Below are 57,671 nucleotides of genomic sequence, written 5' to 3' on the forward strand. Positions count from 1 at the left end.
TTTAATATTTTATGAAGAATAATTGTGAGGTAGTTAACTAATTTTATAAGGTATTTGTGCGCTATCGGAAGGCGATGTCTGAAACAGGTCTCAGGCAGGTCAATAAGCTGTGGTTTTATTGTTTGTATGTATGTTTTTATTTTTTTTATATATTTGATAAATGAATTGAGATGGCCCAGCGATTAATACGTCAGTGCCGCCCTGGCGAGGGAAAACATATTAATAAATGGTACCGTATGCCAGAGCAAAGAATGACAGTGATTCACTTCGGTTGGTAAGAAGGGGAAAATTGACGGAGTCAGCGGCACGCTTAACGCGCCGCCACCGGATTACTTTGTGCCGCCTGCCTCAACGTAGGTACTCCGCGGGATCGCCATCAGCCGTTCGCCGCACACGAGGATCAGGTCGAGTCCCAGCGGCACGGGTAGAGGGCGCTCTATTAACTCGTGAAGCAAACATGTTGGCAGCTTTGGCGCAATCATGCGCGCTTCCGCCATCCCGTTACCACTCAGCTGCAGCATTTGACCGCCGCTCAGGCTGGTGACTTCTAAAATCAGCATCACATTTCTGTCAAAGCACAGATTCTGTTGCACCAGTTGATGGCTGGCTGTGGCAGGAAGCCAGACTGGCGTATTGCTATCGGCCAGCGTCATCAGCCGGTTCGCCGTGGTGAGATCGAAAGGATGATGAAGCGAGACAATCACACCCGGTTCACTCATGGCTTTCATTAAACGACGGGAACCAGACTGGGTTTTTTGTTCGGGCAGGGTAAACGCGGTTTGTAGGGTCATACATCTCTCCGGCAACCAGCATAAAAAGTCATTCCGGCTGGCTGGCGATATTTACGGCACGGTGACGAGATTATTTATGTTAAGGCATCTTTTGCGAGGCTGGTTCATCGTGGCGGTTAATGATGACAATTTCGTTACACAATGATGAATGCGAGATGAAGAGTGGAGAACGAGCGAAAAAGGCGGGCATATCTACCCGCCGCCAGGATCAGTTCTTTTTCACAAACTCAGACTTCAGCTTCATCGGGCCGAAACCGTCGATTTTACAATCGATATTATGATCGCCTTCCACCAGGCGGATATTTTTCACTTTCGTGCCGATTTTCAACATTGAAGAGCTGCCTTTTACCTTCAGGTCTTTTACCACCGTCACGCTGTCACCGTCCGCCAGCAGGTTACCATTAGCATCTTTTACGATAAGCTGGTCGTTATCCTGCGCGGGTTCTGCGTCGTTCCATTCGTGAGCGCATTCCGGGCAGATGAACATACCGTTGTCTTCATAGGTGTATTCAGAATTGCATTGTGGGCAGTGGGGAAGTTGCATGTTCTTATCCTCATAAGTGCTTGCAAAACTGGTAGTTAGCCAGAAAAACCCGGCATTTTGCCGGAAAAGGCGGCAATTATACCTTAAATTCCGTACTTTTGTTGATGCTATTGTGGAATCGCAGGGCGTTCCATTGCGTTGCCGTGAGTGCAGAGAATTTTTATGAACGGAAATTGCTACCCTCAACTATTTCAGATATGGTGAAGCAACGCATTTTCATCAATAAAAGTGCGATTTCTTGCCAATCCCCACCGCATCTGCGCGTGGTCAGCCCTCCACCTTACGTGGGTAGATATACGAAGATATATCCGGGTGTTTATTAAAAATGAGCTACGCTGAACATTTTCCTGCTTACCGGGGAGTATGCTATGTATTGCTCGTTCAGCATCAAAAAAATATATTAGCCAATGCCAACGAGTATTATGGCGTTAAAACTATTTACCATAAGAAATTATAGAAAACTAAAATTGGTAATAAAAAGTCTGACAAATAAAATCAATAAAATTTGCGTTAAGGGAAGACTTTAACCATGTACACACAGACGATCTACGAATTAAGTCAAGAAGCTGAACGCCTGCTGCAGCTTGCGCAGCATCATTTGCAGGCCATAAAAATTCCGCTTCCTGAGGTTCTGGAGGGCGAGCCTACTATTAATGGTAGCCAATATCAGCATCATTTTAGTGCGCGAGGTATTGAGGCTCAACAGGCCACACTAAATAACGAATTACGTAAAATTACCCGTCTGGAAATGGTGCTGGCCATTGTTGGGACCATGAAAGCAGGAAAATCCACCACTATTAACGCTATTGTTGGTACTGAGGTTTTACCAAACCGTAATCGTCCTATGACGGCGTTACCCACGCTCATTAGACATACCTCCGGGCAGAAAGAGCCTATTCTGCATTTCTCCCATGTCGCCCCTATCGAAAAATTAATGCATGTTCTGCAAAATAGTCTCTTGTTGGTCGATCGACAAACACTGGCACAACACCTTGAAATTGATAAAGATATGGCGCTTTTACTGGAAAGTATTGCTAATGGCGTTGCATTTGAAAAGCATTATCTTGGTGCGGAGCCCATCTTTCACTGCCTGAAAAGTCTTAACGATCTGGTGCGGCTGTCACGGGCGCTGGATGTCGATTTTCCTTTTTCTGATTATGCGGCGATCGAGCATATTCCGGTGATAGAAGTCGAATTTATCCATTTGTCTGGTATGGATACCAATCCAGGTCAGTTAACGTTGCTGGATACCCCCGGCCCGAATGAAGCCGGCCAGCCACATTTGCAAAAAATGCTTAATGAGCAGCTGGCACGAGCTTCAGCAGTACTGGCGGTGATGGATTACACGCAGCTAAAATCCATTTCGGATCATGAAGTGCGCCAGGCGATCTCCGCCGTTGGCCGGTCAGTGCCGCTTTACGCGCTGGTAAATAAGTTCGATCAAAAAGATCGTAATAGCGATGATGCGGAACAGGTACGCGCGCTGATCTCCGGAACCTTAATGAAAGGGCTGATCGCGCCAGGGCAGATCTTTCCGGTCTCCTCTATGTGGGGCTATCTGGCTAATCGCGCACGTTATGAACTGGCCACGTTCGGTAAGCTGCCCGACCCTGATGATCAACGTTGGGTGCAGGATTTTGCCGAGGCGGCATTGGGAAGACGCTGGCGGACTGCCGATCTGGATGATATTGAGCATATTCGCCATGCTGCCGATCTATTATGGGAGGATTCGCTTTTTGAGCGGCCAATCATGAGCCTGCTACATGCCGCTCATGCCAATGCCTCCTTATATGCCTTGCGATCTGCCTCCCATAAATTGCTGAACTATGCACAAAGCGCCAGAGAGTATCTTGAATTCCGCCATCAGGGGCTGACCATCACTTTTGACGCGCTACAGTGCAGTATCGGGCTTCTTGAAGAGGATATGACACAGCTTCGTTTAAAGCAGGAAGGAGTCAGGGATGAAATTGATCATGAGGTTAAGCAGTGGCTCACCGCGGCGACAGAGTTTGTTGAGCGGCAGAGGCGGGAAACCCAACGCGCTATTGAAGATGGTTTCCGGCCGGTGCGTCTGTTAAGTCTGATGAACCTCAGTCATGCCGATTTACGCCAGGATAACGACACCGGGCACAAGCAACTGGTGTTGAGTAATGAAGGGCAGGCGCAAATTATACTGAGTAAAATTCGCGTGGCCTCTGAGACGACGTTGACGTCAGCCCACGATACGGCCGCGCGGGAGTTGGGAATACGGTTCAGCCAGCTTGAAAGCACCCTCACGCGCGCACTTAACGACACATTACGGCCTATTGAGCAGCGGATTAAACAAGATCTTAACCAGTCTGGCTTCGGCGTGCACATTGGCCTGCCCTCATTTCAGGCAGGCAGCGTGAATTTTAATGCGCCCCAATTATTTAACGACGTTATCTTTCCTGAAGAGAACGAAGGCGACGTGCCGTCGCGCGCCTCCGGCGTGCGTGAGGCGGTATCGCGCTGGCTGAATAACCCCAACTGGGGTTGGGATGATTATGTGATTTCAAGAACGCGCTATGTCATCGATCTTACCGCGCTGGAAGATAAACTCATTCAACACATTAATGCATTTTACACGCAGCTGCTCGCGGATGCCGTGGCTCAGGTTGAGCTATCCGTTTCGTCGGGTATGAGTACGTTTTTCAATGAATTTTCCCAAACCCTGAGTGAATTACAAAAAAGTTTGCAGGACAGTCTGGTCCTGCGCCAGCAACGTGAATCAACGGTCAAAACGTTACGTCAGCAATTGCAATACAGTTTGACCGCCGTGCAGTGGATTCAGGAGGACGCGCGTCTGCTGCGCGATGATATTCAAACTCTCTTTGCGGCTGAAAACCCATGAATACCCCTTTGCTTGATGGACCCGCCCGTCCGCTTGAATCTGTTCATGCGAAATTTATCGTCGATCTGGTGCTGGGTATTGATAATCCGCGTCAGACGGCGGTTCCGCCTCAGCAGTTGCGTTTTCGCGAACGCTTAATGAATGAAATTATGGCTCAGGCACAGCTCCGTACCTGGTCGATGGTCGGTGCGCTTAGTGAAAATCCGGCAATGCGGGTAGGGCTGGCTGATAAACTGGCAAGCACGCTGGACCCGGGACACCTGGCCTTAACTAAAATGGGTCACCACCTGCATATCCTGCAGCAAAAAGGCAACGAAACCCCCGGCACACTGCAACTGTATGCGACTACAGGCGAGCGTTTTCTTCGCCGCGCCGCCCATAAGCAACGTGCATTATCCCAGCGCGGACTGATGGTGCAGGCCGGAGAACACAGCGATCAGGTCTTTACCCGTTGGCAGGCAGGAAACTATAGCGGCTGGTCGTTGGCGGGACGTTGTTTTATAGCGCTTGAAGAGTTGCGCTGGGGAGCATTTGGTGATGCCTGCCGGTTGTTAACCGGCGAGGCGAAAGCGCTGCTGATGGATAACTTACGTGCGATGGCTACGCAGTACCTGGCGCAAAGCATTCATGCAGCATCGGCGACGCGTCATTTTTATCTTCAATGGTTGACCAGCCCCGTTGCGCCTGCGCTGATGGATCATAAAGAAATGCTGTGCTGGCTTGGTAGTGATTGCGATAGCGAGCATCATCCGGTGAGCTGGTCGGTGACGCAGACCTGGCAAACCATCGCGCTCGGCATGCCGAGACTCTGTTCTGCCACGCGGCTGGCAACCGCGATGGTCGATGAAATCTTTCAGGAAGAGGAGATATTCACAGTGGTTTAAGGCGACCTTTCGCTTTTATTACAACGCAAAGAGAACCTCGTTAACGTACCCATCTGAATTTCGTGAAGTTGATCACACTTTTAAACGCTGGTAGGGTAGATGTATTATTCATGATCTGAATGATTTGGTTGTGCAGGCTTTAGCCAGCCAGCATAAGTAAACCTGCTACGCTTGATGTGTGGGTTGCTGATCATGTAGCTCCGCTCGCGAACAACCGCCGTCGTCAAAGGGTGACGATGCGTTTGTGTTGAACGTTCAGGGCGAAAGTTAACGAGGATAACTATGCTTAAAAGGAAAAAAGTAAAGCCAATCACCCTGCGCGATGTCACCATCATTGATGATGCCAAACTGCGCAAAGCGATTACCGCAGCCTCGCTCGGTAATGCCATGGAGTGGTTTGACTTTGGTGTGTATGGATTTGTGGCGTATGCGCTCGGTAAAGTCTTCTTCCCGGACGCCAATCCCAGCGTGCAGATGATTGCTGCACTCGGGACTTTCTCCGTCCCCTTCCTGATCCGTCCCCTGGGTGGGTTGTTCTTCGGGATGCTCGGCGACAAATATGGCCGGCAAAAAATACTCTCTATTACCATTATTATCATGTCGGTCAGTACCTTCTGTATCGGCCTGATCCCCTCCTATGAATCGATAGGCATCTGGGCACCAATTTTACTGCTGCTGTGTAAGATGGCGCAGGGATTCTCTGTCGGCGGTGAATACACGGGTGCGTCTATCTTCGTGGCGGAATACTCCCCCGACCGTAAACGTGGATTTATGGGGAGCTGGCTGGACTTCGGTTCCATCGCCGGGTTTGTGCTGGGAGCAGGAGTCGTTGTACTGCTATCGGCCATCGTTGGCGAAGTGAATTTCCTCGACTGGGGCTGGCGTATTCCGTTCTTCCTCGCACTGCCGCTGGGTCTGATTGGCCTCTATCTGCGTCATGCGCTGGAAGAAACTCCGGCGTTCCAGCAGCATGTTGATAAGCTCGAGCAGGGCGACCGTCAGGGATTGCAGGAAGGCCCGAAAGTTTCCTTTAAGGAAATTGCCACCAAACACTGGCGCAGTCTGCTGACCTGTATTGGTCTGGTCATCGCGACCAACGTGACCTATTACATGCTGCTTACTTACATGCCGAGCTACCTGTCGCATAACCTGCACTACTCGGAAGATCATGGGGTGCTGATTATTATCGCCATCATGATCGGGATGCTGTTTGTCCAGCCGATTATGGGCCTGCTGAGTGACCGCTTCGGGCGTCGTCCTTTTGTGTTACTGGGCAGTATTGCGCTCTTTGCTCTCGCCATCCCGGCGTTTATCCTGATCAACAGTGATGTGCTCGGCTTAATTTTTGCCGGTCTGTTGATCCTGGCGGTGGTGCTTAACTGTTTCACCGGGGTAATGGCCTCGACGCTGCCAGCAATGTTCCCGACGCACTTGCGTTACAGTGCGCTCGCCAGTTCATTTAATATTTCAATCCTGATTGCTGGTCTGACGCCGACGCTGGCCGCATGGCTGGTGGAAAGCACGCAGAACCTGATGATGCCTGCTTATTACCTGATGGTCGTCGCAGCAATTGGTTTGATTACCGGTCTGACCATGAAGGAAACCGCAAATCTGCCGCTGAAAGGGGCCACGCCTGCGGCGTCTGACCTCCAGGAAGCGAAAGAAATCCTTCAGGAGCATCACGACAATATTGAGCAGAAAATTGAAGATATCGACAAAGAGATTGCCGAGCTTCAGGAAAAACGCTCCCGTCTGGTGCAGCAGCATCCGGTGATTAACGACTAAATCTCTACACGTTGGTTGCCAACAAAGCCCGACCCTGGTGTCGGGCTTTTTCATCTCTGTACAGCGTCACGTTCCGTATTGGCTATTATCAATTTTATTTGCGATGATAAAAGAAGATAAGTGGACAGACCACAAGTGGGCATTTGGTCAGTCCAGAAGCAACGTCGAAGCGAGCATGAAAAATGAGATTATATCAGGAGATAGGGCAACAACTACGCAATGCCATTCAGCAGGGCGCATACCGGGCGGGAGACAAGCTGCCGGCAGAACGCGATCTTGCCGCGCAGTTTAGCGTCAGCCGTAGTGTTGTGCGGGAAGCGCTGATTCTGCTTGAACTGGAGCAGTGCGTAGAAATTCGTAAAGGCTCCGGTGTTTATGTACTTCCTCCTGCCAGCGTCGTACCTGTCGTGGAGCCTGCCTCTGATAGTGTGACATGCGGTGTCTTTGAACTGCTCCAGGCGCGTCAGCTTCTGGAAAGTGAAATTGCCGGATTCGCAGCGCTTCAGGCGACCAGAAATGACATCGTTGAATTACGTAAAGCGGTCGAACTTGAGCGACAGCAGCTCTCATCGGGTACTATCGCTGACGATACCGATGAGCATTTCCATTACCTGGTGGCGATGGCGACACAAAACGCCGCACTGGTCGCTATTGTGCAGGAAAGCTGGAAGCTACGTCAGCGCTCAGGCATGTGGCTGAACCATCACCAGGATACCAGTGATTTTAGTGCCCGTTGGGCATGGTTTGAGGACAGGATGCAAATCTTGCAGGCTATTCAGCATCGTGATGCCGTCGCTGCAAAACGGGCAATGTGGCAACATCTTGAAAACGTTAAGAATAAAATGCTAACTCAGGCAGACATTTCCGCTGCTGATTTTGATGGTTATTTGTTTACCTCTACCCCCATTGACAACAATACAACAAAATAAATGTTAAATTGGTCAGTCCTCTTTAGGGGTTTTTTATAACCTGACTGACCAATTTTGTGTCGCGCTTCACACTCTTCGCCTTGCTGCCTTTACCATCGTCGAATATCTCTATTAAGCTCATTTTCTCACCTTCTGTTTTTACTGGTATTCAGGAGAGTCGTAAAATGCGCGAATAGTAGGGTGCTGCCAAAATTATTTCTTATTTATTTTCCTCTAACGAATTCGTTTTTCTCAACGAAGGGCGACCCTGTATTTATTATAAAAGAAGGGCCTATGAACGATTATGCAATTTCTAAATTTACCCCGCTCAAAAATATTATTACTTTCGATAATTTTAATTACGGCCATTGCGGCTGGTTAGATCTGCGACCTAATTTTGTGAAAGCAGATTTTGCGCCGCATTCAGAAGAGATCGATCTCATTCACTGGGGGCCAACTATGCTCTCCTCAGCCACCTTTCCGATGATGGGAACGCATGGTGCAATGAGCGGTAGCCGTTCTCTGAAGCTGACGACGCGGGCGAACAGCGCCCCTGCCGACCAGCCGCCCGCGCCGGGCAGTATGGGGCTGGCGATCAAGCGAATGGCGGTTCCCGGCAGCCTGCACTTATTGCAACTTGAAGCCTGGTTTACCTACACGCCAGAACCTTCCGTCGCCGGGATTGGCGATCGCGATGTACGCGCTTTTGGCTGCTTTATTGATTTACAAAGCCAGCAAAATCGCTGGATGCCTGGGGTACGCTATGTCAACAGCGCCGACGGCGAGTACATCAGGCGCTGGCAATATTTCCGGGTTAATGACGGTGTGGATCATCGTCGCTGGAACTACGGTCATGACGGCTGGCATAAAGTTGGTGTTGACAGCCAGTGGTATGGACAGCGTCAGGCCGATGGATCTGCCGACGGCTTCCAGTGGATTGAGGACGGGCATCAGGATCTGGTCGCTAATGAAGCCGATGACAAAATTAACTGGATGTATATGCGCTTAACCGTCGATGTATCCCGCAGAGAATATGTGGAATTACAGTGCATGGATAAGATCATGGATTTACGCGGAAAACAACCGACGCTGGCTCCGGAATATAAGGGTATTACCGGATTACTTAATCCCGTATTTTTTATTGAAACCGGCGCTAATCGACGCGTTTTTCTGTATCTGGATTCCGTTATTTTATCTACCGATGATTTTCTTAATCGTCAGGCGTAAGGGGGAATAAATGAAAGAATTTTATACTTCAGTCGTGGAGTTACGCCAGCCGATTAAAAATATCTTTTTAACGGAGCCTTATGAATGCGGCTGGGCAAACGAAGCGCTGTTCTTTTTGACCGTCCATCCTGAGATGGCTGACTTTGCGAAAATAGTGGTCAGACCAAAAATTTCTCCCGATGGCATCCACTGGATTGATGCACCCGCCGGGGCGACAAGCGTGGATAAACCGGGAACGATTGCCATTGCGCAATCGCACTTTGGCGGTTGGCTGTGCCTTGAGCTTTCGCTGGCAGGTGCAACGCAGTCTGCCTTGATCACATTACACCTGGCACTGAAGGGGTAAGCCATGTCCAATCCAAAACGTTCGGCGCTGGCCTCCACCGTAGGTACCGCCCTTGAATGGTATGATTTTGCGCTTTATGGCATGGCCAGTGCGCTGATTTTCCCTTACGTCTTTTTCCCGGAAATGAGCGGAGCCTATGGTATTCTCGCCTCGTTTGCCACCTTCGGCGTCGGCTTCTTCGCCCGACCTTTTGGCGGCCTAATCGTCGGCTCGCTCGGCGACAAACTGGGACGCCGGGGCATGCTGTTTTTCACCCTCGTCCTGATGGCAGTCTCAACCACGCTGATTGGACTGATTCCGGCGTACCATACCATTGGATTATGGGCACCGATTCTGTTGGTGATTTGCCGTCTGGGTCAGGGATTTGCAGCCGGCGGTGAGTACTCTGGCGCAGTATTACTTTCCGCAGAGCATGCCGGGAAAAAGAACCGTGGGCTGTTTGCCTCGATCCCCGGGGCAGGGAATGCGCTGGGATCAATTATTGCCAGCCTGGCGATCATCGCCGTCCAGCAGTTGCCGCGTGAAGAGATGATCAACTGGGGCTGGCGTATACCGTTTGTCGCCTCGTTCGTGATCGGCATTGTCGGTATCTGGATACGAACCGGCGTGGCCGAAAGCCCTGAGTTCAAAGCAGTCAAAGCCTCGGATGTGCCAAAACGCCTGCCGCTGGTTGAAGTCTTCCTGCGTAAACCGCGTAACTTCATCGGTGCATTTTTGCTGAGCATTGGGCCCAACGTTACTTCTTATCTCCCTTCCGCGTTTGCGCTGACCTACCTGGTCGCTCATGTCGGTGTGGATAAAAGTGTGGGCGTGATGGGCGTGATGATCTGCAATTTCATCAAGTTTATTACCGTACCGGCGGCAGGCGCATTCAGTGATAAATTCGGTGCCAGAAAAGTCTTCCTGGCGGGGGCGGTAGGGCTGGGCGTGTTGATCGTGCCGTTTTTCCTGCTGCTTAATACCGGTGAGCAGGGACTGATCTGGCTGGGAATGTTCCTCATCTATTGTGCCTGTAACGATGCGATGCTGGGGGCGCAGGCGGCAATGCTGTCCGAAGCCTTCCCCGCGCATATTCGCTACACCGGAATGGCAGGAAGCCGGGAACTGGCGGGCGCAGTGGCTGGCGGGACGTTGCCCTTTATCGCCGTGGCCCTGCAAAGCAGTGCTGGCGGAGCCTGGTGGCCCATCGCCTTTTACGCCATTGTACTGGCGGTGCTGGCAGCCGTAGGGGCATTGATGCTAAGTCATGGCGATAGCAACCATGATGAGCACCGCCTGAAAGACGTCGTCCCGGGCCATTAGCCGTAAATGCCCGGCGTGCCGGGCATCTCCTTAACGCTCGCGAAAAGCTTCTGCGCGCGCGCGCAGGATCGGCTTCATCAGATAAGCAAGAATCGTTTTCTTACCGGTGATGATGTCCACCGAGGCGACCATGCCCGGAATGATCAGCAGCGGCTTGCTGTCGCTGCCGAGGTGGTTTTTATCGGTGCGCAGACGGATCACATAGTAACTTTTACCGTCTTTATCGGTTACTGTATCGGGGCTTATCTGTTCCAGTTTCCCTTCCAGCCCGCCGTAGATGGTGTAGTCGTAGGCGGTAAACTTCACGATCGCCCGCTGGCCCGGATGCAAAAACGCGATATCCTGCGGACGGATTTTCGTTTCAATCAGCAGCGTGTCGTCGAGCGGCACAATTTCAACCAGGTCGTTGCCTGGCTGGATCACCCCGCCAATCGTATTCACCAGCAGTTGCTGGACAATCCCTTTCACCGGTGAGGTCACCAGCGTGCGGTTAACCCGGTCTTCAATTGCCTTACCGGATGCCTCAATCTTGCTAAGATCGGTACGCGCTTCATTTAACTGTGACAGTGCATCGCTGCGGTAGCGGCCCCGGGTTTCGGCGATTTTGCTCTGGATCTCTTTAATTGCCGCCTCTGCGCCGGGGATCGAGAGGGTTACAGAGTCCAGTTGCCCACGCGTATCCACCTCAGAACGCTGGAGGCGCAGTACTTCTACTTTGGAAATCGCGCCTTTTGCCACCAGCGGTACCGACATAGAAATCTCCTGCTGGAGCAGGCGAAGACTGTTACGGAACTGTGCCTGCTTCGCCTTGAAGTCGAGCAGATCCTGTTTTTTCTGCACCAGTTGCTCGTTTAATCCGGCAATTTCGTCCTGAATACGCTTATTGACGCTGTTAAAGAGGTCAATTTCGCCCTGGGCAATGTCCGGTGCCTGTTTAACAATGTCTGGCGTGAGCGTCAGCGTCTGGCTATCGTTCAACTGCGCGTTAAGGCGCTGGATGCGTGCCTGCAACGACAGCCGATCCGCCTCGGTTTCCCCGGCGTTGGATTTAAAACGCGTATCGTCCAGACGCAGCAGTGGCGCGCCAGCCTGGACCACTTCTCCTTCATGCACAAACACCTGCGCTACTATCCCGCCCTCCAGGTTCTGCACTTTTTGCAGCCGGGAAGAGGGAATTGCGCGCCCGTCGCCGCGTGTTACTTCATCAATACTGGCGAGGGAGGCCCAGATAATCAGCGCCAGGAAGAAAGCGAAAATCGCCCACAGCGTAATGCGCACCACGCGAGGAGAGTCTTCAAGCAGCGCCTTATTCACTTCGCTGGTAGAGAACTGGCTCGCTTTTTTATCGCCGGAGAGCCAGCCCAGCAGACGGTTAGCGATTCGCATGGATCTGTCCTTTTTTCAGCGCACTCATCACGCTCTCTTTCGGCCCGTCGGCAATGATCTTACCGTTATCCAGAATAATCAGCCGGTCGACCAGCGACAGTAGGGACGCACGATGCGTCACCAACAGCAGCGTTTTTTGACTGACCACGGTCGCCAGCGCTTTCTTAATCAGATCCTCGCTGGTGTTATCCATTGAACTGGTCGGTTCGTCCATCAGCAGGACCGGCGGATCGAGCAGCAGCGCGCGGGCAAGCGTGACCGCCTGACGCTGACCGCCGGAGAGATGCATCCCGCGCTCGCCCACCTGCATGCTGTAGCCAGACGGGTGACGACGGGCGAACTCATGTACGCCGCTAATGTGTGCCGCGCGCAGCATCGTCTCTTCATCGACATAGTTTGCACCGAACAGCAGATTGTCACGCAGCGTACCGCTGAACAGATGCACATCCTGAGGGGCATAACCGATGTTATGTCGCAGATCGTGAACGTCGATTTGCCGGGCGTCGATGCCGTCAATCAGTACGCTACCAGCATTCGGCTGATAAAAACCGAGCAACAGCTTTGCCAGTGAGCTTTTACCCGAACCGCTACGCCCGATAATCCCCACTTTTTCACCGGGCGTGATACTCAGCGACACATTGGTCAGCGCCGCATTCTGATTGTCGGGATAGCTGAACGTCACATCGCGCAGTTCAATTGCGCCGGAGAGCGTTTCACGCTTTAACGGAACCTCAACCTGCTCGCTTTCCTGTTCCAGCGTCATCATCCGGTCGATAGTCACTTTAGTCATACTGGCGCGCTGGTAGCGGGTAACCAGGCTGCACAGATGACTCACCGGGATCAGGGCGCGGCGGGTCAGCAAATAGCAGGCAATCAGCCCACCCATGCTCAGGTTGCCGCTGATAATGATATACACCCCGGCGACCACGATACTCACACCGCACACCTGCTGAAGCCAGGTGGTAAAATTCACCGCCACATAAGAAAGCGACTTCACCCGCATCTCCAGCTTGCTGAGCTGGCCGATGATTTGCTCCCATTGATACTGGCGGTCGCTCTGCGCGTTGTTGATTTTAATAGCATCCAGCCCGCTCAGCGTTTCAATCAGCATCGCCTGGCGCTCATTGGCGAGTTTGTAGGTTTTTTCGATGGTGGCGAGCAGCGGACGCTGAATAGCCCAGTTCACCAGCAGCGCAACCGGGTAGGCCAGCAGCGGGATAAACACCAGCGGCCCGCCGATAAGGCCAATCACCAGCAGGATCAGCAGGGTAAAAGGCAGGTCAATCAGCGCGGTCAGCGTCAGCGAAGACAAAAAATCACGCAGCGACTGAAACTCCTGAAAATTCTGCGCAAAGCTGCCGACGCGCTTTGGCCGGGTTTTCATCTTCATTCCCAGCAGCCGCTCAAAAAGCGCCGCTGAGACAATAAGATCGGTCTTTTTCCCCGCCAGATCGAGGCAGATACTGCGCAATATCTTCAGAATAAAATCGAACACAAAAGCGATGGTAATACCGATCGCCAGTACCCACAGCGTGGCGGTAGCCTGATTAGGCACTACGCGATCGTAGACGTTCATCACGAACAGAGGCGTCGACAGGGCGATGATATTAATAATAAAACTGGCGACCACGGCGTCCACATACAGAAAACGCGAGAGTTTTAGCGTATCGCGGAACCAGTTTTTAGTCCGTGGGATCGTGGCGGTCGGCTGGGTGTCGTACTCATGCTCCGGCTGGATAAAAATCGCCATACCAGCATAGTTCTCTTCCAGCGTTTCGCGCGACACGCGGATTTCACCGCCTTCCGTTTCACTCGGCAGCAGACGCGCCTGGCCCTGGTCGTCCCAGCCAAGCAGCACAGCAGCGCGGTCCTGGTTGAGCAGTACAATCGCCGGTAAGGCAAAGGAGGTGATATTCTTTAGCGGTTGCTGGATAGCTCTGGCTTTTAGTCCGGCACGTTGTGCGGCGCGGGGAAAGGTGCTCAGTGTCAGGGTATGTGCTGACAGCGGCAGCCCGGCAGTGAGTATCGTTCGCGTCGTCATAACGCCGTGCAGCTTGCACATTATCAGCAAGCAATCTAACAGCGGATCGTCATGATGCTGTCGTGGGTCATTTTTTATAACATTATCGACAGGAGCGTCTGAGCTCTGCGGGATATCGGTGTAAGCAACCATAACCTGACCTTCATTGCCGTTGGCGAACCCAACGCAGGCATACGTAAAAACGGGTTATTTCCGCAGCCAGTACGTGAAATAACCCATCAGATCTTATTAATATAAAATTTATTTAAGTTCCGGTAACTCGTTTTTTGATGTCTGCATATCATCCAGAGGTTGCGCAGCTGATGGTGGCTGGATGTTTAATGTTTTCAGCAATAAGCCGGTCCGCGCGCTAATACGATAGGTATTAAACATCTCGGTAAACTGCAACTCGACGTAGCGCCGCTGGGCGGTAAACACTTCATTCTCACTGTCCAGCATATCCAGCAGGGTACGATCGCCAAGGCTGAACTGCTCCTGATAAGCAGTACGCACGGTCATACTGCGATCCGCATACTCTTTGGCAATTGGCACCTGTTTTTCCGCGTTTTGCAGGGCGTTCCACGACAGGCGCAGCTCTTCATTCAGCTGGCGCAGGGCGTTATTGCGAACATCCTCCGCCTCTTTCATTTTGTAGGCGTAGGAGGTGAGGGTAGCCTTATCGCTGCCGCCGTTATACAGGTTGTAGCGCATCCGCACCATAGCCTGCCACTCCTGGCTATGGCCACGTGTACCGTCAATGTTGTTATCCATTGTCCTGCCCACTTCCATATTCACGTTGGGGTAAAACCGTGACTTTTGCGCTTCATACTGCTGATGTGTTGCCTCAACATCTGCCGCGGCCTGTTTTAACAATGGGCTGTTTTCCAGCATATCACGTTTGGCCTCCTCAAGTGAGGCAGGGACCGGGAACTTCACCGGCATCGTCAGATCCACCGGTTCGCTTCCGGTAACGCTCTGGTAATTTGCTTTTGCATCTTCCAGATTGGTTTGCTCGGTCAGCAAATTGTTGCGAGCCTGCGCCAGACGCGCTTCGGCCTGCTCATAGTCTGCCTGCCGACCTACACCCTGCTCGGTACGCAGCCGAATTTGATCGAACACGCGTTCGTGATTTTTCAGGTTCTCTTCTGCCAGTGACACCATTTTTTGCCGCATCAGTACGCCAATATAGGTCTGAACGGCTGACAGGGCGGTATTTTCACTGGTGTTTAACACCGTCCAGGCACGTGAATTCACTGTCGCCTTCTGGCGCGCAACCTCGCTGGTGGTCGCAAAACCATTAAACAGATTCTGGGTTAAATTAATGCTGGATTCGCTGCGATGCAGATCGCGCAGATGATCGCCTTCCGCACGCGTGGTGGCGTTATCCGTTTGCTCCCAGCCGGTTCCCGCCTGAAGATCCAGCGACGGAAGATAACCGCCCTGCGCCGAACGCAGATCCTGATCTGCTGAGTACCGGCTGTTAGACGATGAACTGACTTCCGGATGCCAGGTCAGAGTATCTTTGATGGCTTTTTCGAGCGTGGTGGCCTGTGCCGCGCCCAGCGTCAGCAGCGACAGAGAGATCCCTGATAATAATTGGCTGCGATGTTTCATAGGTCGTCCTTTTCTTACGATCACGTCTCTGCTGTTAGCCTGCGCCCATCAGAGAGGATGTCTTCAGATAATTAACTTTTCATTCCCCGTTTGCATAAAACGGGGCGGTTCATGCCCTGGATCTAACATGAATGCCGTTATCCTCCCCGGGCGAGCAGGATAACGGCGGATGCGATTAACTGTGTAATTCTTCCGGTTTGGCCATCAGATTTTCGACCAGCGATTCATCGACCGCATGATAGCTGTCGGTCATTGATGTATCCGCCAGTGCAGGCGCGCCAGCTTCCACGCCAGGGGTGTGATCCGCGACTGGTCCCGGCTCGATCGTCGGGATCAGGTGGGTAAGATCTTTACCGTCATCCGCGTCGCTGACAACATCACTAAGCTTGATCGGATCGTCTGTGGTCAGGATCGATGTCATACCATGATCGTGGTCTTCCGCCGACATTTGAGCCTGCTCCTGCGTATTGCTCTGCTCATTGTGGCTATCCTCCAGCAGATTACTGAGCGAAGTGTCCTCTGGTGAGACCGTGGCAGCCGGATGATCGATCGCTGAGCTACTGCTTGTCGGCTGCGTATCCTGAATCAGATGCAGTTCACTATCATCAATCAGGCTTGCAGTCTGATGAGTGTCATCAGGCGTTACCGCCTCACTCTGCGCTACTTCGTGATCGACATTCTGCTCTTGCGCCAGGGGACTATGATCGTTCGTTTGCTCACTGACATCAGCGCGATCGTGCGATGTATCTGCATTGTCCTCATGCGACATCATTAACGTATGGAAGGCCGCTTCACTATGATGTTCATCCGCCGTCATCACGGCGTCGCTATGCTCAAAATGCGTTCCGTTTTCACCATTGATCGTAAATTCGGTTTGATGTTGATCGGCGACGGTAGAGCCAACACCGAGAGTGATATCTCCCAATTTGCTTTGACCTTCCGGCAGATCCACCGTTAACTGACCATCAAATGTTGAACCGTTAAGCGTCAGGGTATACACACCGTTATCCCAGCTCACTGCGCCATGATTACCGGTAAAAGTGGCCCCTTCCGGGATGCCTGTCAGCGTAATTTGCGTCAGATGCGCATCTGTTACATCACTGGTCAGCGCCAGATGAATATCCACAGTAATATGCTGAACCGTGGTGGTGGTCACCGTCGTGATGGTACTGCCCGATGTGGCTGTCGTGCCGTTGCCGAAAATAACGCCTTCAATATGGTTGGCGTTTTCATATAACCCTTTACCGGTGGTTTTATCGGTAACTTTAAAACCGTCGTAGGTATTATTCTGCGTGCTGGCATTATTATTTGAGCTATAGCTAACGTTATAGTTTTCACTATTGCCCGACACAAAAATGTAGTCTTTGCCCGCATCGCCCTGCGGCACGCCGCCGTTACCGGTGATCCCTTTCAGATCCCTGAATTGTGCCTGGCTCGGCTGCCAGTCACCCTGCTGGTAATAGCCGCCGGTATGACCACTGACAACAAAAATATCGCTATAGCCTTTGCCCGAATTATCCGTATTGGCATTGCTGGACTGATCGTAATATTTAATCTGTGCTGCGTTATCGTGCGCAGGCACGCTATCACCTGCGATCTTGCCATCCGGACTGGTTGGAGTCAGCCACACGCGAACGTTTGAACCGATGGCAATAATCTTGCCATCCTGAATATCAAAACCGTTGGGATCGTTGCTGCCGCCATTAACATGGATAACTTCGCTCCCCGTTTGCACCGTTGTCTGGTTGACATCAACTTTGACGTTGAGATCGGTGTGGGAGTCGGAGTCGGAGTCCGCATCGGAATCGGCATCGGCATCGGCGTCAGCATCCGCGTCGGAATCTGCATCTGCATCTGCATCTGCATCTGCATCGGCGTCAGAATCTGCGTCGGCATCGGCATCGGCATCGGCATCGGCATCGGCATCGGCATCGGCATCGGCGTCAGAATCCGCATCGGCGTCAGCGTCAGCGTCGGAATCTGCGTCGGCATCCGCATCCGCATCCGCATCACTGTCGTCCTCAGCCAGGCGCGTTATCTCTTCGGGTGGCATACCATCCGGGAAATCAAGGCCAACGGTGGGATAACCAGCGGTGGGATCGAGGATCTCGGCAGTAAGATCGAGTACGACATGCGTATGCGAACCGCCACCGCTTCCGCCGGTTACAGGACCATCGGTATTGGTTTGTGGGCCAGCGGCTGGCGCTTCGAGTGTTTGTGTCGGGTCCTGGCCATCGGCAATGGCCTGCTGGAGAGCGGCAATGTCGGTTTGCTGATCGGTGAGGGAGTGAGTGGAAACGGCTTTACCATCCCAGATCGTTTCGCGGCCGAGATCGAGGGTTTTTCCCCCGGTCAGAGCAATGCTGACGGCACCCGATACGCCAGTCTGCACCTGTTCTCCGTCAAAAAGACGATCGCCTTCGACCAGTAAACGCCTGCTCCCGTCAGGAGCGACTGCGAATACCTGTCCGATGATGGATTTGATAATCCCCGCCACGCTGCTCATCTCGTTTTCCTCTGTGACCCGCCGTTCATCAACCATTCCGTTCGGTTTTTGAGCATACAATACCAAAAGGGCGCTAATTAAGCATTGCTAAAATCTTATGTTGTCTTAATAAAATAACACTTCGATAACGGTTTTTTTTTGATGTAAGTAAAGTTTTGCTTAAGTCGTTAATGCGGCGGGGTAAATAAGATGAGATGGTGTTAATTAATTGTTGATTTTGAATAGCAGGCTAAGAAATTTCTCGTGATGGCATCATCTTTTTTAACCTGCCGGACCTAATGATTATGTAGTATGACTAAATTAAATTCTCGTCTTCATCGGCAATAAGCCCTTCCAGCCCGCTTAATGTCCGACGGGCTTGTGCGCGGTTGATCAGTTTTGTCTGGGCAGCTGGAGGCAGGTCGGTAATGCTGATAACGCCTTTACTCATCAGGACTTCAATCAGGTCTTCAAGGACACGGACCATTTCCAGATCGCTTTGCCGCAACTGAAGCAATGTCGCGGCCCTGGCTTCCTGCTTCTTATACCACTGACCGATATCGGGTGTGAGATCGGCACTTTGTTCTGTTGCTCCGGTAAACGGTTCGTCCTCAACCCGGATGATACGACCTGTAGTATCACGCTCGATATAGTGCATGGTTCATCTCCTTCATTAGCGAGTTAAGGTGCTGGCATCAGCAAAATAACGGCCCATAGCACCGTAAAGACCGATTTTCTCCAGCACCGCAAGCTCGCCCTCTGTTTCAACGCGCTCGGCAATCAGCGGCAGGTTAATCTGGCGGGTCGCCCAGTAGATAGCTTCAATAAAGAGCTTTTTATCCGCTTCGGTATCAATATGATGGATATAGCTACCATCCACTTTGATCCACGCCAGCCCCCACTGTGGCAGGTTACCGATAAGATGAAAACGTCCGCCAAAGTGCTGAAGCCCAAGCCGGCAACCGGTCTCCCGCAGCTTTTTCATCAACATACTGACGCGCTCCGGATCGGGCAGTTCATTCTCGTCCAGTTCAAGTGTGAGACGAGCGGCGAGCTGCGGCGCTTGCCTGAGTGGTTGCAGGAAGGCATTCAGGCTGGCTTCATCAGCCACGCTTTCGCCGCTGATGCTCAGGGCCAGGCGGTGATCGCTGTTCTGCATTTCACGCAATGTCTGCCTCAGCATAACCAAATCCATTCGACGACCCAGCGCCAGGCGGTGGACCCAGGGCATAAATCGGCCCGCGGCGATCATCTCACCGTCCGGCATCTTGATACGGGCAAGGATCTTGTGGTGAATAACAATATGCTGATGATTACACTCATAAACCGGCTGTGAAAAAAGTTCGAATGACTCGTTTTGTAGCACCGACGTCAGCCGCGTGTGCCAGACATGATGGTCATCCTCTGGCTCTGCAGTGGTTTGGGTCTGCGGATCGCCTGAGTGTATGGCGAAATAGCGCATCTCAGTCTCTGCCATTGCCAGCGTGTGATCGGCCTGCGAAAGTACAGTCTGAGGAGTATCACCATAGTGAAAAGGGACCTGGACAAAATGAGCCACCGGCGTTACGTCGCTTAACCCCGTTTCATGTAGCGCTTTAAGCTGGGTACTGAGCATGGTGACCAGCGTATCCATCTCCTGCGGCAAAATCTCTGGCGTGATGAGGGCAAATTCACCGCCGCGCACGCGAGCCAGCAGACTGTCAGCGTGAAAGAAACGCTGCTGTGTCTCCATCAGAAGGTGGGCAATCGCCTGCAATAGCTCATCGGTTCGTGCACCGCCCATCCGCTGGTTGAGCCCCGTCAGATCCTGAACACGTAGCAGGATCAGATGGCCGGAGGGTTGCTCTTCGTCGCTTAATCGTGACTGTAAATGAATGTCGAAAGCCCGACGATTGCTGACGCCAGTGAGCGGATCGTGATACGCCTCCTGGCGCAACGTCTCGGTGCGCTGCGCCTGCTCGCGGAAAAGCGCCTGAAGCTGAGTGACCATCATGTTCATGGCATCGACTACCCGGCGTAGTTCCGGTGTTTTGGGCAGTGCCGACAGGTTGAGGAACTGTCGATGGCTAATGGCCAGCGCCTGTTCGACGATATAGTTCAGCGGTCGCAGACGGCGACGCAGCAGCAGGATCATCACCAGTACGCACAGCATGCTACAGCCCACCAGCCACAAAAAGCTGGCGATAGTGCTGTCCCACAGGCGTGCCAGGGCAAACATCGGGTGGCTGACCACTTCGACGCGTGCCGCCTGGGTCCAGCCGCGCATCACAATGGCGTCGCCCATTCCCGGATTCAGGGCCACCAGCTTCACAAACCAGTGTGGTACGCTGGCGCTCTGCGGAGTATCGCTGCGCTCGATAATCGCTTTGCCGGTTTTAATGTCCATGACCCGGATACTGTAGAAGTAGCCGCTGTCAAAAATGGAGTTGACCATCAGTTCGGTCATGGTCGGATCGTCGATATGCGTGGTTAATGACAACCCCAGCGCGGTGGCGGCGTCCTGCGCGTGTGCGCTGAGCTGGTTACGATATTGATCGCGCGAGCTTTCCAGCGTCACCACAAAATTGCCGCAGAAAAGAATAAACGTAAACAGACATATGCCAATCAGTAGCTGTTTATAAAGGGACATGGCTACTTCCTATTCATTAAGTTCAAATCCTTCTGCACGCATTCGGGTGAGAAGATCCTGCCAGCGGGAAAGACGTTTGCTGTCACCTACACGTTTATTTCCGCCAGCCTGCGGGAGCCATAATCCCTCACCGTTGAAAGCATAAACGGGAAGCAGATCGGTCCGCTGGGTGGCGGGTAAAATAGCCGTTTTCAGGTTATCAAGCACAAGCGGTATCGCATCCGGCGTGGAATACCAGGTAACGACCATATGTGCCTGATTCAGCGTTAACGCTTTAACATAAGTAATACGTAGCTGGTTAGCAGGAACGCCCATTTCACGTAAGGTGAAATACTTCGCGATCGCGTAATCCTCGCAATCTCCTGCGCCTTTGCGTAAAAACTCAATTGGCGTGGCCCAATAATCCTGTTGCTGCCAGACCACACTGTCATCACGAAAATTCATTCGCGTATTAAAGAACTGATTCACCAGCGTTAATTTTTGCTGCACGCTGGCCGGCGGCGGGTTTTTTAACAGCGCGGCCCATTCATTAATGCGTTGCGTCGCTGCCGGAGACGCCGGGCCGTAAAGATCGCGGGTACGAAGCGTAATCGCGTTAAAATCCCATCCCGCGCCCAGGCCACACGAAATCGCAAGCAGCGCCAGGACCCAGAACGATAACCATCGTTGCCGGAAAGGGGCAGGCTGAATACCAACGCGGCATCGGTTCATCGATCTTTTTCTGGGCAGGCGAGTCAGCGAGTATAGTCTGGCTCTGCCGCTTCGTTCAATGCCGGCGAACCATTGCGGCAATATTTGAGATAGGCCACGTAGCCAGAAAGATAATGTTCGACATCGTCTATTCTGACGCGATAACTATGGTGACGAATAAAAAAACTGCCGACAATGCGCGGCGGGTTTTTAAAAAACATCGCCAGTTCTGGCCAGAAAAAGCCGTTTGCCAGATAGCGCGCACGTATTTCCAGCGCTTCATAAAACGCCGTAAGTGGAAAGCCTTTGAGTAAATGCTTATGTTCTGAATCCGCCAGGCGGGTGATCATCCTCGAGGCTGCCATCATTAATTCCAGCAGCGTGGGATAGGTGGTAATACGCTGGCGAACAAAATCCAGATGATCGCGCACGTTATCCAGACCGAACTGGTAATAACGCGCCAGCGGTCGATAAAGGGTTAGCTCGTTAATACAGTAGCTCAGCCAGTGATCGTGCGCCTGCCAGTGTTTCTGCGCAATAAAATAATCCACCGCGCGTTCCACCATTGCCAGCCAGCGAGGCTCCTGGGTTAATCCGTACAAGCGCATTAAGGCAAAAGCCGCTTCACCGTCATAATAAATAATCCGCTGTTCGGCTTTAACTGACAGGTCGGCGGCATGCAAAACGTGGACAAAACCACCGGTGGTCGGGTTTTGCATAAAATGAATGCCATTCGCCAGCCGGTGCATCTGCGTCAGAAAACGTGTGTCGCCAGTGAGCTCAGTATATTTGCTCATCGCCAGAATGGTGACCGCATTGCCACCCAGCTTGATTTCATCGCCGGTATCCAGCAGAAAATCGGCGTCGCTGCCGTCCGGCAAGGAGTACGTTTTAATTAACTGGGTGGAGAGATCGTCCAGCGCTCGCGTGATGGCGGCAAGATGCGCGGGATTGCGGGTTTCCTCCCATCCTTCAAGCAATGCGTAGGTGGAACTGGCATGGCGCAGGGTGTTATAGGTGGGAATCGGGCGGTCAAAGCAGGGGAACCAGCCGTAATCGTAACGCCCCGATTTTTTCACCTGACGCGCCAGATAGTCGGTGCTGCTGTGGATCATCTTTTCCAGCGCGCTGTCCTGCCAGTCCGCAAGCTGGCGATAGCCAGCGTTTTTACCAGATGATTCAATGAGGTAAGTTTCGTTCTCATCGGTAAACACCGCCCTGGTAGTAAAGCGCCACAGCAACTGCTCAGCGTCCTGCGGCCAGTTCAGTTCGTGATTAAAACGGCGGCGTGAGAAGGACGCCAGATTGACAGCGTTGAGCGTCGCCACGCCCTCCGTTCCCTGATACATCAGCGCCCCGGCGGCAATTTCCTGCTCCAGAATGGCATGGGTGAAGTCAGGATCAAAACTCAGCCCAAAGCGAAAATAGTTACGTTTGGTTTTGCTGAGTTTATTTTGCAGCGCCGCCAGGCACAGTGCCTCAACGCTATGCACGCGATCCACGCGCAGCCAGACGGGGTCATTTGACTGCCGTTTTTGCCAGAGCTGAAGCGCCTGCGCGCCGCGTTGCCACGCCTGATCAAAGTTCTCGCCCCGCGCAATATGGGTATGTGCACGCGTTTTACCATCGCTGATACTGAAAAAAATAACCTGTGCAGGATAGGCGGCAGGTAGTGGCGTAATGTTTAGCGTTTCTGCGGCTGAGCGGGTGCGTGCCAGTAAATGACTCAATGACATTTCAACTCCAGGCATTCCTTGCGTGATCGTCGGATTTGCCGAAAGTTATAACACACATTGATATATTGAAATATGACGCCTGGCAATATCCGCTGCTGTGAGGCTATCGCCAGCGCAGAGAGAAGCGGTTATTCTGTCGTGTGTTATTCATAATATTAATATATGGCGGAAGGACAATGAAAAGGAGCGGGCGTGGGCGAGCATGATATTTCGGATATGAAAGTGGCGACTTCTGCTTTCTGGACCGCTACTGATGTCGAACTGGCCACGTCGGGAAGCTGGTTTCGCCATCCGCCGGAGGGCTGGGCGGCAACGGGCGTGTCTATTTTTGCCCCCGCCATTCAGTCCGGTAATATGGCCCTCGTACGTTCCGCCACGGACAACTGCGGCATGCTGGCAAGCGTGGTCGCCAGAATGGCCATCCCACCGTCCTGCATTATTACCACCGATCCGCAGAGCATTAACATGGAGAATATGCCAATCCTTCAGGTTACTGATGGGACGGAAGCCCTGCTGGCGATGGGCCGCTACGCACGTAATAAAATGCGCGGCAAAGTGACTGGTGTGACTGGTAGCGCAGGGAAAACCACGACCGTATCAATGCTGGCTGCCGCCCTGTCGGCATGGGGACCGGTAGGCCAGAGCCGAATGACGGCTAACCTCCCGCGCGGCGTGGCATGGAACCTGGCCTCTGTTGCGTGGGATACGCCGAACGTTGTCATTGAGATGGCGATTGGACGCATGGGTGTCAGCTCACGCATGGCGCGGCCTGACGTGGCGATCTTCACCAATATTCAGCCAGCACATCTGGGCGAAAAGCATACCCTGCATGATATCGCGATGACCAAAAGCGCTATCTTTTGGGGAATGGCGGCCGGTAATATTGCTATTCTGAACCGTGATATGGCGGAGTGGGAAACGGTCCGCGACGAAGCGCTGCGCGCTAAGTTGCAGATCCTGACCTACGGACGTCATCCTGAATCTGACAGCCGTTTACTTGACTATGACGCCCGTGGAAATAAGGTTACCGCGACGATAAACGGTCAGCCTGTGGCATATTCGTTATCCGCCAGCGGTGAGCATATGGCGGTCAATAGCCTTGCCGTACTGGCCGCCGTCCATGCCCTGAGCTATCCGCTGGCACCTGCCATTGAAAAAGTAGCGGCTTTTATGCCGCTGGCCGGACGAGGGCGGGAAGTGGCAGCCGGCATAGACGGCTGTGCCTTCACACTGATTGACGATGCCTATAATGCTAACCCCGGCTCCATGCACGCCGCGCTGACCAACCTGAGTGAAAAGCCCGTAATGGGGCGCAGAGTAGCCGTCCTGGGCGAGATGGCGGATCTGGGTACGGATGCCATGAGTTATCATACCGCGCTGGCAGCCACCCTCAATCACAGCATGATCGACCGTGTTTATCTGGTCGGATCGCAGTACGCCGTGTGCTGGCAGGCGCTGGAAGACAGTAAAAAAGGGCGCTTTTTCACCACCGTCGATGAGATAAAAAACGAATTATGTGCCCTGCTACAGCAAGGTGATACCGTCCTTTTTAAAGGATCGCATAGCGCAAATATTCACCAGCTTGTAGAGTGGGTATTGGCGAAAAACGAGAAACGCTTATAAAACAAGCCTATCCGTGGAAAAGCAGGATGCTGTGCATGGTTATAACTGCTTGATAATCAGCTATGTTGTCGGTCGGGTAAGGCGAAGCCGCCATCCGGCAAAAAGGGGCAAAAACCGGACCCCGTAGCCCGGTTTTTGCTTCATGCTTATTGTTTATCGAAAGCTGAAAACTCTTGTTTTGCCTTCTCAAGCTGCTGCTGGAACTGCGGATTGGAGTGCAGCGTTGCCACAATCGCCGAGCCGACAATACGTGCCGCATCCACATCGCTCTGCCAGTGATAACCGCAGATCACCCGGCTCTGGCCCAGTTCATAACCGCGTTTTAAGATCTTGTCCTGATCGGTCGGGTTAATTTCCGTTAGCACCAGCGCGGTGGCCCAGCCGATGGACGTATGACCGGAAGGATAAGAGCCGTTAGTGGATAATTTTTCCTGATCTTTAGTATTACACGTCGGCACGCCATAAAAAGCGAACGGCCTGATACGCATATATTTTTCTTTCGCGCCGCGGGTCGCCAGATCGCCCGCATCTTCAATCATATTGGTTAAAAGCTTATAGATCTCCGGGGATTCCTTTTGCGTAATCGGATGACCGAACGCTTCTGAAAACGCATTGGCAACGCCGCCCGCGGCCAGGTCAGCATCTGCCGCCGCCTGTTTACCACGCTCGGTGTTGCGCAGCAGGCGGCCTTTTTCGTACATCGCCTGATCGTTCAGAAATTGAATACTGCCCGCTTCCGGCGGAGGCGGTAACAGTGCCAGGCTATTAATTGCCTGGTCATTTTTCAGATAATAGAGATCAGGTTTGGTAGTGACATCATCACCCGGTGCGGATAAGGCGAAAACGTTAAAAGATAATAATAAAAGCCCCAGTGGTAATAAGATTTTTTTCATAATAACCCTTAGCATTTTGTCATTTTATACGCTTGTATAGTTTAGCTTTTTGCTCAGAGCAGGCTGTGATTATGATCCCAGTTGAAATAAAACTGTAACAATTAAATAAAGATAGCGAACTTATTATTTCATGAGCATGCAGGTGAAATTTTTATGTTCGTCAAAATAAGATCTGACCATGCAGTACGCTAGCGAATCGTTAATTCTCCCAGCGCCGCCAGCAGAGAATCAACTTTAGGCAGTAATTGTTTGCGCCGCGGCCAGACCAGCGACAGCATGAGTCCTTCCGGTTGTTGCTCCGGCAGAATAATTTCCAGTGCTTCGCGGGAGAGCGGTTCACGTATCAGCCATGAGGGCATTTGTGCGACGCCGAGGCCGCCGCACAGCGCCTGCACCTGCGCATCAACGTCGCCAAGCGCCATGCAATACGGAACGCTGCGCCAGTGAGGGTGACCATCCGCCGTGGTAAATAACCAGGGCTTGGTACTGCCATCAGTGCGCTCGTAGAGAATCGCCCGGTGTTGTAATAATTCATTTTCACTGGTGGGCCGACCCGCGCGATCGAGATAGTCCGGCGTCGCACAAAACACCATCCGCTCGCGGCCCATCTGGCGACTGCCAAGCGAAGCGGGCAGATCCGTCGGGCCGCCGATCCTTACCGCCACATCAATTCCTTCATCAAACAGATCAATAAAGCGATCGGAAAACGTCACGCTGAGTTCAATCTCAGGATGTTGCTGACAAAAAGGAATAAGTAACGGCATAACGCCCAGCCGCCCGTAGGTATTCGGAACGGCCAGCCGTAGCCGTCCCGATGGAATGGTGCGTTGTGCCGTCAGTATGGCTTCTGCTTCTGCCAGTTCCTGCATGATACGCAGGCAGGTCTGATAATAAGCATTACCCGCATCGGTAAGTTGTAGCGTCCGCGTGGTGCGCTCCAGCAGGCGCGCCCCCAGCCTTTCCTCCAGACGCGCAATACTTTTACTGACGGCAGAACTGGTGAGATAGAGCCGCTCAGCCGCCGCGGTGAAGCTGCCGCTCTCCACGCTTACCACAAAAGGAACAATATCTTTAAGCCGCTGATCACGCATGATTAATGAACTCAGGTTGAAAATGTCGTGAATTTATCGCTGAGATAAGAATTAAATTCTCCACTACTCTGAGACATATCGCAATTAAAGGAGACGCAATATGCAAAAGCAGGCACTGATCGTCGGCATCAGCGGGGTTATCGGGCGAGCGCTCGCGGAAACATTACAGCGTGAAGGCTGGCAGGTGACGGGGTTATCTCGCGGACGCGGCGCGGTTCCACAAGGGTGCCGCAGCCTGACCGCCGATCTTACTGACGCCGGCGAGGTTCGCGAGGCGCTGTCAAAAGAAAAACCCGATGCGCTGTTTTTCAGCGTCTGGTCACGCCAGGAGAATGAAAAAGAGAACATCCGCGTTAATGGCGCGATGGTGCGTAACGTCGTTGACGCGCTGGGCGAGCGGCTGAACGGCGCGCATGTGGCCCTGGTCACCGGACTGAAACACTATCTTGGTCCCTTTGAGGCTTACGGCAAAGGTGCCGTGCCGGTAACCCCTTTTCGTGAAGAGCAGGGCCGGCAACCCGTCGATAATTTCTATTATGCGCAGGAAGATGAAGTTTTTGCCGGGGCGGAGAAGTACGGCTACCGGTGGAGCGTGCATCGTCCGCATACCATCATTGGTTACGCCATCGGTAACGCGATGAACATGGGGCAGACGCTGGCTGTCTATGCCACGCTGTGCCGGGAAAAAGGCTGGCCCTTTATTTTTCCCGGCTCCCCGGAGCAGTGGAACGGGCTGGTGGATATGACGGATGCAGGATTGCTGGCAGAGCAACTGCTTTGGGCGGCAACGTCCGATAACGCGGCTAATCAGGATTTCAACGCGGTGAACGGCGACGTGTTCCGCTGGAACTGGTTATGGCCGCGGCTGGCCGCGTACTTCGGCATCGGGTCGGCAGACTATCCGGCGCAAATAATGCCGCTGGAAGGGCGGATGCAGGAGGCTGCGGACGCATGGCGTGAAGTGGCGGAGCGTTATCAGTTGCGTGAGGCGGATATCACCAAACTGGCATCCTGGTGGCATACCGACGCCGATTTAGGCCGCCCAATGGAAGCGTTTACCGATATGAGCAAGAGTCGCAAGGCCGGATTTACGGGCTATCGCTCAACAGTGGATTCGTTTATTCAGCTGTTTGATAAGCTGAAGGAAGAGAAGGTGATACCGGGGTAACATTATGCAGCCCGTCACGGGAAAAGGCGGGCTCCGATAACATTACAACGTGTCGCCGTAATAAATCTGATAACCCAGATTAACGTTATTGAGGGTTTCTTTCCCGGCCAGGCGTTTAATCAGGATTTCTGTTGCCACGCTGCCCATTTCATAACGCGGGGTGACGACGCTGGCCATTTTTTGTAGCCGGGCACGGCCAATTTCCAGACCGTGGAACCCGGCGATGGCAACCTGTTCAGGCACACGAATCTGCTGCGCCTGGCATTCCAGCAGTACGCCAACGGCGAGGTCATCGTTGGTGCAGAAAATGGCATTGATGTCCGGCCGGTTTTGCCGGGTTTGTAAAAATAACTGACGCCCAAGTGCAATGGAAGAAATGGCATTAGGAACAACATGATACGGTTTTAGCCCTTGTTCATTCAGCGTCCGTTCCACGCCGTGAAAGCGGCTGACATCGCGCGGATCGTCCATTGAACCGAAAAACGCCACCGACTGCTTCCCGGCATCCAGAAATGCCTGCGTCATTTCCGAGGCTGCTTTCTCATTATCAATCCCCACCTGGATATCCAGACATTGTTCGGTGATATCCATTAATTCAGCCACGGGAATGCCGCTGGAACGCAGATACTGCACCATGCGATCGGTGTGCTTCTTTCCGGTCAGGATCAGGGCGTCAATATTATAAGAAAGTAGATTCAGCACTTCGCGTTCTTCGCGCCCGGTATCATATTCGTAATTGGCTATCAGCGTCTGATACTGATGTGCAGAGGTGACGGATTCAATTCCGGCCAGTACGTCAGCAAAAATCTGGTTACGAAACGAGGGGATGAGTACGCCTATCGTCTTACTGCGCGCATTGAGCAGGATCTCCGGCGCACGGTTAGGAATATAATTGTTTTCTTCCATGATCTTCGAAATCAGCTCACGGCTTCGCTGCGAGACCTGATTAGGATCGCGAAGGTAACGGCTGACCGTCATCTTGTTGAGCCCGGCAAGCGTAGCGATATCCTGTAACGTCATCCGGTTGTTTTTCATGGCGTTCTCTGCGAAACACGGTGTAATGAATTCGCAGAGAACCTTATCACAGCTGGCCAATGACTGCATCTTGTCCGGGCGGGTTAACTCATTGCTTTATCAGCCCGCAATGTCGGGGCGGAAGGCGCAGGATTGGCCCGTACGCAGTACATCAGTACCACTGACGCCAGCAGCGAAATCGCCATAAAGGTATAAGACACGCCTGGGCCGCCGGTGAGACCATTCAGATATCCTACCAGCCACGCGCCGAGGAACGCGCCTAGTGCTCCAAAGCTGTTGATCAGTCCCATGGATACCCCTGCTACATTACGCGGCAGCAGTTCCGGTATTAAAGCAAAAAACGGTCCATAAGGGGCGTACATACAGGCCGCAGCGATGACCAACAACGCATAGGAGAGCCAGAAGGCATTGCTTCCCAGCATCCACGAGCAAAAGAATGCCACCGAGGCAATGAGCAGCAAAGGCCAGATAAACAGTTTACGGTTCTGGAATTTATCGGAAAGCCAGGACACCGTAAGCATCAGGCAAATTGCCGCCAGATACGGTACCGCCGCCAGCCAGCCGACGGAGACAATATCCATCTGCGCCGCTGATTTAAGGATGGACGGCATCCACATCATGAATCCGTATACACCAATACTCCATAACGCGTGAACCGCGCACAGCATCACCACATTGCGTGAACGCATGGCCTCACCGTAATTACGTACCGGTTTGATATTAGTTTGCTCGCGATCCATCGCCTGTTGCAGCGTTTCTTTCTCCTGACGGGTCAGCCAGTTCACCTCAGACGGCTTGTCACGCACCAGCACCCACCAGCAAATCGCCCACAGCACCGCCGGAATGCCTTCAATAATGAACATTTCGCGCCATCCCCATGCCTGGATGAGATAGCCGGAGACTATTGACATCCACAGTACCGTGACCGGATTTCCAAGGATCAGGAAGGTATTGGCGCGTGAACGTTCCGTTTTCGTAAACCAGTTGCTGATATAAATCAGCATCGCGGGCATCACCGCCGCCTCCACCACGCCGAGGATAAAACGGATCGCCATCAGCATAGGAATATTGCTGACAAAGCCCGTTGCCGCGGCACAAATACCCCACAAGATCAGACTGCAAAATATCATTTTCCGGACGCTGCGTTTCACGGCATACAGCGCACCAGGCACCTGGAAAAAGAAATAACCGAGGAAGAATAATGCGCCGATTAACGAGGCGGTACCTTTGGTGATCCCCAAATCGTTTTCAATCCCGGCCGCTGCGGCAAAACCGTAATTTGCGCGATCGAGATACGCCAGACTATAGGTAATAAAAATGATCGGCATTAAATACCACCAGCGCCGGGCTGGTAATTTAGCGAGAGCGTTCATATATATTCCTTTGGATAAGGGGCTTACACCGCAGCTAACATTCCGCCGTCGACGAACAGGATGTGACCATTAACAAAATTTGATGCCGGTGCTGCCAGGTAAACCGCCGCACCAATCAATTCCTCCGGTTTTCCCCAGCGCGCAGCGGGCGTGCGTTGATATAACCAGGCGGAAAATACTTCGTCATTTACCAGCGCTTCAGTCATCTCTGTGGCGAAATAACCTGGCGCGATGCCGTTGACCTGAATGTTATATTCCGCCAGTTCTACGCACATGCCCCGCGTCAGCATCTTGACCGCGCCTTTAGACGCGGCATACGGCGTAATGGTTTTGCGCCCTAATTCGCTCTGCATCGAGCAGATGTTAATAATTTTTCCTTCCTTGCGCGCTATCATGTATTTCGCCACCTGCTGGGATACAAGAAAGACCGACTTCTGATTCACATCAATGACCCGATCCCATTCCGCTTCCGGAAATTCGGTCAACGGATAACGACGTTGAATGCCGGCGTTATTAACCAGGATATCAATTGGCCCGATCTCTTGTTCTATCTGTGCAATCGCGGCTGCCACCTGCTGACCATCCGTTACGTCAAAGCCGTAGCCGACGGCATCATAGCCCTGTGCCCGCAGTTTTTCTGCTGCCAGTCCGGCACGCTCCTGAGTAATGTCGTTGATAACCAGACTTGCACCGTGCTCAGCCATACCAAGCGCCAGCAGATAGCCAATACCCTGTGCTGAACCGGTGATTAGCGCGCGTTTACCCGCCAGGCTAAAAATATTTTTCATGTAAAAACCTCTTTTTGATTAGCTGTTACGCGTAACTGTATACGCGTAACAGTTGGAAAAGAAGATCGCTTACAGAGGTTATGGTTGTTTTGTGATCTGGGTTGGATTTAGGTGAGGAGGAGTGCAACAGGTCAGCCGCAAATAACAGGATGCTTAAATGCGAAATCCTCAAGTTGTAGTAAGCTCGCTTAAAGCTAACATATTGATTGTGCTGCGAAAGGCAGAGGAAAAAACCGAACTGAGTTTATACCGGAAACGGCCCGCACCGTTGCAGAAGAAGTATTCATTGAGCAACGTAGTATTATGGGCGACCTGCGGGTACCACAGGAATTTCTGAATTGTCCGGATCAGCCAGCGCCCGATGCAGTTCTACGTAAAACGATGCAATATTCAGTAGCCGGGATCAGAAAATGACTTTATTTTACCGTCTCTTGTTAAAAAAGTGGCGTTATGGGCATTGAGTATCTGAGAGATAATTTTTCAGATGAGTAAATAGAAAATCAATTATATTTATATTTTCGTTCAAATTCATATCATAGATATAAGCTATAAACCGCATCCAACTTAACGTGAGCTTATCGATGGGGTGACGGCGTGAGGCAATCGGGCTGATGATCTATCGATATTAACAGCCTGGCCGAAAGGGGAGAGCTGATAGCCAGGAAATGAGATGTGGTACCTGAAGAACCCAGGCCTTTACGCCAGGGTTGATGATGTAAGGTATAGCTTTTCCCCAAAAGCAAAAAACCAGCCCGTAGGCTGGTTTTTCTGGAATAAGTGGTGCCCGGACTCGGAATCGAACCAAGGACACGGGGATTTTCAATCCCCTGCTCTACCGACTGAGCTATCCGGGCAACGGGGCGCATTAAACCGTAATCGCCGATTCGCGTCAATGGAATTTCGCGAAATCCCGTCTGTTTGCTTAACTTTGCGGCAAAAGAGCCGTTAAGTGAGCGCGCCACCCTGACGACACTGGGCAAAACGCAGAACATCTTCTGCAAGACGCTGCGCGGTATCGACATCGGTCTGGCTGCGATTGACCAGCATACGGCTCAGGCAACCCTCCAGAATCAGCTCCATCTGCTTTGCTACCATCGCCGGATCGTCCACTTCCAGTTGAGTGAGCAGTTCGTGGCTGAAATCATGCGCGGCCTGCTTTTGCTGGTCTGCCAGTTGATGAATGGGGTGAGCCGGGTCCGGATAAAAGGTACAGGCGGCGATAAACAGGCATCCGGGATAACGATGATTACTCACGCACTCGGTTAGCGCACCGTAACGTGCCAGCAGTTTTTGCTCGGTAGTCAGCTCATCATTATGCATAAGCTGTCTGCGCCAGGCATCGACCTGTTGACTCAGATAGCGCAATACGTCATAGAGCAGCGCTTCGCGGTCTGGCCAGAAACGCTGTAAGTCTTCCAGCGGGTAATCAAGGCGCTCGGCAACCATCTCAAGCGTGGTGCTGGCTATCCCTCTTATCTCGAGTAATTTAAGGGCTTCTCCCAGGACGTCTTCACGTTGCACGATGTTCTCCTCCATTTTATCCCCTGAAGTGTCGTTTACCGGGGCAGATTCTGCAAATGGGTATGAAAGGCTGGGGCGTCCATAAAACCGGTTATTCGGGTTTCCGGGTGCTCGGTGCCTTCGGCGTCAAAAAACAAAATTGTCGGTAATCCCAGTACGTTAAGGCGCTTTAACAGAGCGATATCGTCGGCGCTGTTAGCGGTGACGTTGGCTTGTAATAGCACACTTTTTGCTAATAACAGGCGGACCTGTGGATCGCTGAAGGTATATTTTTCAAACTCTTTACAGGCGACACACCAGTCGGCGTAGAGATCGAGCATCACCGGTTTACCTTGCGCCTGTCCCAGCGCCCGATCCAGTTCATCCACGTTGGTAATCCGGGTAAAGTTCAGTGGCGACTGTTCTGATGCGCCAGGCGCGCCGAAGGCCCAGTCCTGAAGAGGGCGGGCACAAATTAGCGCCGCGCCCAGCAGGACAATCTGCACGGCACGCATCCACGCCCGTTGCGCCTTCAGGCTGGTGATAAAGGCCCAGCCAAAGAAGGCGATGCCGAGCAGCGCCCACAGGCGTAATCCCCAGACATCGCCGACGATCCGCTCCAGCAGGAACACCGGCAGCGCGAGAATAATAAAGCCAAACGCGGTTTTAACCTGCTCCATCCACGGGCCACTTTTCGGCAACAGGCGGTTGCCGAAGACGGTCACCAGAATTAGCGGCAGGCCCATCCCCAGCGCGTACAAATATAGCGTGCCACCGCCGAGCCACAGGTTCCCGCTCTGGGCGATGTAGAGCAGAATGGCACTGAGCGGCGCAGTGGTGCAGGGGGAGCAAATCAGACCGGCAATCGCGCCCATCGCAAATACACCACCGGGGGAGCCTCCTTGTTGACGATTACTTATCAACGTCAGGCGCGTCTGGAGTGAAGAGGGCAGTTGCAGGGTAAACAGGCCAAACATAGAGAGCGCGAGCAGGGTAAACACAATCGACAGGCCGATCAGGACATACGGATGCTGGAGCGCGGCCTGAAATTGCAGACCGGCAGCGGCGACGACAAGGCCGAGCGCGGTATACGTGAGCGCCATGCCCTGGACGTAGATAAAGGCCAGCAGCAGCGCTCGGGAGGTGGATAGCCGTTGCTGGCCGCCGAGGACAATGCCGGAGATCAGCGGGTACATCGGTAGAACGCAGGGAGTGAAGGCGATACCAATGCCGATCAATAACGCCCACAGGGCAGTGAAGGGCAACTCAGTATGGGCACCAGTGTCGTGGTTTGCCCTCACCCCGGCCCTCTCCCCGGGGGAGAGGGAGATGCTGGCACCGGCGTCGTGGTTTGCCCTCACCTCAGCCTTCTCCCCGTGGTTAGCGCTGGCGTCAGGTGACGAGGCCAGGGGTAGCGTCCTCTCCTGGGACACCGGGCGCACTTCACTCACCGGTACCACTTTGGTCTCCGGTGGATAGCAGAACCCGGCGGCCGCGCAGCCCTGGTAGGTTACCGTCAGCGTTGCGCCTTTCCCGGCAGACTGGACGGTTACGGGTACCGAAAGTTGCTGGCGATAAATCTCGCTTTTGCCAAAAAACTCATCTTCATGGCTTTCGCCTGTGGGAAGCTGTAGCGGCGCGATGTCGGCCTGTGAGGCCGTTACCTTAATCTGCTGACGATAAAGGTAATATCCGTCTTTGACCAGCCAGTTAAGTGTCAGATGGCGCTGATTTTGCTGAAAATCAAAGGCAAATGCCTGATCGGCCGGAACGAAGTTCGAACGCCCCGGGGCGTCAAAAAGACCGGCAAAAGCTGACGTACTGCACAGCAGCAGGATCAGCGTAAGGATGCGTTGAGCCATGAGAGATAATCACTGTCTCCGTGAAGAACGGGTAATACCAGAAGTTCGGGGGTCTGATACGGGTGGTGTGCTTTCAGGCAATCCAGCAGCGCCTGTTGATGGGCGGGGGAGGTTTTTAATACCATCTGCACCTCGTACTCCTGCTCCAGCTTGCCTTCCCAGTAATAAAGCGACGTGGCACCGGGCAGAATTGTCACACAGGCAGCGAGTTTATCGCCGAGGGCTTTAGCCGCTAAATCCTGCGCAGTGGCTTCATCCGGGGCGGTACAGAGTACGACAACGGCGTCGGGCGTGGTCATCATCAACCTCGTATCAGGGAAAAGAGGCACTATATCACGACGCGGCGAAAGGGTTTACTGCGCGGGCCGTCCGGTGGCCCGCGTTTAACAACATTTACAACACAATGCCGCCAATAAGGAAGCCGAGGATCACGCACAGCGAAATGGCGATCACGCCGGGAATAAGGAATGCATGGTTAAACACGTATTTGCCAATCCGCGTTGAACCGGTGTCGTCCATCTCTACCGCCGCCAGCAAGGTCGGGTAGGTCGGCAGTACAAACAGTGCGGAGACCGCGGCAAACGAGGCGATAGCCGTCAACGGAGTGACGCCGAGCAGCAGTGCGGCAGGCATCAGGGCTTTGGTGGTCGCCGCCTGGGAGTACAACAGGGTGGCGGCAAAAAACAGCACCACCGCCAGCAGCCACGGATAGCTGTTCAGCAGATCGCCCGCTACCGCCTGAATATCAGTAATATGATGCTTAACAAAGGTGTCGCCCAGCCAGGCCACGCCGAGCACACAGATACAGGCGCTCATGCCGGATTTAAACGTCCCGGCATTGAGGATTTCGCCGGTATCCACTTTACAGGTCAGGCAAATCAGCGTTGCGATGGTCAACATAAACACCACGATCGCTTCGTTACGCGGCAGGATCGGGTTGGCAATCAGCCCCACCGTCGGGCTGATGGCGGTGGCATACAGCATCACTGCAACAATACCAATCAAAAACAGCATTACGGACCGTTTGGCGTGCGGTTTGAGTTTGAATACCTGGCTGCCGCGCAGTTTGATTTCGCCTTTTGCCAGCCGCTCCTGATACACCGGATCGTCTTTTAGCTCGGCACCAAGGAAGTTACAGACGATGGCGGTCAGCATGACGGCAATCAACGTCACCGGAATACAGATTGCCAGCAGGGTCAGGTAGCTGACGCCCAGCGGCTCAAGAATACCGGCAAAGAAAACCACCGCCGCCGAAATCGGCGATGCGGTAATGGCGATCTGCGAAGCCACCACGGCGATAGACAGCGGACGCGAAGGGCGGATACCCTGCTCTTTTGCCACTTCAGTGATCACCGGCAGCGTAGAGAAGGCCGTATGCCCGGTCCCCGCCAGAATGGTCATAAACCATGTGACCAGCGGCGCGAGAAAGGTGATGTATTTCGGGTGCCGCCGCAGCATACGTTCTGCCAGGCTGACCAGGAAATCCATCCCGCCGGCGACCTGCATTGCGGCGATCGCCGCAATCACCGCCATAATGATTTCAATGACATCAAACGGAATCGCGCCGGGGGTGATTTGAAAAAAAAGGGTCAGGACGAGGACGCCCAGCCCGCCAGCAAAACCAATGCCGATGCCGCCGAGACGCGCACCGAGGTAAATTGCCAGCAGGACAATAACGAGTTCTGCACCAAACATATATGCCTTCTCTATTTTTAATGAATTGATATTAAATTGTTGTAATTAGGTAAATGCAAGCAACAAAAAAGGCACGTCATCGCTGACGTGCCTTCATTTTTAGTCAAATCCGTTACTGTTCGCTTTCATCGGTATAACGTTTCGCTTTATAGGCCGGGTGCATCAGGTTCTGCGCCGAGAAAATATCGTCCAGTTCAGCTTCGGTCAGCAACCCGCGCTCCAGCACGACTTCGCGCACGCTCTTGCCCGTTTCAGCACAGATCTTGCCGACAATGTCACCGTTATGGTGGCCGATGTACGGGTTAAGATAGGTCACAATCCCGATAGAGTTGTAGACATAGCTTTCGCAGACAGCTTTGTTCGCCGTAATGCCGTTGATGCATTTTTCCAGCAGGTTGTAGCAGGCGTTAGTCAGGATATGAATCGACTCAAACATTGCCTGGCCAATCACCGGCTCCATCACGTTCAGCTGGAGCTGGCCCGCTTCTGAGGCCATGGTGACGGTGGTATCGTTGCCGATCACTTTAAAGCATACCTGGTTCACCACTTCCGGCACCACCGGGTTTACCTTAGCTGGCATGATTGACGAGCCGGCCTGCAACTCCGGCAGGTTAATTTCGTTCAGCCCGGCACGCGGACCGGAGGAGAGCAGACGCAGGTCGTTACAGATTTTCGACATCTTCACGGCCAGGCGTTTCAGCGAGCTGTGCACCATCACATAAGCGCCGCAGTCGGAGGTGGCTTCGATCAGGTCTTCGGCAGGTACCACCGGCAGGTTGCTGACTTCAGCCAGTTTTTGTACCGCCAGCGGCTGATAGCCGTCCGGGGTATTCAGGCGCGTACCAATTGCCGTTGCACCAAGGTTTACTTCCAGCAGCAGTTCAGCGGTGCGCAGCAGATTTTTCGTCTCTTCGTTCAGCAGCACATTAAAGGCATGGAATTCCTGGCCGAGGGTCATCGGCACGGCGTCCTGAAGCTGAGTACGGCCCATTTTCAGCACGTCCTGGAACTCAACCGCTTTCTTCTCAAAGCCTTCACCAAGCTGATGAATCGCGTCGATCAGTTTCACAATAGAGGCGTACACCGCGATGCGAAAACCGGTCGGGTAGGCGTCGTTGGTGGACTGGCATTTATTAACGTGGTCGTTAGGGTTGAGGAACTGGTACTCACCTTTTTGGTGGCCCATCAGCTCCAGGCCAATGTTTGCCAGCACCTCGTTAGTATTCATATTGACGGACGTGCCCGCGCCGCCCTGATAGACGTCCACCGGGAACTGATCCATACATTTGCCATTGTTTAGAACTTCATCACAGGCGGCGATGATGGCATTTGCCACATTTTTCGGGATGGTCTGTAGCTCTTTGTTCGCCAGAGCCGCTGCCTTCTTCACCATCACCATACCGCGCACAAATTCAGGGATATCGCTGATTTTGCTGTTACTGATGTAGAAGTTTTCAATCGCTCTCAGAGTGTGAACGCCATAGTAGGCATCCGCTGGTACTTCCCTGGTGCCCAACAGGTCTTCTTCGATACGAATGTTGTTTAACATGTAAACCTTCTCTTTCAAGCTGCCAATGATTACACCAAACACGCAGTATTTATGTGGGTATGCGTATTTTCTGACCGACGATTATCTCCTGAATCGGCCTGGTGCCCACGATCATATGCTGATGATAGCGAATTGCAGTAATCTGGATCACTTATTAAGTGCGGGATCGCAAGATAATTATTGATGTGTGAAATGTGTCACTTCATGGCAGCCCATCAGAAAATAGCTGAGCAGTCCGGTTGAACTTTGGCTATTTGCCTCCATCTCATAAGAATGCGTTTCGCAAACCCATTTGGCCGGGGCCGTCAGGCCGCTGCCCACCACAGGAGAAGCCAGTGCGCTGGATACCGTTACTTGCTGTTTTTCTTTATGTTTATATCGAGATTTCGATTTTCATTCAGGTCGCTCATGAATTGGGCGTGCTGTTGACCCTGCTGCTGGTCATTTTCACCTCTTTCATCGGCATGTCGCTGGTGCGTAATCAGGGGTTCAAAAACTTCCTGTTGATGCAGCAGAAGATGGCGGCGGGAGAAAGCCCGGCCAACGAGATGATCAAAAGCGTTTCGCTGATCATTGCCGGGCTGCTGCTGGTGCTGCCGGGCTTCTTCACCGACCTGCTGGGGCTGCTGTTGCTGTTACCGCCCGTGCAAAAGCACCTGACGTTAAAACTGATGCCGCACCTGCGCTTTTCCCGGGGCGGTTTTAGCGCCGGAACCGGCGCGGGAAACACGTTTGATGGGGAATATCAGCGTAAAGACGACGAGCGCGATCGGATTGAGCATAAAGACGATCGGTAAACGCAAAAAGCGGGCCTGCATTTTACAGGCCCGTTCAGCGATTATGCTGACTTCACGATGGCCCGCTTTGGTAAAAACAGCCACAGCGCCGCCAGCATAATGACGGCATAAAGGCTTTTCCATCCGACCATCGCCAGCAGCAGCAGACAAAGCACACTGCCAATCACCGCCAGCATCCGATAACGTCCTTTCAGTAACCGGCATCCTGCCAACATACACAGCAAATAAATGATGATGAATATGCCGTTGGCATAGACGATAAGCGCGTCGAGATTAATCGCCAGCCCGTAAATCACGATAGTACAGATGACACAACAGCCCAGCACGGCATTAAGCGCATTAATCGGCAACTGCTTTTTGGACAAACGTGCGAGCGGGCTCTGCGGTTTATACTGCGCCTGCGACCACACCAGTCTGGCGAAGCTCTGAATATAGATATTGAGGCTGGCGAAGCAGGCCAGATAACCAATAATACAGGCCACCCACTGTGCCTGGACGCCAAAAAGCTGCACAACGATAGCGGGCAGCGAGGCGGCAGCGGCGCGATCGTCGCCGTAGGCGTTAAAGTGCAGGACCAGTACGGTACAGGCCCAGTAAACGGAACCGGCCAGCAGGAGTCCTATCATCAGTGCACGGGGAAAATCCCGTTCCGGATGTTTGAATTCTGAAGCAAGATGGGCAAAAGCTTCCAGGCCGACAAAACACCAGAACATCACGGCCAGGGCGGCAAATAGCGCCGACGGCTGAATATCCTGAGGGGCAGGGAAGGGGATCTGCGATGGTGCTATATCGCCAGACCACCAGATCGCGACTATCAGAGCGACAATCAGCAGGGCTACAAGGCTTTGCAAATTAGCGCTGGAGCCTGCGCCGCGCGTACCTACGAACCAGATGAGCGCGAGGGTAATCAGTTCCGCAACCAGTAATTGCCAGCCGTACCAGCCAAACATCGCCTGCCAGAATCCGGCAGCGATATGCAACGCAGCGGGGAGACCGACCGGAATGACTGACAAAAACAGCCAGCCCGTAACGCGTTCCAGCCTGGGACCAAACGCCATACCGACGAAATGTGCCACGCCACCTGCGCTGGGGAAGTGACGTCCCAGAATGGCGAAGACGATTGCAACCGGAAAGACCAGCACTATCAGCACGGGCCAGGCCCATAAACTATTATTCTCTGCAACCAGTGCTGCCAGCGCCGGAACGGCAAAAACACCGGTTCCCAGCAGAGAAGTAGAAAGTAAGCCTACGCCCTGAGCCAGTCCCAGCTCCTGTTTTAATCCCGCCATCAACCTGTTCTCAATTAACGATTTACGCGTAATTGATGGTAACACACTCCGTCCAGAGCGCCCCAGCCGCACCACGGTGGGTTTATTTTTAAGCGGTTACGGAAAAAGAGATAAATTTTTTTCATCTTCCCCCTTGAAGGGGCAAAAATCGACCCCCATCTCTCAGGCACCAGTCAAAGAAGCCAGTGGCTCTTTGGCGTCATCCATAACTGATAAAGACTTTCTCAAAGGAGAGCTATCAATGAGTATTCGTCCGCTACATGATCGTGTGATCGTCAAACGTAAAGAAGTTGAATCCAAATCGGCTGGCGGCATTGTTCTGACCGGTTCTGCAGCAGGCAAATCCACTCGTGGCGAAATCATCGCTGTTGGTAAAGGCCGCATTCTGGAAAACGGTACCGTGCAGCCGCTGGACGTTAAAGTGGGCGACATCGTGATTTTCAACGATGGCTACGGCGTGAAATCCGAGAAGATCGACAATGAAGAAGTGTTGATCATGTCCGAAAGCGACATCCTGGCAATTGTTGAAGCGTAATCCGCGAACGAACTGAACCTACGAATTTAAGGGAAAGAGAAAATGGCAGCTAAAGACGTAAAATTCGGTAACGACGCTCGTGTGAAAATGCTGCGCGGCGTAAACGTACTGGCAGATGCAGTGAAAGTTACCCTCGGTCCAAAAGGCCGTAACGTAGTTCTGGATAAATCTTTCGGTGCACCGACCATCACTAAAGATGGTGTTTCCGTAGCGCGTGAAATCGAGCTGGAAGACAAGTTCGAAAACATGGGTGCGCAGATGGTGAAAGAAGTTGCCTCTAAAGCGAACGACGCTGCAGGCGACGGTACCACCACCGCAACCGTTCTGGCGCAGTCCATCATCACTGAAGGTCTGAAAGCCGTTGCTGCGGGCATGAACCCGATGGACCTGAAACGTGGTATCGACAAAGCTGTCGCTGCTGCGGTTGAAGAACTGAAAACCCTCTCTGTACCATGCTCCGACTCTAAAGCAATTGCGCAGGTGGGTACCATCTCCGCTAACTCCGACGAAACTGTAGGTAAACTGATCGCTGAAGCGATGGACAAAGTCGGTAAAGAAGGCGTGATCACCGTTGAAGACGGTACCGGTCTGCAGGACGAGCTGGACGTGGTTGAAGGTATGCAGTTCGACCGTGGCTACCTGTCTCCTTACTTCATCAACAAGCCGGAAACGGGCGCAGTAGAACTGGAAAGCCCATTCATCCTGCTGGCTGACAAGAAAATCTCCAACATCCGTGAAATGCTGCCGGTGCTGGAAGCCGTTGCAAAAGCAGGCAAACCGCTGCTGATTATCGCTGAAGATGTTGAAGGCGAAGCGCTGGCAACGCTGGTGGTTAACACCATGCGTGGCATCGTGAAAGTGGCTGCGGTTAAAGCACCTGGCTTCGGCGATCGTCGTAAAGCGATGCTGCAGGATATCGCAACCCTGACCGGTGGTACTGTTATCTCTGAAGAGATCGGTATGGAGCTGGAAAAATCCACTCTGGAAGACCTGGGCCAGGCGAAACGTGTTGTGATCAATAAAGACACCACCACCATCATCGATGGCGTGGGTGAAGAATCTGCTATCCAGGGTCGCGTAACTCAGATCCGTCAGCAGATCGAAGAAGCCACCTCTGACTATGATCGTGAAAAACTGCAGGAGCGCGTAGCGAAACTGGCAGGTGGTGTTGCGGTTATCAAAGTCGGTGCGGCTACCGAAGTTGAAATGAAAGAGAAGAAAGCCCGCGTTGAAGATGCCCTGCACGCAACCCGTGCTGCGGTTGAAGAAGGCGTGGTTGCTGGCGGTGGCGTAGCGCTGATCCGCGTTGCCTCAAAACTGGGCGAGCTGCGTGGCCAGAACGAAGACCAGAACGTGGGTATCAAAGTTGCGCTGCGCGCAATGGAATCCCCGCTGCGTCAGATCGTGCTGAACTGCGGCGAAGAGCCGTCTGTTGTCGCTAACACCGTGAAAGCGGGTGACGGCAACTACGGTTACAATGCGGCAACCGAAGAATACGGCAACATGATCGACATGGGTATCCTGGACCCGACCAAAGTCACCCGTTCTGCTCTGCAGTACGCGGCATCTGTGGCGGGCCTGATGATCACCACTGAGTGCATGGTCACCGACCTGCCGAAAGCTGACGCACCTGACTTAGGTGGCGCTGGCGGCATGGGCGGCATGGGTGGAATGGGCGGCATGATGTAATTGCCCTGCACCTCGCAGAAATGAATAAACCCCCGGGCAGAAATGTCCGGGGGTTTTTCTTTTGGTCATCTTTTTAGTATAAGGTTTACACACGGACACATTTGTCCCGCTAATTGAAAACGAGGAATAACATGCGCGTAAAAATCTCAGCAGGGATCGTGGGTGCAGCGTTACTGCTGGCAGGTTGTAGCTCCAGCAATGAGTTGACCGCTGGTGGGCAGAGCGTTCGCTTTGTTGAAGATAAACCGGGTGCAGAGTGCCAGCTGGTCGGCACTGCGACGGGTAAGCAGAGTAACTGGCTGTCTGGTCAGCATGGCGAAGAAGGTGGGTCAATGCGCGGTGCGGCAAATGCATTGCGTAATGAAGCAGCACAGATGGGCGGCAACGTCATTTACGGTGTGAGCAGCCCAACGCAGGGTATGCTGTCGAGCTTTGTACCGACCGCCAGCGAAATGCAGGGCCAGGTTTATAAGTGCCCGAACTGATACTGTTTTACGACGCCCCCACTGTGTGGGGGCGTGTTAAGACATCAGGCAGGTACTTTTTTCTGCTTAACGCTCATGCGTAGCTGATGCAGCGCGCGCATGCATTGCTCTTGTGAAAGAGGATGGGTATTGTCCGCGGCAATCGTTCTGACGAACACCTGACAGGGTTTGCTTTTGAGTTTACTCAACCGCTGGCTGTAGGCTAACAGACGGTGAGAAATGGCTTCAGCATGTTTATTTTCTGATTTTGTGCGCGTTTTCACCACCGTGCCGCACTGTTGTTGTTTACCATGTTCATCGGTATATTGATAAATCATCGCCAGATAATAATTGAAGAGGCTTACTTTCCACTCAGGCTGCTGATACGTATCATATTCCAGACTGCCATTATCCAGACAATCCACATCATATAATGGCAGGAAATCAAGCAGGGAAGAAAGGCGAAGCGACAGTTCGCGCATTTTTGCATTATTGATGGCTTGAATGATAGCCTGCACAATTAACGCGATTTGCAGCTCATTAATTTCGACGTCCAGTACTTCGCCGCTGTGAAGAGTGAGGGTAAAAAGTAAATTTTCACCTTCATGGTTGTTCAACACGAGTGTATCGACGCGTTGCGAGGCATCCGCATGTTGCAGTTCTTCTACGGTGAGCGTTGGAATGCTGGCATGCATTTTTTTAATTGCAGCGTCACGCGCTTTATACAGCGTCATACGCTGGTCTTCTGCCATTTGACTGTGTTGCCAGAGCCGATGTTCCAGCGCGATAAGCAGGTCTCTGAGCACCAGTGCAGGGAAAAAAAGCATGGTTTCTTTATTACGCGGCTGTTTAATTTTAAACGCCAGCGCGACAAAAGTATCACCCTTGCGAATGACTCCGGTGTTCATTCCTTTAATATTTATCGCCATTGCGGTTCTCCCTAACCATTTGTATAAAAAATAGTTAAAAGTTATTAATAATTAAATTGTATATTTAAGGACAGCATTGTGCGGGATTATTTTAAAGTAATAAGCCGAGAATACAATGACCAATTGTGCTCAGGCTGAGCGGATCTTCAGCCTGAATATATTCATTATATAATTAAATAAGATGGAGTTATTGTTGTCGTAAATGGAGATCGATAGGCGTTTTACTCGGCTCGCCACCAATCTCCCGTGCCAGTTTCGGAACCATATATCCGGAAATCAGCGTCAGCAATTCACGCATAATGGTACGTGCTTCATCATCGCTGACCAGAAAATGGGCTGCACCCTGCACTTTATCCAGCACGTGCAAATAGTAGGGCATCACGCCTGCATCAAACAGCGCATTGCTTAATGCCGCAAGCGTTGCTGCATTATCGTTTACGCCACGTAACAATACGCTCTGGTTAAGTAAGGTGATGCCAGCCTGACGCAAGGCCGCCATCGCAGCACGAAACTCGTCATCGATTTCATTGGCGTGATTGATATGGTTTACCAGCAGGATTTGCAGCGATGAACGGGCAAAGCGCGCGGCCAGGACGTCCGTGACACGAGCAGGGATCACGACGGGTAAACGGCTATGAATACGCAGGCGCTTAATATGCGGGATTGCTTCAAGCGCTGAGAGCAGCCAGTCCAGCTCATGATCCTTCGCCATCAGCGGATCGCCACCGGAGAAGATGATTTCATCCAGCTCCGGATGCGCGGCAATATAGTCGAGTGCAGTTTGCCAGTTGCGCTTGTTACCCTGGTTATCCGCGTAGGGGAAATGGCGACGGAAGCAATAGCGGCAATTGACCGCACAACCGCCTTTCACCAGCAGCAGCGCACGATTGTGGTATTTATGCAGTAAACCCGGCACCACGCTGTGCTGTTCATCCAGCGGATCGGTGCTGAAGCCGGGGGTGACAATAAACTCCTGCTGGGAGGTAACTACCTGACGCAGCAGGGGATCGTGTGGGTCGCCTTTCTTCATCCGCGCGGCAAAACTACGCGGCACGCGCAGGGCAAACAGGCGCTTAGCTTCAATTCCTGCATGCAGGGCGTCATCTGCGTCTATATTCAGAAGACGCAGGAGTTCATCGGGATTGGTAATAACATCGGCAAGTTGCGTTAACCAATCTTCTCTGGACGGGGTATTTAGGGTTACAATATGCGCCATTTTGTGGCTTAGCTACCATTTACAATTTCAGAGGGCCTTATGGCGACTTACTATAGCAACGATTTTCGTGCTGGTCTTAAAATCATGTTGGACGGCGAACCTTATGCGGTTGAAGCCAGCGAATTCGTTAAACCAGGTAAAGGTCAGGCGTTTGCACGCGTTAAGATGCGCCGCCTGCTGACCGGCACTCGCGTAGAGAAAACCTTCAAATCTACCGATTCCGCTGAAGGCGCTGACGTTATCGATATGAACCTGACTTACCTGTATAACGATGGTGAGTTCTGGCATTTTATGAATAACGAAACTTTTGAACAGCTTTCTGCTGACGCCAAAGCGATTGGCGACAGCGAAAAATGGCTGCTGGACCAGGCTGAATGCATCGTGACCCTGTGGAACGGCCAGCCTATCTCCGTAACGCCGCCGAACTTTGTTGAACTGGAAATCATCGAAACCGATCCAGGTCTGAAGGGCGACACCGCAGGTACCGGTGGTAAACCTGCAAAACTGTCCACCGGCGCGGTGGTTAAAGTTCCGCTGTTTGTCCAGACTGGCGAAGTAATCAAAGTTGATACCCGCTCCGGCGAATACGTATCACGCGTAAAATAATCACGTATTAAGCCTGCTCGTGCCGGATGCGTTTCGGCGCTGGTGGGCGTAATTTCTGGCGCGGCGTCAGGTTGCGTCAGTATTTTTACCCACGTCTTTTCTTTCCCCTGCCGCTTCGCTCCTTCAAAGACTCTTAAAAATTGTTTCCTGCCCGCCATTTTCCAGGATTTTGTCTATGCTTAAGTTGCTATACACAAATAACACTGGTGAATAAAGGAAGAAACTATGTTTAAGAAAACAATTGCTGCGATCTTTTCAGTGCTGGTGCTTTCTTCAGTATTAACCGCCTGTAACACCACCCGTGGGGTAGGCGAAGATATTTCTGACGGTGGTAGCGCAATTTCTGGCGCAGCAACCAAAGCTCAGCAGTAAAGTTATTCAGCGAGAATCGCCATACGGTACGGCTTTCTGGCCGTACCGTTATGACGTGCGCCCCACAATCCTTTCGGCAGACGACAAGAAAGGGGAATATCGATTATCCATCCGCAGCTTAAGCCGGATATTGCGCTTATAGGTGTATACCGTTTTCCCGCTGATACTGAGCATTCCGGCAATAAGTGGATTGCTTACGCCCTCCAGCCACAACGACAATACTTTCTCTTCCTGCCGCGTTAATAACGGGCTGATAGTATGCGTGTAGTTTAGCCACGGGCGTGAACTTAATGCAGACTCAATCATATTCTTAATATGCTGCAACTGCGTTTTTTTGGAGAGAGTAACCAGTACCGCATCATGATGGGTAAAGTTTCGCGCAGGACGGTAGTGGAGCAAAATTACCTGGCTGCGCTCACCGCAGGCAGTAAACAGCGAAGCAATGAAATTGGCCTGGGAAGGGTCATCCTGAAAACCGCTCAAATCGGCGATAACCAGACTGGGTTGCCAGTGTTCAATATGCTCTTTTGCTAAAAAAAGGCTATTTAGACTGGTGACCATCACTGGCGCACTGAAGGTCTGTCCCTCTGTAAGCCATTTCTCAAGGCCATAACGGCTAAACTGACAGCGGTCAATAATCAGGATTTTATACATAGACGTTTCATAATCAAGGAGGAAAGACACATGTGTACCGCAATGGCAATGACGTCATCATAATGAAGGCGGAAAAAGATAAAGGTGGGATTTACGCTGCGAAACAGGCGCATTTCTGACAATAACGCCGCAAATAATACTTAAGTTAAATAAAATGGGTATAAGAAGCGTTGGCGAAATGGTATTCCAGAATGGAGGGAAATTGTCCGCCACGCAGGCATCTACAGAGATATCCCGCTTAAACGCCTGATTGAGTTTTGATACTACCAGGTTAAAATAGCATCTTCAATCAGCCTTACGGGACGACCCGTAAGCGCTTTCTACACCGGGGACGGCCCCGTACTGGAGCCAATATGTCCTGGTTAATTCTTGTTATTGCTGGTCTTCTTGAGGTTGTCTGGGCTATCGGGTTGAAATATACCCACGGTTTTAGCCGCCTGACACCGAGCGTTATCACGCTGGTCGCTATGTTTTTCAGTTTTGCATTGCTGGCATGGGCAATGAAAACACTACCGGTCGGTACCGCTTATGCAGTCTGGACCGGAATTGGCGCAGTTGGCGCGGCGATTACCGGTATTGTGTTGTTTGGTGAGTCAGCAAACCCGGCGCGTATCGTAAGCCTTTTATTGATTGTCGCCGGGATTATTGGCCTGAAACTCAGCACGCCTTAATGCGGCTGATCGACCCAGATTAGCTTCTCAACCGCAAAACCCTGCCGGGTCGCGGTATCCAGCATCTGCTGCTTCATTTCTTTAGAAATGGTCGGCGTTCTGGAGAGTATCCACAGATAATCGCGATCCGGCCCGCAAACCAGCGCATGCTGGTACTCTTTATCCAGCGCGATAATATTGTACCCGCCGTAGAACGGGCCGAAGAACGAGACCTTCAGCGCGGCCCGGCCAGGATCGCCGGTAAAATACGCTTTCCCGATCGACTGCTGCCACATTCCACGATCCGGGTTATAGCCGCGGTTAATTACCCGTAGTCCGCCATCGTCACGCAAACTATAGGTAGCCGTGACGCGCTCTAACCCTCGCTCAAAACGATGATCGAAACGGGCAATTTCATACCAGGTGCCGAGATAGCGCTGAACATTGAAATTATTAATAACGGTGACACCGGCAGGGGGCGTCGGTGAGCTACAGGCAACCAGCAAAAACGCCGCAGCGGCAGTGGCGACAACAGGCAGCAAACGCATGGTATTTTCCTTGCAGGTTTTTTAGCTAAGTGTAGAACCTGGTAGAAAAAATTGCTGTGCCGGAAAAGAAAAATCGCCCCCGCATTGTGTAATGAGAGGGCGTACAGATTAGATAAAGATCACGCCTACCAGCGCCACGATGGTGAGGATGGCAGCCAGCCCGTAAAACACCCATTTACCGTTAGGTACGTGGATTTTCAGGTCATGCATCATATGGTGGAGGCGGTGCAGTCCACACCATAGCGGCAGCGAAATCATCAAAAAGATAAAGGCGCGTCCGATCAGGCTGTGGGCAAAGGCCAGCACGCGATCGTAGCCGAGCGCGTCACCTGGATAGAACCCCAGAGGCAGCATAATGCCAACCAGCAGTACGATCACCGGGGCGACAATAGCGCACCACATGCCGCCTGCGCCAAAGAGTCCCCAGAAAACCGGCTCGTCAGAACGTTTTGGATTGGGATGGATCATGTGGCTCTCCTTACCAGAACAGGGCAACGGCTAAGATAACGACGGTGACGATAGCGGTCACGACCCACAGCCCGGAAATCACCGGTGCTGGCCCCAGTTTTTCATCTTTGACAATAATATTGGCGGCTTTAGGTGCCAGTTCAAACCAGGTTTTGGTATGAAGCAATGCCGCCGCCAGCGCGATCAGATTGAGGATGATAATCACCGGGTTTTGCAGAAAGCTGACAAACCCGGCCCAGGGTTCCGGCCCGTGTTTCAGCGCAAAAAGCCCGTAAATCAGCTCAATACTGAACCAGACTGCCATAATCGCCGTGCCTTCACGCAGCATATAGAAGCGATAAAACGGCAGGTTTTTCCACCAGTTCGTCGGCATCGGCCGAACGTACGGTTTGCGTTTAGTCGTCATAGTGCACTCCTTAGCGTGGTTTCAGGGTGGCGATAAGAAAGTCTTTCGAGCTTTCCACTTTACCCTGCTGAATGGCGGCTGCCGGATCGACATGTTTCGGGCAGACTTCAGAGCAATAGCCGACAAACGTGCAGCTCCACACGCCGTTCTGACCGTTAAGCTGTGCCATACGCTCTTTTTTGCCGTGGTCGCGGCTATCTTCGTTATACCGGTGCGCCAGGGTGATAGCCGCCGGGCCGATAAATTCCGGGTTCAGACCAAACTGTGGACAGGCCGCGTAGCACAGACCGCAGTTAATGCAGCCGGAGAACTGGTGATACTTCGCCATCTGTGCTGGTGTCTGGGTGTTGGGGCCCTGATCCGGTGTGCGTCCATTGCCAATAATATACGGCTTGATAGCTTCCAGACTCTCGATAAAGTGGGTCATGTCGACTACCAGATCGCGTTCGACAGGGAAGTTACCCAGCGCTTCCACTTTCAGACCGTGGGTGTAGTCGCGCAGAAAGGTTTTACAGGCCAGTTTGGGGACTTTATTGACCATCATGCCGCAGGAGCCGCAGATTGCCATCCGGCAGGACCAGCGATAGCTCAAATCCGGCGCGAGGTTGTCTTTAATATAGCCCAGCGCATCAAGTAGTGAGGTCTGCTCATCGAAAGGCACCTCGTAGAATGCGCTATGAGGCGCGGTATCCGTTTCCGGATTGTAGCGCACCACCTCGACTTTCATTGTTTGCATCTCAGCCATGCGTCGTCTCCTTCTTCTCGGCGGCTTCCGACTCTGCGCCATACACACGTTTTGCCGGTGGCAGAGTGGTGATCTTCACGTCGCTATACTCCAGGCGAGTGGTGCCGTCCGCATCACGGAAGGCAAGGGTATGCTTAAGGAAATTCACGTCGTCACGTTCGGTGCAACCTTCATCAAGACGCTGATGCGCGCCGCGCGACTCCTTACGGGCGAGGGCGGAGTGCGCCATGCATTCTGCGACGTTCAGCCCATGACCCAGCTCGATGGTATAAAGCAGGTCGGTATTGAAGACGCTGGAAGTATCGGTAATGCGCACCTGTTTGAAGCGTTCCTGAAGCTCGGCGAGCTTATCGACGGTTTTCTGCATTAGCTCTGGCGTACGGTAAATGCCGCAACCCTCTTCCATCGACATGCCCATCTCATCGCGGATTTTCGCCCAGTTTTCCGTACCCTGCTGATTAAGCAGATTTTTCAGACGCTGCTCAACGTCGGCCGCCTGTGCATCAAGTGCGGCGGTATTATCTGCACTGGTTGACGCTGCGCGCGCCATCGCCTGCTCGCCTGCCAGTTTGCCAAACACCACCAGCTCCGCCAGCGAGTTAGAGCCAAGACGGTTAGCGCCGTGCAGACCTACGGAGGAACATTCACCGACGGCGAACAGCCCCTGAATGCGCGTTTCACAGTTTTGGTCGGTCTCAATGCCGCCCATGGTGTAGTGGGCCGTCGGGCGCACCGGGATCGGATCTTTCACCGGATCGACGCCCACATAAGCTTTTGCCAGCTCGCAGATAAACGGCAGACGTTCGAGAATTTTCTTCTCGCCGAGATGACGCAGGTCGAGATAGACCACATCGCCGCGCGGCGTGGCGATAGTGTTGCCTTTGCGCCATTCGTGCCAGAAGGCCTGGGAAACTTTATCGCGCGGTCCCAGCTCCATATATTTGTTTTTCGGCTCGCCCAGCGGCGTTTCCGGCCCCATACCGTAATCCTGAAGATAACGATAGCCGTCTTTATTGACCAGGATACCGCCTTCACCACGGCAGCCCTCGGTCATTAAAATGCCGGAGCCCGGCAGGCCGGTAGGGTGATACTGAACAAATTCCATATCCCGCAGCGGGACGCCGTGACTCAGCACCATACCCATCCCGTCGCCGGTTACGATGCCGCCATTGGTGTTATAGCGATAAACCCGGCCCGCGCCGCCAGTGGCCATGACCACCGCACCGGCGCGAATTTGCACCAGCGTGCCTTCCATCATGTTCATTGCCACCAGTCCACGCGCCAGTCCGTCATCGACCAGAATGTCGAGGACGAAATGCTCGTCAAAGCGCTGGATCTGAGGAAATTGCAGGGAGGTCTGGAAGAGGGTGTGCAGCATGTGGAAACCGGTTTTATCGGCGGCAAACCAGGTGCGCTCAATTTTCATACCGCCAAAACGACGCACGTTGACGCTACCGTCAGGCCGACGGCTCCACGGGCAGCCCCACTGCTCAAGCTGGGTCATTTCAGTAGGGCAGTGATGCACGAAGTAGTCCACGACATCCTGCTCACACAGCCAGTCACCACCAGCAACGGTGTCGTGGAAATGGTACTCGAAGCTGTCATGATCCTGTGTGACTGCTGCCGACCCACCTTCAGCGGCAACAGTGTGGCTACGCATGGGATAGACTTTTGAAATCAGTGCGATTTTAGCGTCAGGTCTGGCCTGTGCTGCGGCAATAGCAGCACGTAATCCTGCGCCGCCAGCGCCTATAATGGCAATATCGGCTTGAAAAGTATGCACGACGTTCCTCCAGATTATTGTTATCTCACTGCGCGCCCGGCAGGCGGCAGCGAAAACGTATCCACTGCTCCTTTATAGGTAACGAGTATACCCGTGGCGAAAGAAGGGAAATTTGACGCGTTCGATTTTTTTGCGGTTCTTTATGATGATTTATCATTAATACTGATGAATATAGCGTTCATGATTGCCCATGATGGACTATTCGTGTCGATCGCGGGACGATGTGTTGTACAAAATTTGTCTCCGGATGGCGGAACGAGTAGACTTCGTGCCCTTAGCAAAAAACGGAGACATCACCATGAGCGAGACGGCAACCTGGCAGCCGAGCGCGTCCATTCCTAACCTGTTGAAACGTGCGAAAATAATGACCGAAATCCGTCGTTTTTTTGCCGACCGGGGCGTACTGGAGGTGGAAACGCCCTGCATGAGCCAGGCGACGGTCACGGACATCCATTTGTTTCCGTTCGAAACCCGTTTTGTCGGCCCCGGCCATTCTCAGGGGATGAATCTGTATCTGATGACCAGCCCGGAATACCACATGAAGCGCCTGCTTGCTGCGGGCTGCGGTCCGGTCTATCAGCTTTGCCGTAGTTTCCGGAATGAAGAGATGGGACGCCACCATAACCCCGAGTTCACCATGCTGGAGTGGTACCGTCCGCACTATGACATGTATCGTCTGATGAATGAGGTCGATGATTTACTGCAACAGGTGCTGGAATGCCCGGCGGCGGAAACGCTCTCCTATCAGCAGGCGTTTCAGCGCCATCTGGAAATCGATCCGCTTTCTGCCGATAAAACCCAGCTTCGTCAGGTGGCAGCGAAACTCGATCTCAGCAATATTGCCGAGACCGAAGAAGATCGCGATACCCTGTTGCAACTGCTGTTTGCAATGGGCGTCGAGCCGCATATTGGTAAAGAGCGCCCGGCGTTTGTGTATCATTTCCCGGCAAGCCAGGCCTCACTGGCGCAGATCAGTACGGAAGATCACCGCGTGGCGGAACGCTTCGAAGTCTATTTTAAAGGGCTTGAGCTGGCGAACGGCTTCCATGAGTTGACCGACGCGCGTGAACAGCAACAGCGTTTTGAGCAGGACAATCGCAAACGCGCAGCGCGCGGCCTGGTGCAGCAGCCAATTGATGTTAATTTGCTGGAAGCGTTAAAAGCGGGCCTGCCTGACTGTTCTGGCGTGGCGCTGGGCGTGGACCGTTTAGTCATGCTGGCGCTGGGCGCGGAAAGTCTTGCTGAGGTGCTGGCGTTTAGTGTCGACCGTGCCTGATTTATTTTTATCCACTCCGGAAATAAACCTTTCCAGTACTTAAAACTGCCATTCCTGGTTTACATGGGGCATTTTACTGACATGCCCCATTAAGTCACAATGTTTATCTGGTCTTCTGCTACCATCCGCCGCCGTTACATTCCCTTATGGATGGTTTTATGACCCAACAGATAAAAAAAATGAGCCTGATCGGGCTTATTCTGATGATATTTACTTCCGTTTTTGGCTTTGCCAATAGTCCTTCAGCCTACTTATTAATGGGCTACAGTGCCACGCCGTTCTATATCTTTTCCGCGCTGTTTTTCTTCATCCCGTTTGCTCTGATGATGGCGGAAATGGGCTCGGCCTATCGTAAGGAAGAGGGTGGCATCTATTCATGGATGAACAAAAGCGTCGGGCCACGCTATGCGTTTATCGGCACCTTTATGTGGTTTTCATCCTATGTTGTCTGGATGGTGAGTACCGCTGCCAAAATTTGGGTCCCTTTTTCCACCTTTCTCTTCGGGGCAGACAGAACACAGATGTGGTCCTTCGCTGGCCTCAGTTCCACCCAGGTGGTGGGCATACTGGCGGTGCTGTGGATGCTGATGGTGACCTCAGTGGCATCGAAAGGCATTAATAAAATTGCGCGAATCACTGCGGTGGGCGGCATTGCCGTGATGTGCTTAAACCTGGTACTGCTGCTGGCAAGCATCGCCATTCTGTGTTTAAACGGCGGGCATTTTGCGCAGGAGGTGAATTTTGCGGCCTCGCCAAATCCCGGCTATCAATCGGGGCTGGCCATGCTCTCTTTCGTCGTCTTTGCCATCTTTGCGTTCGGCGGGATCGAGGCGGTCGGCGGGCTGGTGGATAAAACAGAAAAGCCAGAAAAGAACTTTGCCCGAGGCATTGTTTTTGCTGCGGTCGTAATTTCGGTTGGCTACTCGCTGGCCATATTTTTATGGGGCGTGAGCACTAATTGGCAACAGGTGCTGAGCACTGGAACGACTAACCTCGGCAATATCACCTACGTGCTGATGAACAGCCTCGGGACGACGTTGGGGCAGGCCATGCATTTAACGCCGGAAAGCGCGGCGGTGATGGGCATCTGGTTTGCCAGAATTACCGGTTTGTCGATGTTCCTGGCCTATACCGGCGCGTTTTTCACGCTGAGCTATTCGCCGCTGAAAGCGATTATTCAGGGCACACCTAAAGCGCTGTGGCCCGCGCCGATGACGCGGCTCAATCCACATGGCATGCCTGCAACCGCAATGTGGATGCAATGCGTGCTGGTAAGCCTGTTTATCCTGCTGGTTTCTTTCGGCGGCGACACCGCCTCAGCGTTTTATAACAAGCTTACGCTGATGGCGAACGTCTCCATGACGCTGCCGTATCTGTTCCTCGCGCTGGCGTTTCCTTTCTTCAAGGCTCGTCAGGGGCTGGACCGCCCGTTTGTGATTTTTAAAAGTCGTTTTAGCACGCTTCTGGCAACGGCAATCGTGGTGCTGATCGTTTCTTTCGCCAATATTTTTACGGTCATTGATCCGGTTATTGAGTCTCAGGACTGGAGCAGTACACTATGGATGGTCGGCGGACCGATTTTCTTCTCGCTGCTGGCGATGGTGATTTATGAGATCTACCGTTGTCGTACAAGTCGCTTGTGACCGGGCGCGGATAGTTGCCTTTCCCTGAAGGGAGGCGTGAAAACCTCCCTTCAGGTGGCAAAAAACGTTACGCCGCGGAACGTTGTGCCTGGCGGCGCTGCGCTTGCACAGGCCTACATTTTCTGAAAACGTTACGCCGCGGGACATTGTGCCTGGCGGCGCTGCGCTTGCACAGGCCTACATTTTCTGAAAACGTTACGCCGTGGAACGTTATGCCTGGCGGCGCTGCGCTTGCACAGCTAAATGTTAATTACACACTCCCCGCCGGACGTGTCCCTTTGCCCGCCGATGTCAGCGTGCGCCCGGTTTGCCGCCCGGATAGCGTTTCAAGACGCATCTGGAACGGCGGGAACGGCATATCAATCCCGTGCTGGCGGAAGCCTGCCAGAATCAACTGGTGGATTTCGTGACGCAGCGGCATGCGGTGACCCATCTCGGCGGCATATATACGCAGCTCAAAGATCTGGATACCCTGCTGAAGGTCGACCAGGAACACTTCCGGCGGCGGAGTGTCTATCACCAGAGAACAGCGCTCGGCTGCGGTTAGCAGGATTTGCGTGACCTCTTCGCTGTTTGCCTCTGACGGGGCCGGAATGGTCAGCACCACGCGGGTGACGGAGTCCGACAGCGACCAGTTGATAAACTGCTCGGTGATGAACGCTTTGTTCGGCACGATGATTTCTTTACGGTCCCAATCGCTGATGGTCGTGGCGCGGGTATTGATTTTGGTCACGCTGCCGGTCAGATCGCGGATGGTCACCGTATCGCCGATGCGAATCGGTTTTTCGAACAGGATAATCAGGCCGGAAATAAAGTTGGCAAAAATTTCCTGTAAACCAAAGCCCAGCCCCAGACCTAACGCGGCAACCAGCCATTGCAGCTTCGACCACTCAATGCCGATCATCGAGAAACCGACCAGGCCGCCGACCAGCATCAACAGATATTTGGTGATGGTGGTAATGGCATAGCCGGTCCCGGGTGCCAGCTCCAGATGCTGAAGCAGCGCCAGTTCCAGCAGAGCGGGCAGGTTGCGCACCAGTTGTGTGGTGATGATAAACACCAGAATGGCAATCAGCACCGCGCCAAGGGTGATAGGCTCAATGCTCTCCACGCCCTGCAGGGTGGAGGTGACATCCCAGAGGGTAATATTTTCCAGGAAGCCAAACGCAGAATGGATTTCTGACCACAGGACAATGACCGAGAGCAGTGCGATCAGCATCAGGATCGAGCGCACCAGGCGCAGAGACTGGGTACTGATGGCATCGAGATCCAGCTCGCTTTCGTCAATTTCTACCGCGCCTTCAAGACTGGTGGCGTGCGGCGTCTCTTCTTCGCCCCGCGCGCGCTGCGCGAGGATCTCGGCGCGGCGGTGGCGGGCGCGGTCGAACGCCAGACGGCGGCGCTGGATCAGCATCCAGCGACGGATGATATGGTAAACCACCAATAGCAGGAACCAGATGGCGACAGACGTTTCCAGCCGTGCCAGCAGCGCCTGCGCGGTGGCCAGATAACCTACCGCCGCTGCCAGAATGGCGATCAGCGGTGCACCCATCATCAGGTTCCACAGCATGCTGTTGACCATGTTGTCGCCGTTACCTTCTTTGTCGAGGTACAGCGGAATACCCGCGCGTTTCAGGCTAAGCGTCACCATTGCCAGCGCGCCGCAAATCAGGATAAAACACAGCCGGCCCAGTGAGGCGGAAAACTCCCGGTCGTGGAGATTATCAAACATGATCAGCGCCATGATCAGCGGTACAATCAGCCCAATGCTCATCAGGTAATAGCGCATCGCGCGGGCCACGCGGTTACGCGGCCAGCCAAAGTGGGCAACGAACAGCCCGGTGGGACGGGCGAAGGTCGCGCAAATCATTACCACCCACAGTAGCGGCACGGTGGCGGTAACGCCGTTGCCAATGGCGACCGCCAGCGGATAAGGCCAGGCTTCGCGCAGGCCGTAACCCAGCGTCGCCCACAATACCGGCAGCGGCGAGGCTACCAGTATCGACCAGAACACCGTGCGCAGCGTCAGCCAGAAGTGATCCTGGGTGACTTTGCCAACACGCGAGGAAGAACGTTCAAGGAAGCGGGTAAAATGCCGCCGCGAGTAGATACTGAAGCCCACCAGTATCAGCGCGCCAAACAGCGGCAGCAGCGTCTCTTTGCTGGTCAGCATCATGATACTGGCTTTACCTAACTGGCTGACGGTATCCAGTGAAATCAGGCGGCGCAGATCCTGCACCACTTCAACAGGCCAGGCGATAGTCAGCGGGTTAACGTCTGCGGTCCAGAACAGATAGCGATGCGTGGCTTCATTGACCTCTTTCAGCGCATCTTCAAGCTGGCTGTTAGTCACCTTCAGCTTGGTCAGTTCCAGAATCAGCGTGTCGCCGCCCTGCAACAAGGAGGAAAGCAGTTCACGCTGGGTACGCAATTGCGCCTCAAGAATGCGATTTTGTTCCGCACTTAGCGGCTGACCGTCGGCCTGATGCGTCTGGCGAAGCTGGGCCTGCTTGTTCAGCAGATCCTCATAGCGCATGCGGTGAACGCGCAACTGAGCCATTTCGGTATCAAGCTGCTGCGGTTTCGGCATCTCCGGCAGACGGGCAACCTGCGCACGAAGGGCATCGCCCAGCATATTGGACATCCCCAGCCACTGCGCCTGTTCACGCAGCGTATTTAAGGCCTGACGCACCTGCAATGTCTGATTGGTGGCCTGCCGCTGCTGGGATGCCACCAGATCCATGCGCTGTGCCTGCTGGTTCAGCGCCTGCGACAGCTCGCGGTTGACGGCGAATTGCTTAACGATATCTGGCGGCAGGTTAGTGCTGTTTTCCGCCAGTAACTCCGTGCTTTCCAGCGCTTTTTCCGCTTCACGCTGGCGCTGGCTATTGACCTGATTACGCAACGTCTGCAAATACGCATCTAACTGCTGGCTCTGTTTTTGCGCCAGCTCTGAGCGCAGACGCGACAGCTCCTGGCGGTTATTGGCGGAAAGCTGGGCCAGTTCCAGCTCATCAACCAGCGCTTTGAGTCGGGCGGACTCCGCCTGGGCAGCGAGGCTTTGCGCCTGGCCGAGCGTAGCGTTGCTGTTCGGTGTACCCGCGCGGCGTTCAACCTCGTTTAACTGGCGACGTGCATCGGTTTGTTGTTGAGGAAGCTGATTGAGGGAGTCGGCGATTTCACGCGCACGTTCCTGCTCCTGTTGCGCCTCGCGGCTTTTATCCAGTAACTGACTGCTGACCTGAAGAATTTCCTGGTTCAGGGCGTCGGTAGACATTCCGGCAGGCACGTCGCGCGGTTCATCACGCAGGCTGTTAAGCTGGGCGCGCAGGGTCTGGGAGAGTTTTGGGAAGTTATCAATAACCTGCTGATACTGCTGCGCGCGCTCAAGGGAGCCTTTTCGCTCCTCAAGCGCGTTGAGTGCAGACTGGAGCGCCTCGACGGCTTCCGGCTGAGCGGGCTTCGCCGCTTTTGCCTGCTCCAGCTCCTGGGTTATCTGTTTAGCGTCGGGGGCCGTCGCTGCGTACGCCCCCATACTGAGGCACCAGGCCATCAGAAAAGTGATAATCAGGCGCACGGAAAACCCTTTATGTTGAATTAACTATTGTCTCGCTCATCGTCAACCAGCGGGCTGGCGTCCAGCTCGGCGTTGACTTCATCTTCCGGCAGCGGCGCAGGTTCAGGCTGCACCAGCGCTTGTGTGGAAACGGCTAGCGGCTGACCGATTTTGGTCACTGACAGGCTGTGCAACGTCTCTACCAGATCCACTTTGCCCGGCGCAAACAGGTTTATTACCGTCGAGCCC

Annotated in this window: 49 protein-coding genes, 1 tRNA gene and 1 pseudogene (1 of these 51 only partly in view); 19 read left to right on the forward strand and 32 right to left on the reverse strand. The window is 53.0% G+C overall.

Annotated features, from left to right (window positions below):
- Positions 1-329: 329 nt before the first annotated feature.
- Together CHU32_RS17795 and CHU32_RS17800 are read right to left on the reverse strand one after the other, a co-directional pair.
- The gene (locus CHU32_RS17795) at positions 330-791 is read right to left on the reverse strand and encodes a phosphonate C-P lyase system protein PhnH (protein ID WP_103677389.1); all 462 of its coding nucleotides are present in this window, start codon (positions 789-791) and stop codon (positions 330-332) included.
- 208 nt (positions 792-999) lie between these two features.
- Complete coding sequence (locus tag CHU32_RS17800; RefSeq protein ID WP_103677390.1) at positions 1,000-1,335, reverse strand: zinc ribbon domain-containing protein YjdM; 336 nt, start codon at positions 1,333-1,335, stop codon at positions 1,000-1,002.
- Positions 1,336-1,864: 529 nt separating this feature from the next.
- Here CHU32_RS17800 and crfC point away from each other — a divergent pair.
- The 7 genes from crfC (at position 1,865) to CHU32_RS17835 (ending at position 10,659) form a co-directional block, all read left to right on the forward strand.
- Positions 1,865-4,207 carry a clamp-binding protein CrfC gene (gene crfC / locus CHU32_RS17805; protein WP_103677391.1) on the forward strand — a complete coding sequence of 781 codons (2,343 nt, stop codon included), beginning with the start codon at positions 1,865-1,867 and terminating at the stop codon, positions 4,205-4,207.
- On the forward strand, positions 4,204-5,091 hold the full coding sequence (locus CHU32_RS17810; protein WP_103677392.1) for a diguanylate cyclase regulator RdcB family protein: 888 nt from the start codon (positions 4,204-4,206) through the stop codon (positions 5,089-5,091). The genes crfC and CHU32_RS17810 overlap by 4 nt, the downstream gene beginning before the upstream one ends.
- Positions 5,092-5,373: 282 nt before the next feature.
- On the forward strand, positions 5,374-6,876 hold the full coding sequence (gene proP / locus CHU32_RS17815; protein WP_103677393.1) for a glycine betaine/L-proline transporter ProP: 1,503 nt from the start codon (positions 5,374-5,376) through the stop codon (positions 6,874-6,876).
- Between the two features lie 182 nt (positions 6,877-7,058).
- Positions 7,059-7,805 (forward strand): GntR family transcriptional regulator, encoded by a 747-nt coding sequence (locus tag CHU32_RS17820; protein WP_103677394.1) that lies wholly within the window; start codon positions 7,059-7,061, stop codon positions 7,803-7,805.
- 273 nt (positions 7,806-8,078) lie between these two features.
- Positions 8,079-9,011: a DUF6772 family protein gene (locus tag CHU32_RS17825; RefSeq protein ID WP_103677395.1), complete on the forward strand. Its 933-nt coding sequence runs from the start codon at positions 8,079-8,081 to the stop codon at positions 9,009-9,011.
- 10 nt (positions 9,012-9,021) lie between these two features.
- Complete coding sequence (locus CHU32_RS17830; RefSeq protein WP_103677396.1) at positions 9,022-9,357, forward strand: hypothetical protein; 336 nt, start codon at positions 9,022-9,024, stop codon at positions 9,355-9,357.
- 3 nt (positions 9,358-9,360) lie between these two features.
- A complete protein-coding gene (locus CHU32_RS17835) occupies positions 9,361-10,659 on the forward strand; it encodes an MFS transporter (RefSeq protein ID WP_103677397.1) in 1,299 nt (432 codons plus the stop codon).
- Positions 10,660-10,689: 30 nt separating this feature from the next.
- On the opposite strand, the gene CHU32_RS17840 is transcribed toward CHU32_RS17835, so the two are convergent.
- The 8 genes from CHU32_RS17840 to CHU32_RS17885 all read right to left on the reverse strand — a co-directional run bounded on the left by CHU32_RS17840 (position 10,690) and on the right by CHU32_RS17885 (position 23,219).
- The gene (locus tag CHU32_RS17840) at positions 10,690-12,045 is read right to left on the reverse strand and encodes an HlyD family type I secretion periplasmic adaptor subunit (protein ID WP_103677398.1); all 1,356 of its coding nucleotides are present in this window, start codon (positions 12,043-12,045) and stop codon (positions 10,690-10,692) included.
- Positions 12,032-14,218: a type I secretion system permease/ATPase gene (locus tag CHU32_RS17845; protein WP_103677399.1), complete on the reverse strand. Its 2,187-nt coding sequence runs from the start codon at positions 14,216-14,218 to the stop codon at positions 12,032-12,034. Before CHU32_RS17845 ends, CHU32_RS17840 begins: the two co-directional genes overlap by 14 nt.
- A 108-nt stretch (positions 14,219-14,326) precedes the next feature.
- Positions 14,327-15,679: a TolC family outer membrane protein gene (locus CHU32_RS17850; RefSeq protein WP_103677400.1), complete on the reverse strand. Its 1,353-nt coding sequence runs from the start codon at positions 15,677-15,679 to the stop codon at positions 14,327-14,329.
- A gap of 175 nt (positions 15,680-15,854) precedes the next feature.
- Positions 15,855-18,185 carry a retention module-containing protein gene (locus CHU32_RS17855; RefSeq protein WP_176691957.1) on the reverse strand — a complete coding sequence of 777 codons (2,331 nt, stop codon included), beginning with the start codon at positions 18,183-18,185 and terminating at the stop codon, positions 15,855-15,857.
- Positions 18,186-18,480: 295 nt separating this feature from the next.
- Positions 18,481-18,822, reverse strand: coding sequence for a tryptophan synthase subunit beta (locus tag CHU32_RS17870; protein ID WP_103678649.1), 342 nt, complete (start codon positions 18,820-18,822; stop codon positions 18,481-18,483).
- Between the two features lie 15 nt (positions 18,823-18,837).
- On the reverse strand, positions 18,838-20,793 hold the full coding sequence (gene lapD / locus CHU32_RS17875; protein WP_103678648.1) for a cyclic di-GMP receptor LapD: 1,956 nt from the start codon (positions 20,791-20,793) through the stop codon (positions 18,838-18,840).
- Positions 20,794-20,802: 9 nt separating this feature from the next.
- On the reverse strand, positions 20,803-21,504 hold the full coding sequence (lapG, locus tag CHU32_RS17880; protein WP_103678647.1) for a cysteine protease LapG: 702 nt from the start codon (positions 21,502-21,504) through the stop codon (positions 20,803-20,805).
- A gap of 23 nt (positions 21,505-21,527) precedes the next feature.
- Positions 21,528-23,219, reverse strand: coding sequence for a Mur ligase (locus CHU32_RS17885; protein WP_103678646.1), 1,692 nt, complete (start codon positions 23,217-23,219; stop codon positions 21,528-21,530).
- A 192-nt stretch (positions 23,220-23,411) separates the two neighbouring features.
- Between CHU32_RS17885 and CHU32_RS17890 the strand changes: the two genes are divergently transcribed.
- Positions 23,412-24,842 (forward strand): UDP-N-acetylmuramoyl-tripeptide--D-alanyl-D-alanine ligase, encoded by a 1,431-nt coding sequence (locus tag CHU32_RS17890; RefSeq protein ID WP_103678645.1) that lies wholly within the window; start codon positions 23,412-23,414, stop codon positions 24,840-24,842.
- Positions 24,843-24,988: 146 nt separating this feature from the next.
- Here CHU32_RS17890 and phoC read toward each other — a convergent pair whose 3' ends face one another.
- Together phoC and CHU32_RS17900 are read right to left on the reverse strand one after the other, a co-directional pair.
- Positions 24,989-25,735 (reverse strand): acid phosphatase PhoC, encoded by a 747-nt coding sequence (gene phoC, locus CHU32_RS17895; protein WP_103678644.1) that lies wholly within the window; start codon positions 25,733-25,735, stop codon positions 24,989-24,991.
- A 188-nt stretch (positions 25,736-25,923) separates the two neighbouring features.
- On the reverse strand, positions 25,924-26,826 hold the full coding sequence (locus CHU32_RS17900; RefSeq protein ID WP_103678643.1) for a LysR family transcriptional regulator: 903 nt from the start codon (positions 26,824-26,826) through the stop codon (positions 25,924-25,926).
- Between the two features lie 100 nt (positions 26,827-26,926).
- On the opposite strand from CHU32_RS17900, the gene CHU32_RS17905 reads away from it, so the two are divergent.
- On the forward strand, positions 26,927-27,994 hold the full coding sequence (locus CHU32_RS17905; protein ID WP_103678642.1) for an SDR family oxidoreductase: 1,068 nt from the start codon (positions 26,927-26,929) through the stop codon (positions 27,992-27,994).
- A gap of 42 nt (positions 27,995-28,036) precedes the next feature.
- Here CHU32_RS17905 and idnR read toward each other — a convergent pair whose 3' ends face one another.
- The 3 genes from idnR to idnO all read right to left on the reverse strand — a co-directional run bounded on the left by idnR (position 28,037) and on the right by idnO (position 31,190).
- The gene (gene idnR, locus CHU32_RS17910) at positions 28,037-29,029 is read right to left on the reverse strand and encodes a DNA-binding transcriptional regulator IdnR (protein WP_103678652.1); all 993 of its coding nucleotides are present in this window, start codon (positions 29,027-29,029) and stop codon (positions 28,037-28,039) included.
- Between the two features lie 83 nt (positions 29,030-29,112).
- On the reverse strand, positions 29,113-30,402 hold the full coding sequence (locus CHU32_RS17915; RefSeq protein ID WP_103678641.1) for an MFS transporter: 1,290 nt from the start codon (positions 30,400-30,402) through the stop codon (positions 29,113-29,115).
- Positions 30,403-30,425: 23 nt separating this feature from the next.
- Positions 30,426-31,190 (reverse strand): gluconate 5-dehydrogenase, encoded by a 765-nt coding sequence (idnO, locus tag CHU32_RS17920; RefSeq protein ID WP_103678640.1) that lies wholly within the window; start codon positions 31,188-31,190, stop codon positions 30,426-30,428.
- A 201-nt stretch (positions 31,191-31,391) separates the two neighbouring features.
- Between idnO and CHU32_RS17925 the strand changes: the two are divergent.
- A pseudogene (locus tag CHU32_RS17925) lies at positions 31,392-31,604 on the forward strand (type II toxin-antitoxin system TacA family antitoxin); the annotation flags it as partial.
- Positions 31,605-31,968: 364 nt separating this feature from the next.
- On the opposite strand, the gene CHU32_RS17930 reads toward CHU32_RS17925, so the two are convergent.
- The 6 genes from CHU32_RS17930 to aspA form a co-directional block, all read right to left on the reverse strand.
- Positions 31,969-32,044 (reverse strand) — tRNA-Phe (locus tag CHU32_RS17930).
- 91 nt (positions 32,045-32,135) lie between these two features.
- Complete coding sequence (locus tag CHU32_RS17935) at positions 32,136-32,711, reverse strand: transcriptional regulator (protein WP_103678651.1); 576 nt, start codon at positions 32,709-32,711, stop codon at positions 32,136-32,138.
- A 35-nt stretch (positions 32,712-32,746) separates the two neighbouring features.
- Entirely contained in the window at positions 32,747-34,552 is a 1,806-nt protein-coding gene (locus CHU32_RS17940; RefSeq protein WP_103750900.1) for a protein-disulfide reductase DsbD, read from the reverse strand.
- The gene (gene cutA / locus CHU32_RS17945; protein WP_103678639.1) at positions 34,528-34,851 is read right to left on the reverse strand and encodes a divalent cation tolerance protein CutA; all 324 of its coding nucleotides are present in this window, start codon (positions 34,849-34,851) and stop codon (positions 34,528-34,530) included. The genes CHU32_RS17940 and cutA overlap by 25 nt, the downstream gene beginning before the upstream one ends.
- Before the next feature lie 94 nt (positions 34,852-34,945).
- Positions 34,946-36,247, reverse strand: a complete 1,302-nt coding sequence (locus tag CHU32_RS17950) for an anaerobic C4-dicarboxylate transporter (RefSeq protein ID WP_103678638.1) — start codon at positions 36,245-36,247, stop codon at positions 34,946-34,948.
- A gap of 112 nt (positions 36,248-36,359) precedes the next feature.
- Entirely contained in the window at positions 36,360-37,796 is a 1,437-nt protein-coding gene (gene aspA, locus CHU32_RS17955; RefSeq protein ID WP_103678637.1) for an aspartate ammonia-lyase, read from the reverse strand.
- 335 nt (positions 37,797-38,131) lie between these two features.
- Here aspA and CHU32_RS17965 point away from each other — a divergent pair, with 335 nt between their 5' ends.
- Positions 38,132-38,593 (forward strand): FxsA family protein, encoded by a 462-nt coding sequence (locus tag CHU32_RS17965; RefSeq protein ID WP_103678635.1) that lies wholly within the window; start codon positions 38,132-38,134, stop codon positions 38,591-38,593.
- Positions 38,594-38,634: 41 nt separating this feature from the next.
- Here CHU32_RS17965 and yjeH read toward each other — a convergent pair whose 3' ends face one another.
- Positions 38,635-39,882 carry an L-methionine/branched-chain amino acid transporter gene (yjeH, locus tag CHU32_RS17970; protein WP_103678634.1) on the reverse strand — a complete coding sequence of 416 codons (1,248 nt, stop codon included), beginning with the start codon at positions 39,880-39,882 and terminating at the stop codon, positions 38,635-38,637.
- Positions 39,883-40,123: 241 nt separating this feature from the next.
- On the opposite strand from yjeH, the gene CHU32_RS17975 reads away from it, so the two are divergent.
- The 3 genes from CHU32_RS17975 (at position 40,124) to CHU32_RS17985 (ending at position 42,591) form a co-directional block, all read left to right on the forward strand.
- Positions 40,124-40,417, forward strand: coding sequence for a co-chaperone GroES (locus tag CHU32_RS17975; RefSeq protein WP_013367964.1), 294 nt, complete (start codon positions 40,124-40,126; stop codon positions 40,415-40,417).
- A 42-nt stretch (positions 40,418-40,459) separates the two neighbouring features.
- On the forward strand, positions 40,460-42,106 hold the full coding sequence (gene groL / locus CHU32_RS17980; RefSeq protein WP_103678633.1) for a chaperonin GroEL: 1,647 nt from the start codon (positions 40,460-40,462) through the stop codon (positions 42,104-42,106).
- A gap of 131 nt (positions 42,107-42,237) precedes the next feature.
- Positions 42,238-42,591 (forward strand): DUF4156 domain-containing protein, encoded by a 354-nt coding sequence (locus tag CHU32_RS17985; RefSeq protein WP_103678632.1) that lies wholly within the window; start codon positions 42,238-42,240, stop codon positions 42,589-42,591.
- A 44-nt stretch (positions 42,592-42,635) separates the two neighbouring features.
- Here the strand turns inward: CHU32_RS17985 and yjeJ are convergent, their stop codons facing one another.
- Positions 42,636-43,499 (reverse strand): YjeJ family protein, encoded by an 864-nt coding sequence (gene yjeJ / locus CHU32_RS17990; protein WP_103678631.1) that lies wholly within the window; start codon positions 43,497-43,499, stop codon positions 42,636-42,638.
- Between the two features lie 187 nt (positions 43,500-43,686).
- Positions 43,687-44,715: an EF-P beta-lysylation protein EpmB gene (gene epmB, locus CHU32_RS17995; RefSeq protein WP_103678630.1), complete on the reverse strand. Its 1,029-nt coding sequence runs from the start codon at positions 44,713-44,715 to the stop codon at positions 43,687-43,689.
- Between the two features lie 39 nt (positions 44,716-44,754).
- Here epmB and efp point away from each other — a divergent pair, with 39 nt between their 5' ends.
- Positions 44,755-45,321 carry an elongation factor P gene (gene efp, locus CHU32_RS18000; protein ID WP_103678629.1) on the forward strand — a complete coding sequence of 189 codons (567 nt, stop codon included), beginning with the start codon at positions 44,755-44,757 and terminating at the stop codon, positions 45,319-45,321.
- Positions 45,322-45,546: 225 nt separating this feature from the next.
- The gene (gene ecnB, locus CHU32_RS18005) at positions 45,547-45,693 is read left to right on the forward strand and encodes a lipoprotein toxin entericidin B (protein ID WP_049839023.1); all 147 of its coding nucleotides are present in this window, start codon (positions 45,547-45,549) and stop codon (positions 45,691-45,693) included.
- A gap of 48 nt (positions 45,694-45,741) precedes the next feature.
- Here the strand turns inward: ecnB and CHU32_RS18010 are convergent, their stop codons facing one another.
- Positions 45,742-46,347, reverse strand: coding sequence for a helix-turn-helix transcriptional regulator (locus CHU32_RS18010; RefSeq protein WP_103678628.1), 606 nt, complete (start codon positions 46,345-46,347; stop codon positions 45,742-45,744).
- A 353-nt stretch (positions 46,348-46,700) separates the two neighbouring features.
- Between CHU32_RS18010 and sugE the strand changes: the two genes are divergently transcribed.
- Positions 46,701-47,018 (forward strand): quaternary ammonium compound efflux SMR transporter SugE, encoded by a 318-nt coding sequence (sugE, locus tag CHU32_RS18015; RefSeq protein WP_103678627.1) that lies wholly within the window; start codon positions 46,701-46,703, stop codon positions 47,016-47,018.
- Here the strand turns inward: sugE and CHU32_RS18020 are convergent.
- The 5 genes from CHU32_RS18020 to frdA form a co-directional block, all read right to left on the reverse strand.
- Positions 47,015-47,545 carry a lipocalin family protein gene (locus tag CHU32_RS18020; RefSeq protein WP_103678626.1) on the reverse strand — a complete coding sequence of 177 codons (531 nt, stop codon included), beginning with the start codon at positions 47,543-47,545 and terminating at the stop codon, positions 47,015-47,017. The genes sugE and CHU32_RS18020 overlap by 4 nt on opposite strands.
- A 108-nt stretch (positions 47,546-47,653) precedes the next feature.
- A complete protein-coding gene (gene frdD / locus CHU32_RS18025) occupies positions 47,654-48,013 on the reverse strand; it encodes a fumarate reductase subunit FrdD (protein ID WP_103678625.1) in 360 nt (119 codons plus the stop codon).
- 10 nt (positions 48,014-48,023) lie between these two features.
- On the reverse strand, positions 48,024-48,419 hold the full coding sequence (gene frdC / locus CHU32_RS18030) for a fumarate reductase subunit FrdC (protein ID WP_103678624.1): 396 nt from the start codon (positions 48,417-48,419) through the stop codon (positions 48,024-48,026).
- A gap of 10 nt (positions 48,420-48,429) precedes the next feature.
- Positions 48,430-49,164: a succinate dehydrogenase/fumarate reductase iron-sulfur subunit gene (locus CHU32_RS18035; RefSeq protein WP_103678623.1), complete on the reverse strand. Its 735-nt coding sequence runs from the start codon at positions 49,162-49,164 to the stop codon at positions 48,430-48,432.
- The gene (frdA, locus tag CHU32_RS18040) at positions 49,157-50,947 is read right to left on the reverse strand and encodes a fumarate reductase (quinol) flavoprotein subunit (protein WP_103678622.1); all 1,791 of its coding nucleotides are present in this window, start codon (positions 50,945-50,947) and stop codon (positions 49,157-49,159) included. The genes CHU32_RS18035 and frdA overlap by 8 nt, the downstream gene beginning before the upstream one ends.
- Before the next feature lie 298 nt (positions 50,948-51,245).
- On the opposite strand from frdA, the gene epmA reads away from it, so the two are divergent.
- A complete protein-coding gene (gene epmA / locus CHU32_RS18045; RefSeq protein ID WP_103678621.1) occupies positions 51,246-52,223 on the forward strand; it encodes an elongation factor P--(R)-beta-lysine ligase in 978 nt (325 codons plus the stop codon).
- A gap of 158 nt (positions 52,224-52,381) precedes the next feature.
- Positions 52,382-53,866: a glutamate/gamma-aminobutyrate family transporter YjeM gene (yjeM, locus tag CHU32_RS18050; protein WP_103750901.1), complete on the forward strand. Its 1,485-nt coding sequence runs from the start codon at positions 52,382-52,384 to the stop codon at positions 53,864-53,866.
- A gap of 250 nt (positions 53,867-54,116) precedes the next feature.
- On the opposite strand, the gene mscM is transcribed toward yjeM, so the two are convergent.
- Both mscM and asd read right to left on the reverse strand, forming a co-directional pair.
- On the reverse strand, positions 54,117-57,443 hold the full coding sequence (gene mscM, locus CHU32_RS18055) for a miniconductance mechanosensitive channel MscM (RefSeq protein WP_103750902.1): 3,327 nt from the start codon (positions 57,441-57,443) through the stop codon (positions 54,117-54,119).
- A 20-nt stretch (positions 57,444-57,463) separates the two neighbouring features.
- Positions 57,464-57,671 carry the final stretch of an archaetidylserine decarboxylase gene (asd, locus tag CHU32_RS18060; protein ID WP_103678618.1) on the reverse strand. It continues 755 nt past the right edge of the window, so the window shows 208 of its 963 coding nt (coding positions 756-963); its start codon lies off the right edge, out of view; its stop codon occupies positions 57,464-57,466.

Origin of the sequence: Superficieibacter electus, from assembly GCF_002915575.1 — a bacterium.
Classification (GTDB): Bacteria; Pseudomonadota; Gammaproteobacteria; order Enterobacterales; family Enterobacteriaceae; genus Superficieibacter; species Superficieibacter electus.

Bases quoted from the DNA above. Each gene is read 5' to 3' on its own strand.
- ecnB (WP_049839023.1), top strand. From the start codon at position 45,547: ATGTTTAAGAAAACAATTGCTGCGATCTTTTCAGTGCTGGTGCTTTCT.
- CHU32_RS17845 (WP_103677399.1), bottom strand. From the start codon at position 14,218: ATGGTTGCTTACACCGATATCCCGCAGAGCTCAGACGCTCCTGTCGAT.
- yjeH (WP_103678634.1), bottom strand. From the start codon at position 39,882: ATGGCGGGATTAAAACAGGAGCTGGGACTGGCTCAGGGCGTAGGCTTA.
- proP (WP_103677393.1), top strand. From the start codon at position 5,374: ATGCTTAAAAGGAAAAAAGTAAAGCCAATCACCCTGCGCGATGTCACC.
- epmB (WP_103678630.1), bottom strand. From the start codon at position 44,715: ATGGCGCATATTGTAACCCTAAATACCCCGTCCAGAGAAGATTGGTTA.
- CHU32_RS17900 (WP_103678643.1), bottom strand. From the start codon at position 26,826: ATGCGTGATCAGCGGCTTAAAGATATTGTTCCTTTTGTGGTAAGCGTG.
- CHU32_RS18035 (WP_103678623.1), bottom strand. From the start codon at position 49,164: ATGGCTGAGATGCAAACAATGAAAGTCGAGGTGGTGCGCTACAATCCG.
- CHU32_RS17870 (WP_103678649.1), bottom strand. From the start codon at position 18,822: ATGCACTATATCGAGCGTGATACTACAGGTCGTATCATCCGGGTTGAG.
- sugE (WP_103678627.1), top strand. From the start codon at position 46,701: ATGTCCTGGTTAATTCTTGTTATTGCTGGTCTTCTTGAGGTTGTCTGG.
- CHU32_RS17915 (WP_103678641.1), bottom strand. From the start codon at position 30,402: ATGAACGCTCTCGCTAAATTACCAGCCCGGCGCTGGTGGTATTTAATG.
- CHU32_RS18020 (WP_103678626.1), bottom strand. From the start codon at position 47,545: ATGCGTTTGCTGCCTGTTGTCGCCACTGCCGCTGCGGCGTTTTTGCTG.
- efp (WP_103678629.1), top strand. From the start codon at position 44,755: ATGGCGACTTACTATAGCAACGATTTTCGTGCTGGTCTTAAAATCATG.
- CHU32_RS18010 (WP_103678628.1), bottom strand. From the start codon at position 46,347: ATGTATAAAATCCTGATTATTGACCGCTGTCAGTTTAGCCGTTATGGC.
- CHU32_RS17830 (WP_103677396.1), top strand. From the start codon at position 9,022: ATGAAAGAATTTTATACTTCAGTCGTGGAGTTACGCCAGCCGATTAAA.
- idnR (WP_103678652.1), bottom strand. From the start codon at position 29,029: ATGAAAAACAACCGGATGACGTTACAGGATATCGCTACGCTTGCCGGG.
- epmA (WP_103678621.1), top strand. From the start codon at position 51,246: ATGAGCGAGACGGCAACCTGGCAGCCGAGCGCGTCCATTCCTAACCTG.
- CHU32_RS17905 (WP_103678642.1), top strand. From the start codon at position 26,927: ATGCAAAAGCAGGCACTGATCGTCGGCATCAGCGGGGTTATCGGGCGA.
- CHU32_RS17825 (WP_103677395.1), top strand. From the start codon at position 8,079: ATGAACGATTATGCAATTTCTAAATTTACCCCGCTCAAAAATATTATT.
- phoC (WP_103678644.1), bottom strand. From the start codon at position 25,735: ATGAAAAAAATCTTATTACCACTGGGGCTTTTATTATTATCTTTTAAC.
- CHU32_RS17820 (WP_103677394.1), top strand. From the start codon at position 7,059: ATGAGATTATATCAGGAGATAGGGCAACAACTACGCAATGCCATTCAG.
- lapG (WP_103678647.1), bottom strand. From the start codon at position 21,504: ATGAACCGATGCCGCGTTGGTATTCAGCCTGCCCCTTTCCGGCAACGA.
- groL (WP_103678633.1), top strand. From the start codon at position 40,460: ATGGCAGCTAAAGACGTAAAATTCGGTAACGACGCTCGTGTGAAAATG.
- CHU32_RS17800 (WP_103677390.1), bottom strand. From the start codon at position 1,335: ATGCAACTTCCCCACTGCCCACAATGCAATTCTGAATACACCTATGAA.
- CHU32_RS17975 (WP_013367964.1), top strand. From the start codon at position 40,124: ATGAGTATTCGTCCGCTACATGATCGTGTGATCGTCAAACGTAAAGAA.
- CHU32_RS17840 (WP_103677398.1), bottom strand. From the start codon at position 12,045: ATGCGAATCGCTAACCGTCTGCTGGGCTGGCTCTCCGGCGATAAAAAA.
- crfC (WP_103677391.1), top strand. From the start codon at position 1,865: ATGTACACACAGACGATCTACGAATTAAGTCAAGAAGCTGAACGCCTG.
- CHU32_RS17885 (WP_103678646.1), bottom strand. From the start codon at position 23,219: ATGTCATTGAGTCATTTACTGGCACGCACCCGCTCAGCCGCAGAAACG.
- aspA (WP_103678637.1), bottom strand. From the start codon at position 37,796: ATGTTAAACAACATTCGTATCGAAGAAGACCTGTTGGGCACCAGGGAA.
- cutA (WP_103678639.1), bottom strand. From the start codon at position 34,851: ATGACCACGCCCGACGCCGTTGTCGTACTCTGTACCGCCCCGGATGAA.
- CHU32_RS17855 (WP_176691957.1), bottom strand. From the start codon at position 18,185: ATGAGCAGCGTGGCGGGGATTATCAAATCCATCATCGGACAGGTATTC.
- CHU32_RS17835 (WP_103677397.1), top strand. From the start codon at position 9,361: ATGTCCAATCCAAAACGTTCGGCGCTGGCCTCCACCGTAGGTACCGCC.
- CHU32_RS17940 (WP_103750900.1), bottom strand. From the start codon at position 34,552: ATGGCTCAACGCATCCTTACGCTGATCCTGCTGCTGTGCAGTACGTCA.
- CHU32_RS17850 (WP_103677400.1), bottom strand. From the start codon at position 15,679: ATGAAACATCGCAGCCAATTATTATCAGGGATCTCTCTGTCGCTGCTG.
- frdC (WP_103678624.1), bottom strand. From the start codon at position 48,419: ATGACGACTAAACGCAAACCGTACGTTCGGCCGATGCCGACGAACTGG.
- CHU32_RS17985 (WP_103678632.1), top strand. From the start codon at position 42,238: ATGCGCGTAAAAATCTCAGCAGGGATCGTGGGTGCAGCGTTACTGCTG.
- yjeJ (WP_103678631.1), bottom strand. From the start codon at position 43,499: ATGGCGATAAATATTAAAGGAATGAACACCGGAGTCATTCGCAAGGGT.
- lapD (WP_103678648.1), bottom strand. From the start codon at position 20,793: ATGTCCCTTTATAAACAGCTACTGATTGGCATATGTCTGTTTACGTTT.
- idnO (WP_103678640.1), bottom strand. From the start codon at position 31,190: ATGAAAAATATTTTTAGCCTGGCGGGTAAACGCGCGCTAATCACCGGT.
- frdD (WP_103678625.1), bottom strand. From the start codon at position 48,013: ATGATCCATCCCAATCCAAAACGTTCTGACGAGCCGGTTTTCTGGGGA.
- CHU32_RS17950 (WP_103678638.1), bottom strand. From the start codon at position 36,247: ATGTTTGGTGCAGAACTCGTTATTGTCCTGCTGGCAATTTACCTCGGT.
- yjeM (WP_103750901.1), top strand. From the start codon at position 52,382: ATGACCCAACAGATAAAAAAAATGAGCCTGATCGGGCTTATTCTGATG.
- CHU32_RS17810 (WP_103677392.1), top strand. From the start codon at position 4,204: ATGAATACCCCTTTGCTTGATGGACCCGCCCGTCCGCTTGAATCTGTT.
- CHU32_RS17795 (WP_103677389.1), bottom strand. From the start codon at position 791: ATGACCCTACAAACCGCGTTTACCCTGCCCGAACAAAAAACCCAGTCT.